At 44.5% G+C, this 57,671-nt stretch carries 50 protein-coding genes and 1 tRNA gene (2 of these 51 only partly in view); 28 read left to right on the top strand and 23 right to left on the bottom strand.

The window, feature by feature from the left end:
* Both G460_RS0109945 and G460_RS0109940 read left to right on the top strand, forming a co-directional pair.
* A protein-coding gene (locus G460_RS0109945) for a GDSL-type esterase/lipase family protein (protein WP_026955214.1) crosses the window boundary here: on the top strand, positions 1–78 show its 3' end. The gene continues 558 nt to the left of window position 1, outside the view; the window shows 78 of its 636 coding nt (coding positions 559–636); its start codon lies beyond the left edge, outside the window; the stop codon is at positions 76–78.
* A 236-nt stretch (positions 79–314) separates the two neighbouring features.
* On the top strand, positions 315–1,346 hold the full coding sequence (locus tag G460_RS0109940) for a DUF4062 domain-containing protein (protein ID WP_026955213.1): 1,032 nt from the start codon (positions 315–317) through the stop codon (positions 1,344–1,346).
* A gap of 611 nt (positions 1,347–1,957) precedes the next feature.
* On the opposite strand, the gene G460_RS0109935 is transcribed toward G460_RS0109940, so the two are convergent.
* Positions 1,958–2,437 (bottom strand): hypothetical protein, encoded by a 480-nt coding sequence (locus tag G460_RS0109935; RefSeq protein WP_026955212.1) that lies wholly within the window; start codon positions 2,435–2,437, stop codon positions 1,958–1,960.
* Between the two features lie 399 nt (positions 2,438–2,836).
* On the opposite strand from G460_RS0109935, the gene G460_RS0109925 reads away from it, so the two are divergent.
* Together G460_RS0109925 and G460_RS0109920 are read left to right on the top strand one after the other, a co-directional pair.
* Positions 2,837–3,532, top strand: coding sequence for an SDR family NAD(P)-dependent oxidoreductase (locus G460_RS0109925; protein ID WP_026955210.1), 696 nt, complete (start codon positions 2,837–2,839; stop codon positions 3,530–3,532).
* 7 nt (positions 3,533–3,539) lie between these two features.
* Entirely contained in the window at positions 3,540–3,719 is a 180-nt protein-coding gene (locus tag G460_RS0109920; protein WP_026955209.1) for a Lacal_2735 family protein, read from the top strand.
* 131 nt (positions 3,720–3,850) lie between these two features.
* Here G460_RS0109920 and G460_RS0109915 read toward each other — a convergent pair whose 3' ends face one another.
* From G460_RS0109915 to G460_RS0109890, 6 genes are all read right to left on the bottom strand, one after another.
* On the bottom strand, positions 3,851–5,773 hold the full coding sequence (locus G460_RS0109915; protein ID WP_026955208.1) for a c-type cytochrome: 1,923 nt from the start codon (positions 5,771–5,773) through the stop codon (positions 3,851–3,853).
* A gap of 21 nt (positions 5,774–5,794) precedes the next feature.
* Entirely contained in the window at positions 5,795–7,567 is a 1,773-nt protein-coding gene (locus tag G460_RS21730) for a 3-keto-disaccharide hydrolase (protein ID WP_084421241.1), read from the bottom strand.
* A 213-nt stretch (positions 7,568–7,780) separates the two neighbouring features.
* The gene (locus G460_RS0109905; RefSeq protein WP_026955207.1) at positions 7,781–9,367 is read right to left on the bottom strand and encodes a RagB/SusD family nutrient uptake outer membrane protein; all 1,587 of its coding nucleotides are present in this window, start codon (positions 9,365–9,367) and stop codon (positions 7,781–7,783) included.
* A gap of 18 nt (positions 9,368–9,385) precedes the next feature.
* Positions 9,386–12,757: a SusC/RagA family TonB-linked outer membrane protein gene (locus G460_RS0109900; protein WP_245578721.1), complete on the bottom strand. Its 3,372-nt coding sequence runs from the start codon at positions 12,755–12,757 to the stop codon at positions 9,386–9,388.
* Positions 12,758–12,889: 132 nt separating this feature from the next.
* Positions 12,890–13,996 carry a FecR family protein gene (locus tag G460_RS22655; protein ID WP_169817509.1) on the bottom strand — a complete coding sequence of 369 codons (1,107 nt, stop codon included), beginning with the start codon at positions 13,994–13,996 and terminating at the stop codon, positions 12,890–12,892.
* Between the two features lie 90 nt (positions 13,997–14,086).
* Positions 14,087–14,689 (bottom strand): RNA polymerase sigma factor, encoded by a 603-nt coding sequence (locus tag G460_RS0109890; RefSeq protein ID WP_026955205.1) that lies wholly within the window; start codon positions 14,687–14,689, stop codon positions 14,087–14,089.
* Positions 14,690–14,957: 268 nt separating this feature from the next.
* On the opposite strand from G460_RS0109890, the gene G460_RS0109885 reads away from it, so the two are divergent.
* Entirely contained in the window at positions 14,958–15,179 is a 222-nt protein-coding gene (locus G460_RS0109885; protein WP_026955204.1) for a DUF3820 family protein, read from the top strand.
* A gap of 3 nt (positions 15,180–15,182) precedes the next feature.
* Here G460_RS0109885 and G460_RS0109880 read toward each other — a convergent pair whose 3' ends face one another.
* Complete coding sequence (locus G460_RS0109880) at positions 15,183–16,313, bottom strand: serine hydrolase domain-containing protein (RefSeq protein ID WP_026955203.1); 1,131 nt, start codon at positions 16,311–16,313, stop codon at positions 15,183–15,185.
* 138 nt (positions 16,314–16,451) lie between these two features.
* On the opposite strand from G460_RS0109880, the gene G460_RS0109875 reads away from it, so the two are divergent.
* The 11 genes from G460_RS0109875 (at position 16,452) to G460_RS0109820 (ending at position 30,484) form a co-directional block, all read left to right on the top strand.
* The gene (locus G460_RS0109875; protein WP_026955202.1) at positions 16,452–17,774 is read left to right on the top strand and encodes a rhamnogalacturonidase; all 1,323 of its coding nucleotides are present in this window, start codon (positions 16,452–16,454) and stop codon (positions 17,772–17,774) included.
* Between the two features lie 229 nt (positions 17,775–18,003).
* Entirely contained in the window at positions 18,004–18,336 is a 333-nt protein-coding gene (locus G460_RS0109870; protein ID WP_026955201.1) for an arsenosugar biosynthesis-associated peroxidase-like protein, read from the top strand.
* 1 nt (position 18,337) lies between these two features.
* Positions 18,338–19,369: an arsenosugar biosynthesis radical SAM (seleno)protein ArsS gene (arsS, locus tag G460_RS0109865; protein WP_026955200.1), complete on the top strand. Its 1,032-nt coding sequence runs from the start codon at positions 18,338–18,340 to the stop codon at positions 19,367–19,369.
* Positions 19,370–19,477: 108 nt separating this feature from the next.
* Entirely contained in the window at positions 19,478–20,056 is a 579-nt protein-coding gene (locus tag G460_RS0109860) for a TetR/AcrR family transcriptional regulator (protein WP_026955199.1), read from the top strand.
* Positions 20,057–20,170: 114 nt separating this feature from the next.
* Positions 20,171–21,496 carry a TolC family protein gene (locus tag G460_RS0109855; protein WP_026955198.1) on the top strand — a complete coding sequence of 442 codons (1,326 nt, stop codon included), beginning with the start codon at positions 20,171–20,173 and terminating at the stop codon, positions 21,494–21,496.
* A 22-nt stretch (positions 21,497–21,518) separates the two neighbouring features.
* A complete protein-coding gene (locus tag G460_RS0109850; protein ID WP_026955197.1) occupies positions 21,519–22,628 on the top strand; it encodes an efflux RND transporter periplasmic adaptor subunit in 1,110 nt (369 codons plus the stop codon).
* Positions 22,629–22,660: 32 nt separating this feature from the next.
* Entirely contained in the window at positions 22,661–25,837 is a 3,177-nt protein-coding gene (locus G460_RS0109845; protein WP_026955196.1) for an efflux RND transporter permease subunit, read from the top strand.
* Between the two features lie 291 nt (positions 25,838–26,128).
* Positions 26,129–27,790 carry an alpha/beta fold hydrolase gene (locus G460_RS22650; RefSeq protein ID WP_051315997.1) on the top strand — a complete coding sequence of 554 codons (1,662 nt, stop codon included), beginning with the start codon at positions 26,129–26,131 and terminating at the stop codon, positions 27,788–27,790.
* A 113-nt stretch (positions 27,791–27,903) separates the two neighbouring features.
* A complete protein-coding gene (locus tag G460_RS0109835) occupies positions 27,904–28,239 on the top strand; it encodes a hypothetical protein (protein WP_157366907.1) in 336 nt (111 codons plus the stop codon).
* A 243-nt stretch (positions 28,240–28,482) separates the two neighbouring features.
* Complete coding sequence (locus tag G460_RS0109830) at positions 28,483–29,547, top strand: beta/gamma crystallin-related protein (protein ID WP_026955194.1); 1,065 nt, start codon at positions 28,483–28,485, stop codon at positions 29,545–29,547.
* Between the two features lie 157 nt (positions 29,548–29,704).
* Complete coding sequence (locus G460_RS0109820) at positions 29,705–30,484, top strand: glycerophosphodiester phosphodiesterase (RefSeq protein ID WP_026955193.1); 780 nt, start codon at positions 29,705–29,707, stop codon at positions 30,482–30,484.
* A gap of 166 nt (positions 30,485–30,650) precedes the next feature.
* On the opposite strand, the gene G460_RS0109815 is transcribed toward G460_RS0109820, so the two are convergent.
* A tRNA-Met gene (locus G460_RS0109815) sits at positions 30,651–30,723 on the bottom strand.
* Positions 30,724–31,018: 295 nt separating this feature from the next.
* On the opposite strand from G460_RS0109815, the gene era reads away from it, so the two are divergent.
* From era to G460_RS0109795, 4 genes are all read left to right on the top strand, one after another.
* Entirely contained in the window at positions 31,019–31,912 is an 894-nt protein-coding gene (era, locus tag G460_RS0109810; RefSeq protein ID WP_026955192.1) for a GTPase Era, read from the top strand.
* A gap of 1 nt (position 31,913) precedes the next feature.
* A complete protein-coding gene (der, locus tag G460_RS0109805; RefSeq protein WP_026955191.1) occupies positions 31,914–33,227 on the top strand; it encodes a ribosome biogenesis GTPase Der in 1,314 nt (437 codons plus the stop codon).
* A 77-nt stretch (positions 33,228–33,304) separates the two neighbouring features.
* Positions 33,305–33,514: a hypothetical protein gene (locus tag G460_RS0109800; protein ID WP_026955190.1), complete on the top strand. Its 210-nt coding sequence runs from the start codon at positions 33,305–33,307 to the stop codon at positions 33,512–33,514.
* Positions 33,515–33,579: 65 nt separating this feature from the next.
* On the top strand, positions 33,580–34,203 hold the full coding sequence (locus tag G460_RS0109795; protein WP_026955189.1) for a SprT-like domain-containing protein: 624 nt from the start codon (positions 33,580–33,582) through the stop codon (positions 34,201–34,203).
* 244 nt (positions 34,204–34,447) lie between these two features.
* Here G460_RS0109795 and scpB read toward each other — a convergent pair whose 3' ends face one another.
* Positions 34,448–35,008 carry an SMC-Scp complex subunit ScpB gene (gene scpB, locus G460_RS0109790; protein ID WP_026955188.1) on the bottom strand — a complete coding sequence of 187 codons (561 nt, stop codon included), beginning with the start codon at positions 35,006–35,008 and terminating at the stop codon, positions 34,448–34,450.
* A 3-nt stretch (positions 35,009–35,011) separates the two neighbouring features.
* Complete coding sequence (locus tag G460_RS0109785) at positions 35,012–35,395, bottom strand: TraR/DksA family transcriptional regulator (protein WP_026955187.1); 384 nt, start codon at positions 35,393–35,395, stop codon at positions 35,012–35,014.
* Between the two features lie 182 nt (positions 35,396–35,577).
* On the opposite strand from G460_RS0109785, the gene G460_RS21715 reads away from it, so the two are divergent.
* Complete coding sequence (locus tag G460_RS21715) at positions 35,578–36,645, top strand: isoaspartyl peptidase/L-asparaginase family protein (protein WP_035464286.1); 1,068 nt, start codon at positions 35,578–35,580, stop codon at positions 36,643–36,645.
* A 24-nt stretch (positions 36,646–36,669) separates the two neighbouring features.
* On the opposite strand, the gene G460_RS23180 is transcribed toward G460_RS21715, so the two are convergent.
* Together G460_RS23180 and G460_RS0109770 are read right to left on the bottom strand one after the other, a co-directional pair.
* Complete coding sequence (locus tag G460_RS23180) at positions 36,670–36,840, bottom strand: Clr5 domain-containing protein (protein WP_157366906.1); 171 nt, start codon at positions 36,838–36,840, stop codon at positions 36,670–36,672.
* 71 nt (positions 36,841–36,911) lie between these two features.
* A complete protein-coding gene (locus tag G460_RS0109770; RefSeq protein ID WP_026955186.1) occupies positions 36,912–39,410 on the bottom strand; it encodes a lamin tail domain-containing protein in 2,499 nt (832 codons plus the stop codon).
* 162 nt (positions 39,411–39,572) lie between these two features.
* Between G460_RS0109770 and G460_RS0109760 the strand changes: the two genes are divergently transcribed.
* Together G460_RS0109760 and G460_RS0109755 are read left to right on the top strand one after the other, a co-directional pair.
* Positions 39,573–40,562: an aspartate-semialdehyde dehydrogenase gene (locus G460_RS0109760; protein ID WP_026955185.1), complete on the top strand. Its 990-nt coding sequence runs from the start codon at positions 39,573–39,575 to the stop codon at positions 40,560–40,562.
* Positions 40,562–41,782 (top strand): class I SAM-dependent methyltransferase, encoded by a 1,221-nt coding sequence (locus G460_RS0109755; RefSeq protein ID WP_026955184.1) that lies wholly within the window; start codon positions 40,562–40,564, stop codon positions 41,780–41,782. The genes G460_RS0109760 and G460_RS0109755 overlap by 1 nt, the downstream gene beginning before the upstream one ends.
* A gap of 13 nt (positions 41,783–41,795) precedes the next feature.
* On the opposite strand, the gene G460_RS0109750 is transcribed toward G460_RS0109755, so the two are convergent.
* Both G460_RS0109750 and carB read right to left on the bottom strand, forming a co-directional pair.
* The gene (locus G460_RS0109750) at positions 41,796–42,053 is read right to left on the bottom strand and encodes a DUF4834 family protein (protein WP_026955183.1); all 258 of its coding nucleotides are present in this window, start codon (positions 42,051–42,053) and stop codon (positions 41,796–41,798) included.
* Between the two features lie 87 nt (positions 42,054–42,140).
* Positions 42,141–44,960 carry a carbamoyl-phosphate synthase large subunit gene (gene carB / locus G460_RS0109745; RefSeq protein WP_026955182.1) on the bottom strand — a complete coding sequence of 940 codons (2,820 nt, stop codon included), beginning with the start codon at positions 44,958–44,960 and terminating at the stop codon, positions 42,141–42,143.
* 488 nt (positions 44,961–45,448) lie between these two features.
* On the opposite strand from carB, the gene G460_RS0109735 reads away from it, so the two are divergent.
* From G460_RS0109735 to G460_RS0109720, 4 genes are read left to right on the top strand one after another with little or no spacing between them, the layout of a single operon-like run.
* Entirely contained in the window at positions 45,449–46,846 is a 1,398-nt protein-coding gene (locus G460_RS0109735; protein ID WP_026955180.1) for a sodium:solute symporter family protein, read from the top strand.
* Positions 46,847–46,850: 4 nt separating this feature from the next.
* Positions 46,851–48,230 (top strand): glycoside hydrolase family 88 protein, encoded by a 1,380-nt coding sequence (locus G460_RS0109730; RefSeq protein WP_026955179.1) that lies wholly within the window; start codon positions 46,851–46,853, stop codon positions 48,228–48,230.
* Positions 48,227–49,669: an oxidoreductase gene (locus G460_RS0109725; protein WP_026955178.1), complete on the top strand. Its 1,443-nt coding sequence runs from the start codon at positions 48,227–48,229 to the stop codon at positions 49,667–49,669. The genes G460_RS0109730 and G460_RS0109725 overlap by 4 nt, the downstream gene beginning before the upstream one ends.
* The gene (locus G460_RS0109720; protein WP_026955177.1) at positions 49,666–50,436 is read left to right on the top strand and encodes a 3-ketoacyl-ACP reductase; all 771 of its coding nucleotides are present in this window, start codon (positions 49,666–49,668) and stop codon (positions 50,434–50,436) included. Before G460_RS0109725 ends, G460_RS0109720 begins: the two co-directional genes overlap by 4 nt.
* Here G460_RS0109720 and G460_RS0109715 read toward each other — a convergent pair.
* The 5 genes from G460_RS0109715 to G460_RS0109695 form a co-directional block, all read right to left on the bottom strand.
* Positions 50,433–52,085 (bottom strand): M1 family metallopeptidase, encoded by a 1,653-nt coding sequence (locus G460_RS0109715; protein WP_245578720.1) that lies wholly within the window; start codon positions 52,083–52,085, stop codon positions 50,433–50,435. The two genes, G460_RS0109720 and G460_RS0109715, sit on opposite strands and share 4 nt — an antisense overlap.
* On the bottom strand, positions 52,039–52,536 hold the full coding sequence (locus tag G460_RS0109710; RefSeq protein ID WP_026955175.1) for a GNAT family N-acetyltransferase: 498 nt from the start codon (positions 52,534–52,536) through the stop codon (positions 52,039–52,041). Before G460_RS0109710 ends, G460_RS0109715 begins: the two co-directional genes overlap by 47 nt.
* A gap of 81 nt (positions 52,537–52,617) precedes the next feature.
* Entirely contained in the window at positions 52,618–53,052 is a 435-nt protein-coding gene (locus tag G460_RS0109705) for a UPF0158 family protein (protein WP_026955174.1), read from the bottom strand.
* An 86-nt stretch (positions 53,053–53,138) separates the two neighbouring features.
* Positions 53,139–53,792 (bottom strand): alpha/beta hydrolase, encoded by a 654-nt coding sequence (locus tag G460_RS0109700; RefSeq protein ID WP_026955173.1) that lies wholly within the window; start codon positions 53,790–53,792, stop codon positions 53,139–53,141.
* Between the two features lie 2 nt (positions 53,793–53,794).
* The gene (locus G460_RS0109695) at positions 53,795–54,274 is read right to left on the bottom strand and encodes a cytidine deaminase (RefSeq protein ID WP_035464283.1); all 480 of its coding nucleotides are present in this window, start codon (positions 54,272–54,274) and stop codon (positions 53,795–53,797) included.
* 116 nt (positions 54,275–54,390) lie between these two features.
* Between G460_RS0109695 and G460_RS0109690 the strand changes: the two genes are divergently transcribed.
* The gene (locus G460_RS0109690) at positions 54,391–55,740 is read left to right on the top strand and encodes a saccharopine dehydrogenase C-terminal domain-containing protein (protein WP_026955171.1); all 1,350 of its coding nucleotides are present in this window, start codon (positions 54,391–54,393) and stop codon (positions 55,738–55,740) included.
* Here G460_RS0109690 and G460_RS0109685 read toward each other — a convergent pair.
* From G460_RS0109685 to G460_RS0109675, 3 genes are all read right to left on the bottom strand, one after another.
* Complete coding sequence (locus tag G460_RS0109685; RefSeq protein WP_026955170.1) at positions 55,715–56,788, bottom strand: DUF4249 domain-containing protein; 1,074 nt, start codon at positions 56,786–56,788, stop codon at positions 55,715–55,717. The genes G460_RS0109690 and G460_RS0109685 overlap by 26 nt on opposite strands.
* Positions 56,789–56,941: 153 nt before the next feature.
* A complete protein-coding gene (locus G460_RS0109680) occupies positions 56,942–57,649 on the bottom strand; it encodes a tRNA1(Val) (adenine(37)-N6)-methyltransferase (protein ID WP_026955169.1) in 708 nt (235 codons plus the stop codon).
* Positions 57,649–57,671, bottom strand: partial view of a DUF2179 domain-containing protein gene (locus G460_RS0109675; protein ID WP_026955168.1) — the end only. It continues 580 nt past the right edge of the window; only the last 23 of its 603 coding nucleotides appear in the window; its start codon lies off the right edge, out of view; its stop codon occupies positions 57,649–57,651. Before G460_RS0109675 ends, G460_RS0109680 begins: the two co-directional genes overlap by 1 nt.

Below are 57,671 nucleotides of genomic sequence, written 5' to 3'. Positions count from 1 at the left end.
CTTCCTGATGGCGTCCATCCCAATACCGAAGGGCTGGGCATTATGGCTAGTACACTGGCGAGAGCGATTCGGCTGTGAGGGGTTGAAAGTGGGAAAGTTCAAAAGTGGGAAAGTTGCCTATCGCACCGCCCAAGCTCCTGTCTTCAGGAGCTTTGTTTTAGCTAAATCAAAAGGTTTTCTTGCTTCTCTAGAAGCAGGAATAAAAAATACAAAAGGTGTACTTATACAGCTGATTTGGGTGGATAGACACATAAAAGGTGTATAAATAAATAAGTTACCTGTAATGCTAAAAACGACCTAGAGAAAGTGATTTTATGAATAAAAAATTTCAAGTTTTTGTAAGTTCAACCTACAGAGATTTAACAGAAGAGAGACAAGAAGTAATGCAGGCACTTTTGGAACTTGACTGCATTCCTGTTGGAATGGAATTATTTCCAGCAGCAGATGACGACCAATGGACGCTTATAAAACGGTTAATTGATGATTGTGATTATTACATACTAATAATTGGCGGCAGATATGGTTCGGTAAATGAAAACGGCATAAGCTATACACAAATGGAATATGAATATGCTTTATCACAGGATATTCCAATAATATCATTTCTTCATAAAAAACCATCAGACATTTCTGTTTCAAAAAGTGAAGAAAAGCCAGAACTTAAGGAAAAATTGGAAGAGTTTAGAACGCTTTCAGAAAAAAAGCTTTGTAAATATTGGGAAAGTCCAATGGAACTTGGTTCTCAGGTAAGTAGAAGTCTAGTAAAACTAATTAAAGATAAACCAAGACCAGGTTGGGTAAAAGCTGATTTATTACCAAGTGAAGAATTAACAAGAGAGCTTTTAGATTTAAAAAATGAGAATGAATCTTTAAAGGCACAATTAATTTCTGCACAAACCTTAGCCCCAACAGGAACAGAAGAATTTAGTTCGGGTGATGATGTATATAATTTTAAATTCAATATTGTTGGACGTGGGGAATCATGGGAAGTGGATAGTATGAATTATGTAGGAACTGTAGAATTAACTTGGGACAAAATATTTTCAGAAATCAGCCCCCTTCTTATTGACGAAACAACTGAAGACAATTTAAGGATGAAAATAAACTCTTTAATAAAATCGCTTAAATATGAATCAGTAGCAAAACAACTGAAAAAAGATAAAAGATACCCGGATTCATTTTCAATAAATGACAGCGATTTCCAAACAATAAAAATTCAATTTAGAGCTCTTAACTACATGACAGAGAGTTTAAAAAAGAGAAGCATACACGACAAGAAAAAATATTGGACACTCACACCATATGGCGATAATATTATGACAAGATTGAGAGCAATAAAAAAATAAGCACTACAGGTAACAAAACCTATACGCAATGCGGGCTGAAGATATAGACGAAAAGTCGGTGTCTCAATTCCGCAAAAGCTCTGCTTTGACGTTTTTGTTTAATAAATTTAAAAACACAAAACACAGCTTTGGCTACCGTTTGTGCAAGGTTGAAAGTTTCGGCTTTTTAATCCCGCACTGCGCATAGCCGGACCGTTGAGAATTTACAATTCTGATTGAAAAATCCACTATCCTATTGATTCCCTGCCAACAGACTCGGGAATGTGTCTAACAGGTAAATTATAGTCCTGAAGACTCGGCAGAAGGACTCCAACACTCTCCATAAAGTCTTCAAGACCTTATTTTTACTGTTCTGGACTCTCGGGAATCTGTCAAAGACTCAAATGAAAGTGATGAAGACTCTCCGGAAGGAGGTGGAATCTTTATTTATAGGGATAGACACTTTTCGGAAGGTCTTGAAGATATTCGGGAAGGTGTTCAACACATTCCGGAAAGCCTCAGAGACATTAATTAATGTGTTGAACACATTAATTAATGTCCTGAACACATTCCTGAGCAGCCGGGACAGCAAAAAAAAACCGGGACTTTCGCCCCGGTTGATCACTCAAAAACTAGGCAGCTGCGGGATCACCTCCCCGCCTTTTGCTCCGCTTCTCATAGCGTACCTTTAGATCATCATAGACCGGTTTGGAGTGGGGCATATTGACCCTGACAGCCTGCTGCACGGAGCCATAATAGAGATTTGCCTGCTCCAGCACCTCGGCTCCTGCTTCCATGAGCGTATCGTCCATATTGGTCACGATCTGATTGAGCGTATTATACAAGGGCCCCAACTGGCCAATCAGCGTCCAATCCTCGAGCAGTTCATCCACCTTGTTGAAGGGAGAAATAAACTCCGGGTTGGTCTGCACATAATCCGTCACTTTTCCTACAAAAGGTCTGGATGCCTCTCCCATTTTGTTGAGCTCTTTGCGCTCTTCTACTGTGAGGGAAATCAATTTAGAATCTAGCGTCGATTCTAAAACGGCGATCGCATCTTGGATCGCCTGAAGTTCAGCTGGTGTGAACACGATGGATACTTTATTGTCCATGGCTTGATTGTTTAAAAATGTGTAACAAAGAATTAAATAATACAGGATCAATTTACTGGATAAAATTGACATTTTATAGCAAGAAACAATAGCAAAGAGCCTGATTACCCGCAGTTTAACCAGCAACACACTTTCCTTTGCGATGCAAGAATACCGATGGTTGCTCGGACTGGAACTTCAAAGCTTATTCCCCCAGCTCCTTTTCTTTATTTTCTCCTGCTTCTGGAATCCGCCTCAGCTTTGGAGGCCTGCCACCTGACAGACCTCCCACCGCTCCACTTCCTCTATTCAGCGGAGGATTTCCTGCCTCTCCCTAAACAAATCCTGCCTTTTCAAGGTTGATCCTGCACGAAAGCCCAAGACTTTGTGGCGATTGACTTTCCTAAAAATTCAACTCCTTTGAAAAACATATTGCTCATCGGTGCCTCCTCCGGAATCGGAAAATCCCTCGCTTCCAATCTCTCGAAAAATGGAAATCAGGTGTTCGGAACCTATCATCAAACTCCGGTAGACCCTGCGGAAAACCAACATATGATCCAGTATGATGCGCGGGATTCTAGCCTGGATGCTAGTTTTCTACCGGACACACTGGACGGCCTGGTTTATTGTCCGGGAAGTATCCATCTGAAACCCTTTGCCAGAATCAAAGCAGAAGAGTTTCTAAGCGACTATTCCCTACAAGTCGTAGGAGCTATCAAGGTGATTCAGCAAGTTCTTCCCAAATTGAAAGCTTCAGGCACTGCCTCTATCGTGCTTTTCTCGACCATTGCCGTGCAAAAAGGATTTAATTTCCATTCTCAAGTGGCAGCATCCAAAGGCGCAATAGAGGGCCTGACCAGATCCCTTGCGGCGGAATTTGCCCCTTCGATCCGGGTCAATGCAATCGCTCCCTCGATCACAGATACGCCATTGGCAGCAAAGCTTTTGGCATCGGAGGAGAAAAAAGAAGCGAATGCACTCAGACATCCACTCAAAAGAATCGGCTCGCCTGAAGATATAGCCGCGATGGCATCCTTTCTCCTTTCAGATCACGCATCCTGGATGACTGGCCAAATACTCCATGTAGATGGCGGGATGTCCAGCATTAATTCATAACAGACCTATGTTCGGATTATTCAAAAAGAAATCAAAACTGGAGCTACTTCAGGAGCAATACAAAAAACTCCAGAAAGAAGCGTATCAACTCTCAACTGTCAACAGAACTGCGAGTGATCAAAAACAGGCCGAGGCCGAAGCAGTCCTCAACCAGATAAAGCAACTAGAACTACAGGAGGGTAAATGAACCGGCTCCCAGTAGGAGCTTTTTGATTGATCCTTGCCCTAGGTTCATTTAGGGACGAATCCAAAAAAACCCTGAAAAATAAAAAACCGTCAGTCGGATGACTGACGGTTTCGATTCGATAGCGGATGGGATTACTTCAAGGAGTTGATCCAGTTCGCGATTTTCAATGCTTGATCCTTTGGCACTTGAGGCATAGGAGCCATCGGTGTCGCATAATCCGGCCAGTTTTCCGGCTGAGGATTGTAGATCAGTTCGACGATCTTCTCAGCAGTATAGCCTCTCTTTGCAATATCCTTAAAGGCAGGTCCTACGACTTTCTTATCTGTCGCATGACAAGCAGTACAGGTATTTTTAGCCAAAAGCGTTTTGATTTCAGCCTCTGAAGGGATCGCTGTCGCAGCAGGAGCAGCCGGTTTTACAGCTGGCTTCGCCGCTACCTTTGGTTTTTCTTCTACGGGCTTCTCTACGACTTTTGGCTTTATCGTCATCTTCGCTCCGGAAGGAATCTCATTCAGCGTGTAGTACGCATCTGTGTGCACCAATTCATGGGAATTGCTCGCAGATCTCACGCCCGGAAGGCTGATGCGATGCACATGGAACTGCTGCGGTTCTGCGATGGCGATTCTCACTTTTCTTCCATCTTCAGATACTTCCACGCCCAGGATTTCATGTTCCTTGTTTTCTACTGGAGGACTTCCGTAGACTGGGAAGTACTTGTAGGTATAGCTGGAAATCATGTAGGAAGTCAGATCCTCCGCAGATTTCTTGTCCACCGGCTTGGTGAATTCGATTTCAAATCCATCAGGCTTAGCCTTGACGGTTCTCATCTCAAAAGGAATCGCACGGTTCCACACCAATCGCTGCAAGCCTTCATTGGCATCCCCAGCAGAACCCCAACCTCTGTTGGTTTCCCCTACGAAAAGGGACTGATCGTCTGCAAATACCATTCGGAGTACCCCAGACTGGAATCCAGCTCTGAAGTCAATGGAAGCACCTTGATAGACTCCATTCACTTTCTCCAGCATGATACGCATGATTTTACTTTGACCTTGGTCTCCGACCAAAATCTGTCCACCAAACGGTCCCCAATAATCCTGAGGAATCACGATCGGCTCAGAGTTGGAGATCCCATGTACACCATGAGGCAACCATACGGCTGGCAACTTGATTTCAGGAAGTTTTTCCTTGGCCTGTGCCAAAGTAATGTATTCTGAATCCACCACATTTTCTGGCTTCGCAAAACCTCCACGGCCATTGTCGATTTTCATCGGATCTACGACTGCGTCAAACTCCTCGGAGTTCATCTTGATCGGAATCTCCGGCAAATGAGACCATCTCAAAGAAGCCGGGTGACCGGAGAAGTCTCCTTTTTCCAAATGCCAAAGGCCACCGGAAGCCATGTAGTCACCTTGGTTTTCGGTATAGAATACTTCACCATTCAAGATGCCCGGTCCAGCTGGAGATCTCATTCCTGCCGCATAAGGCTCGATGGTGCCATCCGGATGGATTTTCAAGGTCATCCCTCTGTAAGGCACTTTGGCCTCGCCTCTCCACCATTCTTGGTTGCCAAAGGCCACATTGGTCGTCACGATAAAGTCTCCTTCTGCAGTCACTTTGGGACCAAAGCTGTACTCGTGGTAGTGGGCAGATAGCGGCCAGCTGGCGACGGTCTCGTACTGATCAGCTTTGCCATCAGAGTTGAGGTCGGTCAGCTTGGTCAATTCACCTCGCTGCACCATGTATAGAGATCCCTCATGATAGGCCAAGCCCAAAATCTCATGAAGTCCGTAAGCATATTTGGTCCAATATGGATTGTTGGAAGTAGGGTTTTCTACGATAAAGACATCCCCTCTACGGGTGGCAACGCCCAGTTTACCATTGGGCATCATAGTCAACCCACCGACTTCAAGCAGGGCTCCTTCCGGAGCTGGGACTTTTTGGATTTTGAAAAAATCCTCTTCCATCGGTGACTCCTGAGCAATGGCTGCAGCCCCAATAGTCAAGGCACAGATTCCCAAAGTCCAGGTTTTCAATTTAGTTAGTGTATTGTACATAGCAATTCTCTGGGGTCTAGATTAAAACAGGAGGCGATATTGGAAACTCGCCTTGGCTGGAATGTAAATTGATCCATTTTGAACTTCTGGTTGGATCTTTTCACTAATAGAAAGGAACAATCCACTGTCCTCAATCCAATACAATCCACGATCGATGGTTACCAAGACCTGTCCAGGAGCTACTTTGATCCATGTATCAGCAGGAAAATCTGAATAGGTGATCGTTCGTACGATTCCTTTTCCTCCCTCCAAGACCTGCACTTTATCTTTGAACTCATTTCCGGATTCGGAAACAGCCGTAAACTCTACTGACCCAGGACCCAAAATCTGATATCCTTTAGATTTCAACTCATCCGCTATCGGAGCAAAAGAAGAAGTATAGAACAGTTCGTCGCCTTGATTCAGCTCAGCCACAGCCCCCATAGGTCTGGAAACGCCATTACCACGGCTATTCCACATCGGTGTGGCATCCAAGAAGCCACCTCTCCATACTCGGATGATCTGATTGGAATTCAAATCATAGGAGAAATGTGTCCCAGATGGAGATGACACAGAAATCCCATGAGAAATGGTCGGTGCATCCGGCACCTGAATGAATGAACGCAATACAGGCACATCCTCGGCGTCCACCAAGATAGGATCAGTCGCCCATCCTTGTCTGCTTCCCGCTGACATGCTATAGGTCGTCTCCCACATCGTATCTGCGAAAGCGGTCAATTCAAATCCTTCAGTCGTCCAATCCTGCGGCTTGGAAGCCCAGATGGTCACGGCATGCTCGCCGGCTGTCAGGTTCTTCTCCACGCGGATAGTTCCGCCTTTCAATTCGGCCTGACCTCCATCGATCTGCAATGACCCCATGCCATTAGGCACAGTCATCGTGAAGGTGTAGTTTCCTGCTTCCTTCACAGATAGCTTGGTTTCCATTTTGGTCAGGGAAGCCTCTGTCAAGCCCGTAGAAAACTCATCAAAAGAAGAGATAGAACCTGTGTTGGCAGCCTTCAATTCAGCTGGTGCAGGCATCTCTCTGAAAGATCCCGGATAGACTTCGTAAGAAATTGCAGAGAAGCTAGGAGCTGGCGTGTCCATTGGCTTTACAGTCAAGGACTGAATCGCCACAGGGCCATGATCTCCCTGGATGCGGATAGGTCCTTCGGCTACTTCGCCTCCAGCCAATGCTCCACGGGTAGGTCCGAAAAGCTCGACATCCCGATGGATTTCGACTCCATTGAGCACGATAGATTCTATTCTTGCATTGGCAGTCTTCTGTCCAGCAGCATCAAAACGAGGAGCTTTGAAGCGTACTTTCAGCTCTTGCCATACGCCAGGAGCTTTGGAAGCATTTTGACGGGGAGCATATCCCTGATAGCCTTTCTGTCCATCGGGTTTGCTTTCGTCCCAGCGCTCGTAGATTCCGCCATTGTCACCTGCCTTAGGCTCCACTACTGCCCAGCTGTCTCGAAGCTGGATTTCGTATTGTCCTTGGAGATAGAGTCCAGAATTGGATCCGGGAGCCATCATGTACACGAGGGTGATTTCGGCATCGCCAAACTTTTCATTAGAGACGATATCGACTCCTTCTTTCTTTTTACTGGGCTGATTGACCAAGATGGCACCGCTTCCGGAGCTTAGGAGTTCATTTTCCCCCAGAGGATTGGCCCATACTTTGGCGACTTCAGACCAAGAGCCTTTGTTGTTGGAGAAATCAGCTAAATGCAGCTGAGTTTGGGCTGTAGCCGAGCAAATGGGTACCCCCATGGCCAGGCAGGCCCAAAGTAATTTAGTTTTGGAAAACATATAGGTTTATTTGATTTACTAGAGATTGCGGGGCATATCCCGACTAAGAGGGCGCTAAATAATCCAAAAGTCGAGAGAATACCAATACTTACCTGTGCAGAATGGCTCAATTTGGGAATCTAAATCTCCGGGAAGGCCTCCTAAAATCGAAAATAGGGCCAGAAAAGCTGAAAGCTCTCCTGACCCTGTCCACTCTGATGGATTTAGGAATGCTTAATTCGCATATCCAGGATTCTGAGTCAAAGATGGATTTCTTTGAAGCTCTTGCTCTGGAAGTGGGAATAGCATGGTAGATTCTTTGACAGTAGCTCCGAAGAAATTCACAGCTCCTACCGCGTCGACAAATTCGATCTCACCGGATCCGCCTTCAGCAGCCTGAGGGAACTTGCGCGTACGCATCACGTCAAACCAAATCGGGAATTCGTAGACCAATTCTCTTACTCTTTCTTTCCAAACTTCCTCTACAAACTCCTCTACGGAAAGTGAAGAAAGCTGGCTTCTGATTGCCTGAGGATCTTCTTTCCAGTAAGCTCTCTCTCTGATCTGTGCCAAGTAATCGACAGCCTCTTGGGTTACCCCTTCGGACTGAGCGATAGCTTCAGCAGCGATCAACAATACATCGGCGTAGGTGGACACCGGGATGTCACGGCTAGACTGAGCAGATCCGAAAATCGCCGTCTCATCCATCCACATGTAGGGAGAAGTATTGAACTCAACAGTCTCTCCGTCGATCACGATGGAAGAGTGGAAATACTGCTTCTCCTGCACTCTGAGATCATTTTCGGCATCATACGAATTCAAAAGATCTGGAGTAGGTCCATAGGCATTGTTGGTGATCGCATAAGATACCAACGGCGCCATGCTCACAGGGAAACTCAATGCTGGATAGCCATTGTTTGCAATCGTCGCGTCAAACTCATAGAAATAGATGTATTCGCTAGGAATCTGCTCGCTGTCCTTGATCTTGTTGTAGGCAGATCCATTAGCTAGCAACTCTCCATCTCCGGCACGGCTATGCTGCACCAAAGAATATACACCTGAATTGATCACTTCTCTGGCAGCTTGTGCAGCCTGAGTATATCGGTCGGCATTCACGGCAGCACCGCTCATGGTCAAATTGACCTCAGCCAAAAGTGTCTGAGCCACTCCTTTGGTGATCCGTCCGGCATTGCCTACCATCGTCGCTTGTGGCAAACCACCTGAGTTAATCGCAAACTCCAAATCCTCTAGGATCAGGTCATAGATTTGAGCTACAGGAGTGCGCTCTAGGAAAAGGTTTTCCAAGCTTTCGTAAGGCTCTGTCACCATCGGCACATCCCCAAACATTCGAGCTAGGAAGTAGTAATTGTACGCACGGAAATATCTCGCCTCTGCCAAATACTGATTGGCATCTGCTTCAGTAAGCCCTGGAGTTTCCGGGATATACTTGATCGCATTGTTGGCTCTGGAGATCCCTACGTAGATATCAGACCACATGGAATTGAAGTAGTCAGACAGGTTCAAGCCATCAAACACGATGTTTTGTCCACGCTGCACATGAAACTCCTGTCCTTTGTAATCATTGTCCACAAAGCCGGACACATAGGCTCCAAACATAATTCTGGAACCAGAGTAAACGCCCGTCTCATACATCTGCATCGCACCACGTCTGTAGAGCGCATTTACCGCATCTCTGGCATGCTCCGGTCTCTGAAAATATTGGTTAGAGGCTACCTCATCTACTGGCTTTTCTTCCAAAAAGCTATCGCAGGAGGCAGTCATTAGGCTCAGTCCTAGAAATAGAGTTGTTATCTTTTTCATCTGTTCGTTCTTTTTGGGTTAGAATTGAAGGCTTAGTCCAAGCGTGTACGTTCTTGGTCTTGGATACTGGAAGAAGAAAATATTCTGTCCCCACTGATTGCCTTCCCATGAGGAAGCTTCCGGATCGTAACCTTTGAAATCCTTGGAGTGGATCAAGAAGGCATTTTGTACGTTGGCATAAACTCTCAGATTTCTAAAACCTTTGTTTTTGGCCATCACTTCATTGAAGGTATAACCCAAAGAAATCAAGTTGCCACGGATATAGGATCCGTCAGTCACCCAATGGCTATCCACTTCACTGTTTTGTCCTGAATAGACGCCATTTCTGATCTGCTGCACCATGGTATTCTGATTGTCTTCCGTCCATGCATCATAGAGGGTAGACGCCAATCCACTGGCCAGACCAGTACGGTCTTCGGTAGAGTGGAAAAACTGCTGAAGAATATCCACATCTGCTACAAACTGGATATCCAACGTGAAGTCAAAGTTTTTGTAATAGACATTGTTGATGAAGCTTCCTGTCCATTTTGGAAGTCCATTTCCGATGATCCTTCTCTCTGCACTTCGCTTGGCCTCACCTGGAATAGCTCCGACCTCAGCGGCTGCTGCGGCCTCATCTGTACCCCAAGTACCCAATCTTTCAAATCCCCAGAAAGAGCTCAAAGACTCGCCTACTCTCAAGATAGTCTGGCTACCAGACACCCAGTTTGGACCAGGGAAAATATCCTCGTCGTTTTCACCGAGCTTTTCGATCTCATTGATATTGTAGGAGAAATTCAAGTTGGTATCCCAAGTCAGATTGCTTGTACTCACTGGGAAAGCTTTCACCAATACTTCCACACCACGGTTGGAAACCGACCCGATATTGTCTCTTACAGCTGAGAAACCAGAAGAAGAAGGCACCGGACGATCCAGCAATAGATCTGTGGTCAACTTGTGATAGTAATCAAAGCTCAAAGTCAATGCTCTGTCCATCAATGCCAAGTCAAACCCGATATCAAACTGACGGGTTTTCTCCCATTCCAAATCTGGGTTTGGAAGTCTATTGACATAGCTGATAGGAGCACGGGTGCCATTGATCAGAGTAGTCGCGGTAGAGATCGTACCCAAAGACTGATACGTTGGGATCTCGGTGTTACCGGTGATACCCCAGCTGGAGCGAAGCTTCAACTCACTGATGCTGGACATTCCTTGCATGAATGGCTCATTGGAAAGTACATACCCCACACCTACGGATGGGAAGACACCGTATTTGTTGTTGTCACCAAATCTCGAAGAACCATCTACACGACCTGTGAAGGTCACGAGATATTTACTTTTGTAATTGTAGTTACCTCTTAAGAAGTAGGAGTTCATGCTCCACTCATCGTATCCAGAGTTAGGAGTTCCTGGCTGAGAAGCTGCCTGTATTCTGTTGAAAGTAAAGGTATCGTCCGAGAAACCGGTGGCACTCACATTGAAGAACTCATCGGTTCTTTTCTGCCAGCTCAAACCGGCCATGGCATTGATGGAGTGATCTCCAAATTCCTTGGTATAGGTCAGGTAGTTTTCCTGCTGCCAGTAGAGCGAGCGGGAGTTGCCTAGGTAGGCATATCCATTCGGAGAACTGATATTGATCAGGTCCGTCGGGCTATAAGTCTGCTCGTTGTAGTCGTTTTTGTCAAAACCAAACTGAGTTCTCAAATCCAATCCAGGAAGGATGTGGAATGTGGTATAGATATTACCAAACAATTTGGTTCTTTTTCTCAATCTATCCTGCGTCTCCAAGACGTGGACTGGGTTAGGAATCGCCTCGAATCCATAAGGATCTGTCACCATGGAAGAGTTGCTCCAGGTACCGTCAGGGAATTTCACAGGGAAAATAGCAGGCATCTCGATCATGGATCTTCTAGGCATCTGGTGCCCTCCACTCTCTTCAAAGACATTTTCCTTGGTGCTATTTGCCAATAGGTTCAAGCCAATGGAAAGCCATTTCTTAGGAGTGGCATCATAGGCAAATTTACCGTTGACACGCTCCAGGTAGTTATTGAGCATGATCCCCTCCAAGTTGGAGTAGTTCAAAAACGCTCCAAAGGAAGAGTTTTCAGACTTGGACTGGAAGGAAAGTTGATGGTTGTTAGAAATGGCGGTTCTAGTCGCCTCTTCCTGCCAATCTGTATCGTAGAGAGGATTTCCATTGGCATCAAACAAGTTGGGATCATTTCTGGTAAAGGCAGGAATCGCAGAATCACTGTATTTGCTGTGATTGGCAAAACCTTGCTCCAATACCTGCATAAATTCCTCAGCATTGAGTACATCCATCTTTTTTGGAAGAACACCGATGCTCACATAGCCATCATAAGAGACGATTTCACCGGTTGTTTTAGCTCCTCTTTTGGTAGAAACCATCACGACACCATTGGCACCACGAGCACCATAGATCGCTGTAGAGGAAGCATCTTTCAGCACTTCCATGCTTTCGATATCATTTGGATTGAGAAACTCAATGTTTTCCATCACCACTCCATCTACCACATACAATGGCTGTGAGGAGGAATTGATCGTACCTAGACCACGAATCAATACTCTCGGGCTAGATGAAGGCGAACCGGAGTTGAGGAATACATTGACACCTGCTACTTTCCCCTTCAAACCCTGAAGGGCGTTGGCTACAGGAGCTTTGAGAAGCTCTTCAGCACCTACCACACCCACAGAACCTGTCAGGTCAGATTTTTTCACAGTACCATATCCTACTACGACTACTTCGTCCAGCGCTTGGGTATCTTCCAGCATGGTGATATCGAAGGTACGGCGGGCTCCCACCGGCATCTCGATCGTTTGCATCCCGATAAAACTAAATACCAACACAGATTCCGAAGACTCCACAGTCAAGGTGAACTTCCCGTCCAAATCTGTCACAGTACCATTGGAAGTGCCTTTTTCGATCACAGACACGCCTGGCAATGGGAAATTGGTCTCATCTACAATTGTCCCAGTAACAGTCTCCTGAGGGACAAGCTCGATGCTGACTTGCTCATCTTGATTGGGGTTCTCATCTACTCGGACATGGATGTTTTTGTTGACCTGCTTGAAGTTGAGTCCGGTCTGCTGAGACAAATCTACCAGCAGGTCGTAGAGACTTCCTGTGTTGGAAATCGTGACTGCCGGAATATTTTTCAGCTCTCTAGAGGTATAGACAAAGTTATACCCGGTAGCTTTTTCGATTCTCGAAAAAGCATCTTGAACAGTGGATCCTTGAAGCTCCAGTCTGACCGGAACCTCGTCTATGGCTTTGATTTGAGCATTGCCAGAATTGGCCAACAATAAGCTCATCGAAAAGCACTGAATTATAAAACTGTATAGGATTGTTTTGGACATAGCCAATAAGCGTAACAGTATGCTTTTTTTCATAACTTTACTTCATGTTTTAACTATTAGTGAATGGTTGAAATAGAGGTTTTGACGATCCGCCAAGACTGATCAAAACCGCTACTGGCCGGGGAGTGTTAGCACCTCCGGCCTTTTACTTTGCTGGCTTTTTTGTCATAGGATATCGGGTTTTTGTTTAAAATGAATACGTACTTTTTTTCCTTGGATCTGATAGTCAAATCGTGAACTATAGCTCAATCCTGTCAGGATATTTTCAAGACTTTCGTCGACAAACTTTCCAGAAACCATCAAGTCTCCAGGAATTGTATTTTCAAAAATGACTTCGACACCAAACCAATTTTCCAATCGCTCACTGGCCTTGGCAAAAGGTTCCTTATTAAAAATCAAGGTCTTATCCATCCAGGAAAGCACCATCTCAGAATCGAATTTATTTTTGCTCCAAGTCAATGCATCCTTTGAAGCCTGAATTCCCTCACCGGGATGGAGCTCTTCCTTTTCTTCTGAATCATCCTTTTCTACCAGCACCACGCCTGTCACCAGTGAGATCGCAATGTCCTCTCCCGGAAAGGAGGAAATATTAAAAGATGTCCCTAAGGCAGTCGTCGACAAAGCTCCTGTCTGCACAATAAATGGCCGGTTCTCATCATGGGCTACTTCGAAAAATGCCTCACCCTCCAATGTCAATAGCCGCAAGCTATCTGTAAAGCCTTTTTGATAGGTGACCTTGCTCCCAGAGTTCAAAAAGACCTTGGACCCATCCTCCAGTGTAATGGTCGATTTGACTCCTGCTGGAGCTTGTAGCACTTCCATTTCAGCCAATTTCGGAGGAGGGGGCGGTACTTTTTCCGGAAATGACCGAGTCAAAAAATAACCGACACAGCCTACCAGCAGCAGGACCGCTATGGCCTTCCTTTTCCACGCCACTCTTGATTTCTTTTGCTGCTCCGCTTGAAACTGCTTGATGGCAGACCACGAATCCATCGGAATGACTTTGGTTTCACTCGGCTCATCATGTTGCCTGTCTATTTCAGAAGAGATATTCTCCCACAGCTGCCTTTTCTCAAGCTTGGAGATTTGGGCCTTCTCCTGAGATAAATGAACCAAAAGCGTCCTTGCTTGCTCGATATCCTTGATTTTCTCAGGATGCTTGCGCATGTACGACTCCCAATAGAGCTTTGCATCTGCCTTGTTGGCAAAAATCCACTCCCTGAAAAGAGAGTCCAAAACAAAGTCTTCTACAGTATAATCTGATTTGCTCATGGGGTCGGTCTTCATAGCTATAAGACCGAGTAGACCCAGAGTTATCCTCTCAAATGGGATTTTTTTTAATAAAAATTAAGAATCAATAGATTAACCAAGAAAAGCCAATAAAAACAAAATATTCATCGCCTTGAACAGGTGTTTTTTAAGACTGGCTATCGCTTTCCATGCCAATGTGTAGGTAGATCGCAGATTGATATTCATGATCTGGGAAGTCTCCTCGTAGCTGAACTCCTCAAAAAACAGGCAGTTGATGACAGCTCTTTGTCTCTCCGGAAGTTTGGCAATCGCCTGAGACAGGCTTTCTCGCAGGTGATCCTCCACCTGAAATTGAATCAATTTAGACTCGGAGCTTTCTACTACTGCCTCACGCTCACCGGTATATTCCCAATTCATCTGCTGTGTCTTTTGATCTTTGCGGTGCAGCCTGAAAATCTTATGAGCCAAACACTTGTAAAGGTAGGAGCGCACTTGTACAGAGTCACTTAGTCGACCTCTATATTTCCAAAGATCCAAGAAAACCTCCTGAATAGCATCTTTAACCTGATCCTCTGAGCGGACTATTCCCATCCCAAAGGAGAAAAGGTCGTCGACATATTTTTGATAGAAAAATTCAAGCCCAGCCTGACTGCCCTCTTGCAAAAGTGTCCAATAGGTCGACTCCTCCCTGGAGGTTTGAGGGGCTAGGTTCATTGGGGAAATTGGGTTAGTTAATTGAAAGCTAAAATTTGAAAAAAAAGACAAAGTATAAAAAAGACGAGTATACTTTTTTTTAAACCATGAAGTGAAAAAATAGTGTAAAAACAAGAATAACACCTACTTATATCCTGATTCAGGCATCTGAAAGAACATTTAAACCACTCAAACAAAATCTGACTATTTGAATCACAACAGTCTAAGTTCAGCTTGAAAACAATAGATTTAGAATTTAGTCAATGGAAAATCCCATTACTTTTACCCCATGGACCAACAAATACTGATCGATCTGGTGACCAAACGAATGCCGTTTGGAAAGTACAAAGGACGGCTTCTTTGCGATATCCCTGAGCACTATTTGGTCTGGATGCATGGGAGGGGATTTCCGGAAGGCAAACTCGGCATGTGGCTCCATACACTCTATGAAATCCGACTCAACGGGCTAGAGGCCATATTGACCGAGCTCAAAAATAGGTACAAAGCCTGAGCCTTATTTTTCACTGATCCATTCCTCGTAGAGAATATTCACCGTCTGTCTGATCACGGCATTGTAGCCCTCTTCATAGGATGGGTCACAGCCATTGCTGATCACCACGATTCCATATTTTTCTTTAGGATCAAAAAACATCGCACTGTATAGTCCATATGCTGATCCAGTATGTCCAGTCAGCATTTCCCCCTCAATCAACTTGTCCGTTTTCCAGAGTGCAAGTCCATAATTCTCATCTGGTGAAAGCGGTGTTTGCATGATTTTCGAACTCTTTTTACTGATGATTTTGGCTTGCTCACCTTTGCCATGATTCATATGCATGATCATATATCTGGCAAGGTCAAGAGCTGAAATTTTCATCCCTCCAGTAGGAGAAAAAATAGGCGTGCTGTAGTTCTCAACATAATTCGCAATCTCTTCTTTCCGTGGTGCATAGGCTGCTGGAGACAGCTTGAATTCTTCAGTTTTGGTATCAAACGAATAAATATTGGCAAATTTCGTAGCATCCAATTCATTGACATTGAAGCCTCCATAAAGCCCCAAGGGCTCTAAAATGTGACTTTTGACATAGCGATCAAAGCGCTCTCCTGAATACTTCTCAATGATAGTTCCTGTCATATTGTAAGCCAGATTGCAATATTGATAGCCTTCCCCTGGAGCATAGGCATTGTATGCTTTTTCCCAATTTGGATTTTTGGCCGGATTGATCGCATCCAATGTGAAATAGCCCTCAGAATCATTGATACTGGATGTATGTGAAAGCAGCATTTTCAAGGTGATCACCCGATCTGGGTAGTTCGGATTTCTTACCTTGAAGCCCATCAAGTCGCTCACATCATCATCCAAACGTAACTTCTTCTGCTCCACCAGCTGCATGATAGAGGTAGCAGAAAAGGATTTGGAAATCGAGGCGATCCGGAAAATATCCGAACTAGACAGCTTGACTTTTCCATCCTCCTTCCAGCCGAAAGCTTCTTGATAAACCAAGTCTCCATCTTTGACCACAGCTACAGAGAGTCCCATGACTGGTCTATCCTCCATCAACTGACGTATCCTCAAAGTAACATCCTGAGCAGTAGCTACTGCAACATAACAAAACAAACACAGGGTAAGGACAGCTAGTTTTTTCATGCTTTCAAAGTACCCTGAATGCACAGCGAAAGGAAGAGAAACTTGTTGAAAGGCAGATTCTTTCCTCCTTGGACCAGAAAGTACCCGATGGGTCCGTCGAGATTTGGCTATATATTGTCAAATCCTTATCATTCCCTTATGAAAAATCTCTTTTCCATTTTTTTTGCCTTTTTGATCTTCAGCACTGCCTATTCCCAAGATCAAGATCTCTGGCCAGATGGCAGCCCTATTTCGGACTGGTTTCACGACGACTCCAAAATCTCACAAGCCTCGCTCGGCCAATCCTATATCATCACTGATCACGGGGTAAAAAATGATCCAGACCTGGTCCAAACGACTCAAATCCAAGAAGTCATCGACCTGGCTTCTCAAAATGGAGGCGGCGTAATCGTTATCCCAGAGGGCACTTTTCAAAGTGGAGCGCTTTTTTTCAAGCCGAATACTCACCTTCATGTCATGGAAGGTGCGGTGCTCAAAGGCTCCAATGACATCAATGAGTACCCAAAAATCCCCTCCCGAATGGAGGGACAAAACCTAGACTATTTCGCCGCTTTGGTCAATGCCTATGAGGTGGATGGATTTACGATTTCTGGCAAAGGAACCATCGATGGCAACGGTCTCAAATTCTGGGAAGCATTCTGGCAGAGACGAAAAGAAGATCCTAATTGTACCAATCTGGAAGTATCCAGGCCTCGGCTGGTTTTCATCTGGAAAAGCAACAACATCCAACTCCAAGATGTCAGTCTGATCAATGCTGGCTTTTGGAGTAGTCACTATTACCAGTGTGAAAATGTAAAAATCCTAGACCTCACGATCACCTCTCCCAGCTCTCCAGTCAAGGCTCCTAGTACGGATGCGATAGACCTAGATGTGGTGAAAAATGTCCTGATCAAAGGATGCTATCTCTCTGTCAATGACGATGCTATTGCACTGAAGGGAGGAAAAGGGCCCTGGGCCGATGAAGACCCAAACAATGGCGAAAACACACATGTGCTCATCGAAGACAGTGAATTTGGATTTTGCCACTCCGCACTGACATGTGGTAGCGAATCCATCCACAACAAAAACATCTTGATGCGAAACATCAAAATTCAAGATGCACATCGGCTTCTTTGGCTCAAAATGAGACCTGATACGCCTCAGCACTACGAATACATCACGGTAGAAAACATCGAGGGACAAGCTCACAGTTTCATCTATGTGAAGCCGTGGACCCAATTTTTTGATCTCAAAGGAAGACCGGATGTTCCACTTTCCTATTCGGATCACATCACGATGAAAGACATCAAACTGGAATGCGACATTTTCTTCGATGTAGCAATCACAGAGCATGATCGACTGTCGGACTTTCACTTCGAAAACATTGAGGTGCAAACCGAAAAAGCCAACTTCAAACCAGAACTTGTCTCGGGTTTTGAAATCAAAAATGTGAAGGTAAATGGAGCTACTTTGAATAAGTAGATAATCGCTACTCCATATCTAATTAGCACAAATAAGCCTTTCATTCATCAACCTATGAAATAAAGGGCTTTTGATCTTACAGAATAAAAGCATCCTCTTCAAAATCTAAAAATCTTTCATGCATCCATAGAACCCTCCTCCTAATTTCTCTGTTGAACAGAAGCAATAGGATCCGTCATTCGTGCTGAATCCGTATCTTTTCACCCTATCACTTTAGCTCAACAAAACTATGGACACATATTACAAACCGGAAGACTTAAAGAAATTTGGAAACATTGGCGAATTTCAGCAGGAGTTGGCTGACAAATTTTTTGATTATTATGGAGAAGTCTTCAAAGAAGGTGCATTGACAGCCCGCGAAAAATCACTAATTGCATTGGCGGTAGCTCATGCCATCCAGTGTCCCTACTGCATCGACGCATACACTTCTGATACTCTGGAAAAGGGCTGCAACGAAGAGCAACTCATGGAAGCTGTCCATGTAGCCGGAGCCATTCGAGGAGGAGCTTCTCTCGTGCACGGTGTGCAAATGATGAATCAGGCCAAAAAGAAAATGATGTGATATGAAATCACTGCAAAGACAAGGACATGTATTTGCAAAAGGAGAAGCCCAATTGGACGTACTCAATCGAGACGGTTTTGAGCCTTTTGTAGAAAAGCTTCAGACGATTGGACTTTCTCCACTCACACCTACAGGAGTGGACATCTTTCAGATGAATCTGGGTAAAATGTGCAATCAAACCTGTAAACACTGCCATGTAGATGCCGGACCGGATCGCAAGGAAATCATGACCAAGGAAACCATGCAGCAATGTCTGGACATCCTTGGAGCATATGACATCCCCTCTCTCGACCTTACTGGAGGAGCTCCCGAGATGAATCCACATTTCAGATGGCTGGTCGAGCAGGCTTCAGGTATGGGGAAGCATGTCATGGATCGCTGCAATCTGACCATCATCAATGCCAATAAAAAATACCACGATCTCCCAGAGTTTTTTGCAGAGCATCAGGTAGAGGTCATTTCTTCCCTACCCCATTACACTTCTTTGAGGACAGATCGCCAGCGAGGAGATGGCGTATTTGACCGATCCATCGATGCCATGCGCAGGCTCAATGAGGTCGGTTATGGAATAGAAGGAAGTGGGTTGCAGTTCAATCTGGTCTATAATCCCACCGGAGCAATTCTGCCCGGTCCGCAGGAATCATTGGAAGCAGACTTCAAACGTGAACTAAAGCGGAAATTCGGAGTGGAATTCAACCAACTCTTTGTGATCACCAATATGCCTATTAGTCGCTTTTTGGATTACCTGATCTCAAGTGGCAATTATGAGGAATACATGCAGACACTGATAGAGGCTTTCAATCCTTCTGCTGCGTCTGGAGTGATGTGCCGAAACACCCTTTCTATCGGCTGGGATGGCTACCTCTACGATTGTGATTTCAATCAGATGCTGGATTTAAAAGTTGCTGGCAAATCACAACACATCAGCGATTTTGATATGAAAGCCTTGCAGTCTCGCGCTATTGTTCTCAATCAACACTGCTATGGCTGCACCGCTGGCCTTGGCTCCAGTTGCGGGGGACAGACGACCTGAAACCAATTGATTTAAAGCACTTTATAAAGCATTCAAATAAAATTTAAGTTTTTTTGATTCAGAGGGGAACTATTCAATCTTGATTATGATTGAACGTTCATTCACTCTATGGAAAATCAACAAGACAAAAAAAGTCAGATCATCCGCAGCGGACTGGAACTGATCAACGAGCACGGATTTCACGGCTGTCCGATCAGTCAGGTAGCCAAAAAAGCCGGGGTCGCAGCGGGAACTATTTACACCTACTTCGAAAGCAAAGAAGAGATGATTCAGGGGATTTTTCAGGATGTCATCCAGAAACAACATCGGGAAGTCACCTCCAAGGACGATCCGAATCTTCCTTTTAAAGAAAGGTTCTTTAGCTTTTGGGACAATTTGCTGGAATTCTACTCCGAAAACCCTGACATTCAAGGGTTTTTGGAACAGTTCTTAAAATCCCCCTACAATTCGGAGGAGCTGCAAGCCAAGCATCCAGAGTGGTTTCAATGGACCCAAAATTTTTACTTAGATGGTATCAAAGAAGGAGCCATCAAGGATCTCAACCCAATTATCCTAAAAATACTGGTCAACGAATCAGCCCAGTCTCTGGCCAAGGTCAAAAAGAATTTTGCTCAAAAACTTGAGCGGAATCAGGTGGATCTATCCTCCTATCCTTATCTGATCTGGGACGCGATCAAGGCCAACTGATAGGTACTGATTCACTTCCGGCGCTGGCTGCTGGTTTTTTTGAAACCGCTCAGCTACAAAGCCAGTCCCGGTAGTCCAAAATATATATTCTTAAACCAACTAATTAATTTTCAAATGACCTATTCGAAGCAGTCCCTGCTCCTCAGCCTAGGACTCTTTTTATCCACAATCCGGGTGATGGCGCAGGAGGAAATCCCCAAACTCGAAGGCCAAGTAGGCCTTCAGGAAGTGCTGGATTATGCCATGATCCAAAGCCCTACTATTCGACAAGCCCAGCTAGACGAGCAGATCGGAGATCGAGAGATCAAAGCCAACATCGCAGGCTGGTATCCTCAGATCACCGCCAGTGCGGCAGGGGCCTACAATATTAAGTTGCAGACCAATGCGATTGGAGACCAGCTGATCACTTTTGGTCAGCCATACAACTCCAACGTCCTGCTGCAAGTAGATCAAAACCTCTTCACGCGCGATCAGCTTTTCGCTTCCAAAACATCCAAGTACTATCGAAGCCAGCTGGAGGATGTCATCGAAAATGCCAAAATCAATACTGTAGTGGATGTGACGAGGGCATTTTATAGCATCCTGCTTTCAGAAGAAGAACTAAAAATCGTAGAAGAAAATCTGGAAAGGCTGGAGAAGCAGTACAAAGATGCCAAAGTGCGCTATGAGACAGGCTTGGTGGACAAGACGGACTATCAGCGTGCCTTTATCACCTTGACCAATGCCAAGAGCAATCAAAATCGGGTGATGAATTCTTTCGAAGCAAAATACAGCTATTTAAAGCAACTCATCGGGCATCCTGACAATGCAGAATTTACCATTGCTTACGACGTCAAAGGCGCCATCGATGAGATCGCTCAGGACAGTACCGATCCGCTGATTTTGGAAAATAGAGTCGAATACAGACTCATGCAGACTCAGCAGTCTCTCAATGAAATCCAGACAGCCTATGAAAAGTGGAACTACTTGCCTCAGCTTTCAGCCTACTACCGCTACAACTGGATGTATTTCAACGAAAACTTCTCCGATCTCTACCAGCAATCCTACCCCACTTCTGCAGTAGGGCTGAATCTTTCCATCCCGATTTTTCAGGGTGGCAAAAGAGTGCATCGGGTGAAAGCTGCACAGCTTCAAGTGGAGCGTGGCCAAGTGGAATTGCAAGATCTCTCCAATCAGATCAACACAGAGTATGAGACCGCTCTGGCAGCCTATAATTCCAGCCTTTACGAGTGGGAAATCATCCGTGAAAACATGGAGATGGCTGAGAATGTCTATGACATCATCAAAATGCAATACGACGAGGGTGTCAAAGCCTATGTGGATCTGGTCGTAGCAGAGACCGACCTTCAGACCGCCCAAATCAATCATATCAATGCTTTCTATCAAGTGCTGCTTTCCAAATTAGACTTGGATCAAGCCTTGGGATCTATCAACTATTAACCGGCTAAAAATTTTCTATACCATGAGATCATATCTTACCCTATTTTCTTTTGCTGTGTTGCTTTTGGCAGCCAGCTCCTGTGGGCAAAATGCACAGACAGCCCAACAGGCACCTCCTCCTACGCTGGTGACCACCGTGCAGGTACACAAGCAAGCAGTCACCGGAACAGATGTTTATCCAGCGACTTTGGTACCGCTCAATGAGGTCGAAATCCGTCCCCAGATCAGTGGCTACATCACCAACATCTATGTGAAAGACGGCGAACAAGTCAAAAAAGGACAGAAACTTTATGAAATCGACCGAAGCAAATATGCTGCATCTCTGGAGCAAACCAGAGCTTTGGTACAAAGTGCAGAAGCTAATCTGGCTCGACTCAAAAAAGACTACGAAAGATATCAGCGTCTAGACCAGGAAGATGCGATTGCAAAGCAGACATTGGATCATGCACATACGGAAGTTTTGAACGCTGAAGCGCAATTGTCCTCAGCCAAAGCCCAAATGGAATCTGCGACCACTGACTACCAATATTCTGTATTGACAGCTCCTTTTGATGGGACTGTAGGAATCTCTCAGGTGCGCTTGGGTTCGCAAGTCTCACCAGGACAACCACTGCTCAATACGCTTTCTTCCAATGATCCTATGTCTCTCAACTTTGTGATCAATGAAAGAGAAATCCCTCGCTTCAACAGACTGCTAAGAGCTGAAGACAACCCTGACTCCTTGTTTAGAATCAGGTTTAGCGATGGGTCTATCTACACTCAAAGTGGAGAATTCACGACGATCGATAGAGCCGTAGGCAGACAGTCCGGCACGATCAATCTTCGCGTCAATTTCCCAAATCCTGATGCAGAATTGATTCCCGGTATGACCGTGAACCTACTCGTGATGAACGAGGATATCGGTGAGCAAATCCTGATTCCCTACAAGGCTGTGACCGAGCAAATGGGCGAATACTTCGTGTATGTCGTCCAAGCCGACAACACTGTGAAGCAGCAAAATGTCACTTTGGGAACTCAAATCGGTGAGGGAATCGTCGTTCGTAATGGGCTCTCTGATGGAGACAAAATCGTCATCACCGGAATCCAAAAGTTGCGAGAAGGAGCTCCTATCAGAGAGCAGGCTGCTCAATAAATCATTTTTCATTCAGATTTGATCCATTACACATGATATCAGACGTATTTATAAAACGGCCCGTGACGGCAATGGTGATCTCGATCGTCATCTTGCTTGTCGGCACACTGGCCATCCTCAATCTCCCCGTGACTCAATATCCGGATATCACCCCGCCGGTGGTTTCTGTCTCTGCCAATTACACCGGGGCCGATGCGAAAACGGTAGAGCAGACAGTAGCCACTCCGATTGAGACCCAAGTCAATGGGACTCCGGGAATGGCCTACATTTCCTCCAACAATACCTCCACCGGTCAGATGCAGATGAATGTCACCTTCGAAGTAGGAACTGACATTGACATCGCGACACTGGATGTGCAAAACCGTGTTTCCATCGCTGAGCCTTCCTTGCCTGAAGCGGTAAGAAGACTCGGAGTCACCGTGAGAAAGAGAAATCCATCCATCATGATGGTGCTCAGCATCACCTCTCCCAACGGGACTCACGACTCCAAATTCCTCTCCAACTATGCCAATATTTTCATCAAAGACGCCTTGCTTCGGGTAAATGGTGTTGGTGATATTACTGCCATCGGTCAGGATTTCAGTATGAGAGTGTGGCTCAAACCAGACAAACTCGCTCAATATGGCATCTCTGCCAGAGAAGTGACTGCAGCGATCCAGGAGCAAAACCTTCAAGTAGCTGCGGGAACCGTAGGCAGCATGCCGCAATTTGACACCCAAGCTTTCGAATATCCGATCACAGTCAATGGTCGATTGGAGCGTGCCGAGGAGTTTGAGGACATCGTATTACGCACCAACCCACAAGATGGATCATTGGTGTATCTGAGAGATGTGGCCCGTATCGAGCTGGGACAGTTTGACTATGGTCGCTACTCGACATTGGACGGAGAGGAAGCTGCTATTTTGCTAGTCTACCAGGCTCCGGGAAGTAATGCGCTAGAAACTGCAGAAGGAGTCTATGCGGCTTTGGAAGAACTCAAAGCAAGCTTCCCTTCAGACATGGACTTTACCGTTCCATTTGAGTCTGTCTCAGTGGTAGAAGTTTCTATCAATGAAGTAATGCACACATTTGTCGAGGCATTGATCTTGGTGATTGTGGTGGTATTTCTCTTTTTGCAAAGCTGGAGAGCTACCTTGGTTCCTGTACTGGCGATTCCGGTTTCTATCATCGGTACCTTTATTTTCTTCCCATTGCTTGGTTTCACGATCAATACGCTGACACTCTTTGGATTTGTATTGGCGATCGGAATCGTGGTGGATGATGCGATCGTGGTAGTAGAGGCGGTTCAGCACTACATCGACACTCGAAAAATCTCTGCGAAAGAGGCTACCCGATTGGCAATGAAAGACATTACCGCACCGGTGATTGCCATTGCTTTGATTTTGGCAGCGGTATTTATTCCGGTAGGTTTTATCCCAGGCATTGTGGGGAGAATGTACCAGCAGTTTGCGATTACAATTGCGATTTCTGTTTTGATTTCTGCATTTGTCGCATTGAGTTTGACGCCAGCCTTGTGTACGCTTTTGCTCAAGCCATCTGAAGTCAATGAGCATGGCAAAGGACTCAACAAGTTTTTCTACAAGTTCAATTTATGGTTTGAAAGAACTACCAGTTCTTATACTTCTGGTGTGAGAAATACGATCAAAAAAGCTCCTTTGATGTTGATTTTGCTGATCTGTATTTTCGCAGGTACTTATGGACTCTTCCAAGCCAAGCCTACTGGTTTCCTTCCTACTGAAGATGAAGGAAGGCTTTTCGTGACTCTACAGCTTCCTGAAGGCGCGGCAAGTAATCGAACTCAGGCTGTCATGCAGCAGATGAACCAAATCCTAGAAGAAACTGATGGAATCAACCACGTGACCGGGATTGGTGGACTGAACGTGATCAACTTCTCTTTCAAACCTAATGCTGCTACCTTCTTTGTGCAGATGGATCCTTGGGATGAGCGAAAAGAACCTTCTTTGCAGCTAGGCGGTTTGCTGGGCACTTTGAACCAGAAATTTGCAGCCATCACAGAAGGAAACATTGTGGTAGTTCCGCCACCTGCGATTCCGGGCTTGGGTAGCACGGGCGGTTTCAGCTTTATGCTGGAGCAGCGATCCGCTCTCGGAGATATCAAAGAATTTGAGCAAACCATGGGACAATTTCTGGCGGCTGCCAACCAGCGTCCAGAGATCGCCATGGCCTATAGTTTCTTTACGGCAAAAACACCAGGCTATCATGTGACGGTAGATCGTGAAAAAGCCAAAAAACTGGGCGTGCCGCTTTCTGAGATTTTCACCACGATGTCCAACTACATGGGGAGCTCCTATGTCAATGACTTCACGAGATACGGGAGAAACTTCCGAGTGGTAGCGCAAGCTGACACTACCTACCGCGCCGGGATCAACAATCTGGAACAATACTATGTGCAGAGTAGCAGCGGTGAGTCAGTTCCCTTGAGTGCGCTGATCAGCTATGAAGTGGTGGAAAATGCTCCAGTGATTTCCCACTACAACCTATTCCGCTCCGCTGAAATCAACGGAAACGCCGCTCCGGGTTATTCTTCCGGTCAAGCCTTGGCGGCCTTGGAAGAAGTGGCCGCTGAGGTGTTGCCAGCGGGTTATGGATACGATTTCTCTGGCTTGAGTAGAGAAGAGCTTTCATCCGGCAATTCTACCATTTTGATTTTCACTTTGGCAATTGTCTTGGTTTCCTTGCTTTTGGCAGCCTTGTATGAAAGCTGGTCTGTGCCATTCTCAGTACTTTTGGCGCTGCCACTAGGAGCTTTCGGAGCGATCATCGCATTGCATTTCCTTCCAAAACTAGACAACAACGTCTATGCCCAGATTGGTTTGATTACCCTGATCGGTTTGGCTGCGAAAAACGCCATTTTGATCGTGGAGTTTGCCAAAGAGCGGGTGGACAGAGGCATGCCTTTGCTTCAGGCTACTTTGGAAGCTGTAAGATTGAGGCTGAGACCGATTATCATGACCTCATTAGCATTTATTCTTGGAGTAGTGCCTTTGGCGATTTCCAATGGAGCTGGTGCGGTAGCGAGACAGACCATCGGATGGACTGTGATCGGAGGAATGCTAGCTGCAACCTTCTTGGCTATTTTCTTTGTGCCAGTGCTCTATGTAGTGATCACAAAGATCGCTTATGGCAAAAAAGAACTGGCAAGACTAGAATCCACCTATGTCCCTGAAGAAGGGGACGGAGGACATTAATAACAGAAATAAATCTCATAAGAAAATGCCGGCTAGAAAGTCGGCATTTTCTGTTTTTAGCTGTTTTGACCATTTAGTTTTTACCAGAAAAAAGAAGCACACAAACAGCCAATTATTGTTTACTGGCTCAGTTCTAAAATTTTATTTAACACGTAATTGATTGATTTCCAATATTAACCGATCAGATTTCTATAAAACAAAATCACAAGAAGCTCTTACAAATACAATTAGTTTTGAGTAACTTACACGTCTACCCTTTCATACTTTTTATAATCTTTTTAATAGTGCATCATGAAACCAGCGACACGCTATACCAAAAGCGGAAGTATCAACATTGCTTATCAAGTTTTCGGCTCTGGGTCGATCGACTTAGTGTACATACCCGGCTGGGTATCCAATATCGACCTGATGTGGACTTGTCCTTCCTTGGCTGATTTCCTTCAGGGATTGGGGCAAATCTGTCGGGTTATTCTTTTTGACAAAAGAGGAACCGGACTATCTGATCGGATCAGCGAGCTCTCAACTTTAGAAGATCGAATGGACGACATCCGAGCAGTGATGGATGCTGTACATTCCCCGAAAGCCGTCCTTTTTGGCCATTCGGAAGGCGGCTCTGTCTCGGCTCTTTTTGCTGCCACCTATCCACATCGAACGATCTCCCTGATTTGTTTTGGGATCTTTGCAAAGAGAAAATATTCACCAGACTATCCTTGGGCACCGACTGATCAGGAGCGGCAAAAGGTCTATGACATGATCGAAAACAGCTGGGGAAGCGGTGAAATGGAACTGGAAACCTTAGCCCCATCCCGCGCCGATGATCCGGAATTTATGGATTGGCTGGCTCAGTACTTCAGGTCAGGAGCCAGTCCAAGTGCAGCGATGGTATTGACCAAAATGAATACGCTAGTGGATATCGTCAATATTCTGAATACGATCCGGGTGCCGACATTGATGATGCAGCGGGTGCATGACATCGATGTCAAAATCGAAGAGGGACGCTTCATTTCACAGCGGATTCCGGGTGCCACTTTTGTAGAGTTAGAAGGAAGTGATCATTTGTTTTGGGCAGAGAACAGTTCTGAAATTCTGGAGCTCATGAAGACTTTTATCCTCAATACTCAAGCCTCTCTTCCCATTGAGCAAAAACTAACCTGCATCCTCACGGCCAATATCCAACCTAATTCAAATAATGCTGAACTCGAGTGGCACTCAGTTCGGCAGTTGATTGCCAAATTCAAAGGAAAAACGGTTCATCAGGGTTCTGATTCTTTGGCACTCTCCTTTGATGGACCTAGCAAAGCGGTTTACTGTGGCAAAGGCTTGATAGAGCTATTCAAACAACAGGGAAGAAAGTCTGCGATTGCAATCCATATGATGGAGGTCTCGCTTCAGACTTCACTTTGGCACAATGAAAAGACAAAAATCTGGTTAGATGAAATGCTAACGAAGGCAATTCCCAACCAAATCCTGATCACTGAAACAGTAAAAAACCTGCTTTCCGGTACGGGGCTTACCATTCAAAAAAGCCTCCATTTTTTAAAGCCTTCCAAGTCAAAACCCCAAGATCTCTACAAAGTCAGCGACACTATTCCGAGCAACACACATCTGACCAGCAACCTGCCGCAATCTTGGAGCGAGTCATTTTTGGAGGATGTCATCCGATGTATCGATGAAAACCTGAATAATGAACAATTCAGCTTGGAAATCCTATCCAAGGAAATGGCTGTCAGTGAAAGGCAACTGCAACGAAAACTCAAAGCCATCAGCAACAAATCACCGAATCAACTCATCTCTTCCGTCAGACTTCATCGCGCCAAAGAGCTACTAAACACACGCAAATTTGGAGTATCTGAGATCGCCTTTCAGACAGGCTTCTCCAATCCCTCCTATTTTTCCAAATGCTTTAAAAGGGAATTTGGCATCAGCCCATCTTCCTTGATATCAGAATTTTAAAGAAAACTGCTTTTTATTGAGTCTTGTCGGTTTTGTAGGGATATCTGGCGGAAATTGACACGTCCATGTCACTTTGCAGAGCTAATTTGAATTCTCAACTTCATCAAGAAACCATGGAATCAAATCAGCAATCCAACATCGAGATCCCCAAAGAACTCATCAACTGGAGCAAATGGATGATCGGAATCAATTTTTCGGCCGGCACCGGATGCGTAGTTGTCCTTCGGGATATCAAAGCCACAGCAGCCCCTATCATGGTATTTTGGCTCCAAACCGCCATCACTTCCTTTGCGTTCACGATTCTTTCCGCCGTAGTATTCAACCTGATTCTATCTCTCGAGGTAAGAAGTGATTTCACACTCAAACGGAAACACTGGATATTGGGAGGCACACAGTTGCTTTTCTTTACCTGCGCTTTTTTTGCACTAATCGCCTGGATCCGAGGCTAAATAGATTCGTCCTTCCTCTCTTTTTGTTGTCGGATTTGTTACAGACTTTGTCGCAAAAGTATTAAAAGCAAGGCACTTACATCATTTACCTTTGTAAAGTAGCGATAGTAAGACTCCAAATCCCCGGGGCTTTGACTTGGATTTTTATTGGGCTTTTTACTCTTCAGTGTAGCGGGATGTAACCTGCTACCGCAGAGAGCATTTTCTAAATAATTTCATTTTCAATCTCAAAATTCAATTATCATGGCAGTTACAATTTTTCAACACGCACATTTCAAGGGAACTAGAGCCACTTACGGATTAGGCCAATATGTGACCATTCCGATCGGCAATGACCAAATCAGTTCCATCAAAATAGAACCTGGCTTTTTCGCCTATTTCTATTTGCACACTGGCTTCCGTGGGCAAAGATTAGTTTTGTTTCCTGGCGAATACCCCTTTGTAGAAGCTTGGAATGACCATATCAGCTCGATGGAAATATTTGAACATGATGAAAAACTCTATCCTTTGGTGAGCTTTTTCCAGCATATCAATTTCGGTGGGTTCAAGCAAAACCTGGCGGGTCTGGGAGAAGTCGCCAGTTACAACTCTCCTTTTATGAGAAATGATAGCATTACCTCTATGAAAGTTCCAGATGGCGTGAAGGTGATCCTTTTTGAACATGTGAATCTGGGAGGAAAAAGCAGGGAATTTGGTCCGGGAGACTATCCTAACTTGGCTCATTTCGGATTTCATGACAATGCCTCGAGTGTACAGATCCTGCGTCCAGATTTGGAGTTGGTCAATATCGAGTATGTAAACGAGGTTGTTCTTCCTGATGGGCAGCCGATAGGCCTCTCCGACTCTACGCTCAATGATTCGAATCTGGAAACAGTAAGCACACTCACCTTGGAAAGCGAGATCTCCAAATCTACCTCCAGAAGCTTCAGCCAATCTACCTTGGTGGGGATCACAGTCACTACCAGTACAAGCGTCGGAGTGGAAAGAGGTCCATTATCTGCTGAGGTGGCAAACAGCGTGAGCACAACTTTCGAAAACAGCTTTACAATCGGTGAGGAAGAGACCACCAGCATCACCAGTAAATTCACCAAATCGGTGACGATCAAAATTCCGCCGATGACTATCGGTGAGGTCACACAACTCCTGACCCCCAAAAGAGTCCGATTGGATGCGATTTACACATTTAGACTGAAGGGGACAGAAAACACCTTCAAACAAGATGTGTCCATTCTATTCGAGGAATTCCAAGAAGGGGAAGCTATTGTTACCGAAACTCCTATTGAGATTTTTGAAGGAGCCGACGTATAAACTTTTGAATCTTCATTTGTCAAAATGGCCAGGAAGTTATTCTTGGCCATTTTTTTTGAAAAGAATCCAATATGAAGATTTGATGAATTATGATGGAAGTTCCGGTGTATTTGACAGGCATTCTTATTTTTACCGACAAGACGACAATTGAACCCCAATGAACAAGCTACTTCTTTTCGCATTTCTTTTCTGTCTCATTTCTTTTGGAGCCAAAAGCCAAGACAATTTTTCAAAAAACAAAGTCATTGCCCATCGGGGAGCTTGGAAGGCTCAAGGTATTCCTCAAAACTCCCTTGCCTCCCTCGAGCAAGCTGTGGCATTGCAATGTGAAGGTTCGGAGTTTGACGTTTGGATGACAGCGGATGGGAAATTGGTGGTCAATCATGATGCAGATCACGAAGGCTTGGATATTGAAACAACTACCTTTAAAGAACTCCGCAAACACAAACTTCCTAACGGGGAGAAAATCCCAACGGTGGAAGAGTATCTTAAAAAAGGGATCAAACAAAACGGAACAAAGCTGATTTTTGAAATCAAACCCTCCAAAATCAGCACTGCTAGAAGTGAGGAATTGGCCACAAAAAGTGTCGCTGCAGTCCAAAAACTAAAAGCAGAGAAATGGGTGGATTACATCACCTTCAGCTATGAGGCAGGACTCAAAGTCATAGAACTGGACCCCGCTGCCAACGTAGCATATCTGATGGGAAACAAAAGTCCTAAAGAACTGAAAGAAGCCGGTTTTTTTGGCTTTGACTATAACATCAAGCTCCTTCGCGAAAAACCAGAATGGATCAAAGAGGCTAAAGACCTGGGTTTGACTGTGAATTCCTGGACTGTAAACAATCCAGAAGACATGAAGTGGCTACTGGACCAAGGCGCTGATTTTATCACCACCGACGAACCAGAATTACTATTTGAGATATTGGGGAAGAGGTAAAGCCATCCCGAAAAATCAAAGCTTTTTTCTAGAATCCACTTTCTTTTTGATTGAAGGCCCAAATTAAATCTAGAAAGAGAGCAAAATCATCGAAAACAATAGGGTGAACACAAGATGAAAACAAGTTGAAAACAAAAAAGCCGATCATTTCTGATCGGCTTTGTAGTAGCGGGAACAGGACTCGAACCTGTGACCTTCGGGTTATGAGCCCGACGAGCTACCAACTGCTCCATCCCGCGATATATTTTTAAGTCTTGACGACTCTTTTTCTTATTTAAATCCGCCCTTGCGGCGAATGGTGATACAAAAGTAGTGGATAATATTTCAAAAGCAAAATCACCAGCGAAAAAATATTTTTTACATAACACCCCTTCTCCCCCCTCCCTCCTCGCTCAAAACCTCTAATCCATTCTAAGTCAAACCCAAACACCAACTATAAAAACCACAATCAAAAAGCCAAATTTTATTTCGTGAAGCCTTCTCAAACTGTCGTTTTGTCTAAAAATCAAGTACCTTTGTCAAAAATTCAACCCAATGTCTCAAAAACCTCATCAGGCAGGATTCGTCAATATCATCGGTAAACCGAACGTAGGTAAATCTACCCTGATGAATATCTTGATCGGAGAGCGGCTTTCTATCATCTCTTCCAAGGCGCAGACTACGCGCCATCGGATCCTTGGCCTGATCAACGACGAAAATTTTCAGATTGTCTTTTCGGACACTCCTGGAATGCTAAAGCCCCAATACGAGCTTCACAAAAGCATGATGACTTTTGTCAATCTTTCCTTGGAGGATGCTGACATCATCTTATTCGTTACGGATCTATATGAAACTAGTGAGGATATTGAGACTATCATTGAGCGAATCAACAACTCGGGGATTCCTGTTATCCTGGTCATCAACAAAATCGATCTGGCAAAAGAAGGACAGCTGGAGGAGGTCACCCAATATTGGACAGAACAGCTAAAAGCCGAGACTGTAATTCCGATCTCGGCCCAAGAGAAATTCAATACCGAAAGAATACTGCAAGAAATTCTTGAAAGGCTACCGGATCATCCCGCTTTTTATGACAAAGAGGAACTAACCGACCGCCCAGAGCGGTTCTTTGCCTCTGAGATCATTCGTGAGAAAATCTTTAAGAATTACAAGAAAGAAATCCCCTACAGCACAGAAGTAGGAATAGAAGAGTTTCACGAAAATGAGCGCATCATACGTATGAGAGCTACAATTTTCGTAGAAAGAAACAGCCAAAAAGGAATTATCATTGGCGAAAAGGGCAAAATGCTCAAAAAAGTAGGAATCGAAGCGCGTCAAGAGCTGGAAGCCTTTTTTGGAAAACAGGTGCATTTAGAAACCTTCGTCAAAGTAGAATCCGATTGGAGAAAAAATAAACAGAAACTGAAAAAATTTGGGTACGACCCAACTTGATATGGCAAATATAGTAGCAATTGTAGGGAGACCTAACGTGGGTAAATCCACTCTTTTCAATCGACTCGTCGAGGAAAGAAAAGCCATCGAAGACAACATGAGCGGGGTCACCCGTGATCGCCATTACGGACATGCCCAGTGGTCAGGCAAGTTTTTTTCTGTCATAGATACCGGTGGATATGTCACTGGGTCAGACGATATCTACGAAGCCGAAATCCGCAAGCAGGTCAAGCTGGCTGTGGATGAAGCAGACGTGATTCTATTCGTAGTGGACTGCAACGACGGCCTCACCGATCTAGACTCTGAGTTTGCCAACGAACTGAGAAGTACTGAAAAGCCCATCTACATCGTAGCAAACAAGGCTGACAACCTGGAAAAATCCCTCATGGCCAATGAGTTTTATGCACTTGGTCTGAGCGACTTCGAAATCTTCCCAATCGCAGCAGTCAGTGGCAGCGGTACCGGAGAGCTTTTGGACCAAATGGTCACTCACTTCGAAGATCAAGGAGACGAAGACCCGGATGCAGGAATACCAAAAATATCTATTCTGGGAAGACCGAATGTCGGCAAATCCTCCTTTCTCAATTCACTTTTGGGAAAAGAGCGCTCCATCGTGACGAATGAAGCAGGCACCACCCGCGACGCCATTCATACCAGATACAAATTATTCGGTCAGGATTTTATCATCACCGATACCGCAGGGATCAGAAAAAAGGCCAAAGTCAAAGAGGACATTGAGTTTTACTCAGTCATGCGTTCTTTGAGAACCTTGGAGGAGTCAGATGTCATCATCGTCATGGTCGATGCTTCTCGAGGACTGGAAGCCCAAGACATCAATTTGATCGCCTTGGCTATCAAAAACAATAAAGGTGTCATGATCATGGTCAACAAGTGGGATTTGATCGAAAAAGACCACAAAACCATGAACAAGGTCAAGGATGATATGATGGAAAGACTGGGAGAACACAAGTGGATCCCGATTATTTTCACCTCTGTGACAGAAAAGCAGCGGATCTTTCAGGCAATTGAACTAGCTGTGAAAGTTTACGAGAATAAAACCCGTAGAATTCCGACATCCAAACTGAACGATGTCATGCTACCGGAAATCGAAAGATATCCTCCTCCGGCTTGGAAAGGCAAGTACATCAAGATCAAATACGCGACCCAATTACCGACCAAAAATCCGGTTTTTGCCTTCTTCTGCAACCTTCCTCAATACATCAAAAGCCCCTACACTCGGTATCTGGAAAACCGACTCCGTGAAAGCTTTGATTTCGAGGGAGTTCCCGTAAAAATTATTTATAAAAACAAATAAAAAAATATTTGAATCGCCTATTGCAGAATTGAAGAATTTGGCGATACCTTTGCATCGAATTAAGAAAACCACAAAAAATGAAAAAGGTATTTGCAATTTTCGCAATCGCTGGCTTGGCATTCACTGCATCTTGCGGCAACAAAGAAGTGAAAGAAGAAACTACAGACGTAGTAGAGACAGTTGAAGAGACTGCTACTGAGACTGTAGAAGCTACTGAAGAAATCATCGAAGAAACTACTGACTCTGTAGAGGTAGTAGTTGAAGAGGTGGTGGAAGAAGTAAAATAAGCACAATCTGATCTGAAAAATTTGAGAGTCCCGAAATTCGGGACTCTTTTTTTGTACTTTTCGTCATGGATCACTCGGATAAACTCCGCATACTTTTAACTCCTCAAGTCCCCGAACACAGCCTGGATTACTGCATTGAGTTATGGAGCAATTCCCCTTTTCACTTTAAAATCTCAAAAAGTAGAAAAACCAAACTAGGCGACTTTAGATATCGCAGGGATCAATCCATTCAAACCATTACCATCAATAGCGATCTAAATAGGTTCCAATTTCTGATCACCTATATCCATGAAGTAGCTCATCTTCATACTTTTTTGAAATTCGGATACAGAGTCTCTCCGCATGGAGCAGAATGGAAAAGTACTTTTCAGCAATTAATGCAACCCATGTTGACTCCTTGGGTTTTCCCTCGTGACCTTTTGATCCCTCTACAGAGACATATGAAAGCCCCCAAAGCAAGCTCTGCCAGGGATCTATTTTTGATGAAAGAACTAAGCAAATATGATCCTCTGGATCAAATGGAAACCACTTGCTTTTTGTCTGATTTGAAACCGGGGCTCCAATTCGAGCTCTCGGGAAGAGTGTTCAAAAAAGGCGAAACAAAAAGGACTCGAGTGCTTTGTGAAGAAATACAAACTGGTAAAAAATACCTCATCGCCCAACTGGCCAAAGTAAAGGCAATAGATTAAGCTAGGATGATTATCCGCGATTACACTATCATGAACCCTTTTCCGTTTTATTGTTGCGAATAATCGCCCACGGACAACAGCCAACAGTCCACTGCTGGAGAAGTAAACTTTTCACAGTACCAGTTGTATGAAAGCGGATATTCAATAAGCTACTTCCATTATTCGGTAGGTTAATCTATGACTTTTTCAGACTTCTGAATTTAGCTTTCAAATTTCACCTCTGCATACGGCTACTGATCACTGATCACTCACGTTCCTCTCCGATCTGATTATCTGGCTGCGAAAAATCTTTGGGTTGAGGCAAGTCCTGGATCGAATTGATTCCAAAATATTCCATAAACTTCCCAGATGTACCGTAGAGCATCGGCCGACCGATAGAATCCGACTTTCCTTTGATTTCGATCAGCTCTTTCTCCAGAAGCTTCTGAACAGAATAATCGCAGTTGACACCACGGATCTGCTCCAATTCACCTTTGGTGACTGGCTGCTTGTAAGCGATAATAGACAAAGTCTCCATTTGTGCTGTTGAGAGGCGCTTCTGGCTTTGCTGCTTGAGCAATATGGCGATACTGGCTTGATAAGCTGGCTTGGTCAAAAATTGATACCCCCCTCCCAGATGTTCCAGCGCAAATGAATATTCCTCCTGCTGGTATTTCTGCTCGAGCTGAAGCAATGCTTCGTCGATATGCTCCATCGGCACATCTGCTTCAAACATTTCGACAAGACATTTTTGGATATCGCCTTTCTCCAGAGGAGAAGGGTTGCAAAATATCAGAGCCTCAATATGCCGATGAAGAAAATCCAAAATTTACTTTTTAGCCAACTTGGCTTCGATAGAATGCATCGTGTGAGGCACAGCCTTGAGTCTCTCTTTGGAGATCAATTTCCCCGTATCCACGCAGACACCGTATGTCCCGTTTTTGATGCGGATCAGAGCGTTTTCTAAATTGATGATGAACTTCTGCTGTCTGGCAGCCAACTGACTTTGACTTTCTCTTTCGAGCGTATCAGCTCCATCTTCCAATAGTTTGGAGGTCGATGCAGTATTGTCAGTACCACTGTCATTCTTTTTGCTGAGAGTTTCTTTCAATGAGCTCAGCTCTTCCTTAGCTACAGCTAGCTTTTGCAAGATAATCTCTTCAAATTCCTTCAATTCCTCTTGGGAATAGGCTGTTTTTTCTTCCTGGCTCATATTCTTTAGCGGTCTATGGTAATAGTACTGGGACGATATTTTGTATTAAAAGTTCCCTAAAATACTCCTACAGCTCGGAATTACAAAGATTGAAATGAACCGATCATCAAAAAAGCAAAAATCAATTTTCCAAGTCTCCTGAAAATTGAAGTATTTAGCTTTTGTAACCGGAATCTAACCTTATGAATTACAAAAGATTAATCCCAACCGTCCTATCTATCCTGCTATTTTCTTGTTCCCAGCAGCAAGAAACCAAAATTTCGGATCAGCCCGAATCAGCCCAAACCGAATTTGCTTTGGCCATCCATGGAGGAGCCGGCACCATCAAACGTGAAAATATGAGCCCAGAACGTGAAGCTGAATATCGGGCTAAATTGGAGGAAGCGCTCAATGCAGGCTATGTGGTTTTAGAAGATGGAGGTTCCTCACTGGACGCTGTCATTGCAGCCGTCAATGTAATGGAGGACTCCCCTCTATTCAATGCAGGCAAAGGAGCCGTATTTACCAATGAAGGCAAAAACGAAATGGATGCAGCGATCATGTACGGAGCTGATCGGAATGCCGGAGCTGTGGCTAGCCTTACTACTGTCAAAAATCCTATCAATGCAGCTCGTGCTGTCATGGAAAACTCTCCTCACGTATTCTTGACTGGCAGAGGCGCTGAACTTTTCGCAGCAGAACAAGGCTTGGAAATCGTAGATCCCACCTATTTCTATACCGAAAACCGCTACAACCAACTTCAAAAAATCATAGAAACTGAAAAAACTCAACTGGATCATAGCGCCCTGTTGGAGCTAGAATTGCAAGATCCATTTTTTAAAGACCGGAAATTTGGAACCGTTGGAGCTGTGGCCCTTGATAAAGATGGGAATATCGCAGCAGCCACCTCTACTGGAGGCATGACCAATAAACGCTACGGAAGAGTCGGTGATGTGCCCATTATCGGCGCTGGCACCTATGCCGACAATGAAACCTGCGCTGTCTCCGCCACTGGTCATGGCGAGTTTTTTATCCGCACAGTCGTAGGCCACGAAATCGCCTCTCTGATGCGCTATGGGCAAAAGACACTGGCAGAAGCTGCTGATGAAGTAGTCATGGACCAGTTGGTGAAAATCGAGGGCTCAGGAGGTGTGATCTCCATAGACAAATATGGAAACATCGCAATGCCGTTTAATTCCGAGGGCATGTATCGAGGCTACCGCAAAGCAGGAGAAAAAGCCGAGGTAATGATTTACAAAGACGAAAAATAAATCCGCTAAAAATAGAAAAAGCCGTTATGCAACGGCTTTTTCATTATCTACTATTTTCTCCAGTCTCCTCCGAAGCACCGATTCATCAGCATCGATTTGATACTTCAATTTGAGGTACTGGATCACTTCTTTCAGATCTTTCCCCTGGGAAAGACAGAATTTTTTGATGGCTTGGTTTATGATTCCTGGTTCCATGGGATGAAGGAGGTTAACTGTACTAATTTACAGAAATTGCTAGCCATATTCAGAAGATCTCAAAAATAATTTTAAAGCTGACCAGCAACCACCAATGTTCGTTTGACCGCCATCTTCCTCCCATCAAGATCAAAGAGCTCTACAAGCAGGACATAATAGCCCATTTTCACGCGCTTCCCCTCTTGATCTGTACCTGACCAGGTGTAAACTCCTTTGGCTCCCAAGAGCTCATTCATAGCCAAAGAAGCCACCATTCGACCCGCAAGATCATAGATAGCAAATGAGCCAACCCAGCCAGGCTGATCCAGCTCATAGCTGATAGTAGTGAAGGTATTCCCATTTATACCTTCCGGATCAAAAACCTCTGGACTCACTTGGATAAATTCACCCGCTCCACTTTCTTCAAAATTCTGTGAGTTTTGCCTGCCTGGAGTTGCGAACCCCTCCTGCTCAGATGCCGACTGCCAATTTTGGGGCAAACTTGCAGAGGACTGGACAGACATTCGTTCTAAGGAAACTCCCTTTGGATCCCTCAAAAGTGGATGATGAAGGTCTTCCGAATAGGCAAAAGACTCTACTACTTCCTGATTTGCATCTACTAATAAAACTACTCCTCCGCCAATCGGATAACTTGGCAATGAGCTGATCTGATGCATCGCTTCCCCTAATGATCTTGGATAGTCCAATTGAAGCCTGCTGGTATCTGTAGTAATTGCCAAAAATGAATTCGGAGGCATAACCAAGCTCGACTCTGAAAGTTGTCTAGTGGTGCCTATTTCTCCAAAATCATCCACGTTGGCCAAATGCCAAGTTCCTAATTCCAGATGTTTGGTAGTGGCATTGAATAGCTCTACAAATTTTGGAGAACCAGTTTTAGGATTGAATAACAGTTCGTTGATAAAAATCTCCCCAGCTACTGCTAGAGAGGGCTTGATGATTTCCAAGGACATCGATCCTAACTCATTTCCAGAGCAGTCAATCCAAGCATTCAAAGTTAAAATGACCAAAAAATTCTCTGGAAATGGTTCAGAAAATTGAATTCGTAACAAACTCTGCTCTATCCGAAAAGTATCCAAACCCACATCTTCTGAAAATGTGATCTCGCCAGACCCAGCTTGTAAAGGCTCGGAAAACTCCAACACCAATTCTTGCTCACTTTCAAACCAAAAACGACTAAATGTGGGCGCAATGAGATCAGGACTAACATCCCAAACTGAATTTCTCATCCCAGGCGTCCCTCTTCGAGGATCTTGGGACACCTGGAGAAAGGAACTCTGTTCACACTTCAGAAGCGGATTCACCACCTCAAGACTATATCCTCCTCCGCTCCATTCTGCTCCTCCCCACGTCGCAGTCGAATAACTAACCCGATCAATCAATTGCCCTGAATCATCAAAGACCGTCACTCGATCACCGGCATTCAGCAAGGCAGGCCATCCATCTACCGGAAGTACGATGCCGTAGTCCTCAAAAGCCGTCAATGCAGATGACGAAACCAATAAAACATGCGCATCAGGCTCCAGCCATAGATTGTTAAGAGGTGTGGCTGTTCTAGAATTGGCCAACTGCACCCCTTCCAGTCGTATCGGATAGACTCCTACATGCAGCAATTCAATGTACTCGGCATTAGGCAAATCCAAATCTGCCTTTGGTGCTGGCATCAGTTCATTGATCACCAAAGTTTTTGACGGAATCACAGTAGGATCATAAAACACAAAACTTAGACTACTTTCTTTCAAAAAGTTGCCTTCCCTATCCGGAATTTGCTGAATCTTTAAATCCATCTCTTTCCCCATTTCAAGGTGCCTCGGAAAAGTCAAATACACCAAGCTATCGTTCTTTAAAACCGCTTCCAAAGGTTCCACTCCATCCAGTGAGTAATTAAGCGCCAAAGAGGAAAAAACAGGATCAACAGCTTCGGAAAATTGGACCTCTATCTGATCAGCATCATAGCCTCTGACCCGAAGCAACTCCGGAGGACTTGTATCCTCTTCCCAATCGCCAAACTGAAATCCATCAATCATAAATCGCGCACAGGAACCTGCTCCTGCACCATATCTAACCTCTAGCTTCAAAAAGACCGCTTCTAAAGACGAAATATTATCCGGTACTGGAATCTCCACTTTTCGAAAATCTTGATCTTCATTGGCAAAAGATCCTAGCGAAAGGAGAGATTCTGATTCTGCCCCCAGTTGACTTGACCAAGAATAAAACAACTCAGCGGCCCTAGTTCCGGAACCATTTTTCATGGACTTCGCCCAAAAGACCAACCTAGGCTTCTCAAATTGCTTTGGAAAAAGCTGCACCCAAATTTCACCATCAAAACTGGAGATCGGCTGAACTGTAAGACAGGCACTTCCATCAAGTCCAGAAGAATTTGCTTTGAATACTCTTGAGCTGGTAGACCTCAGCTCATTAGCATACCAAAAAGGTAAAAACTCATCAGGAAAGCTCTGAATTGCAAAAGGCCCTTCAAAATCTTCGCGATAAAATGACTGGCCCGATTGGAAGCAATATCCAGTGTAGCCGGAAATCATAAAAACCAAGAGAAAAGTAGATTTCAACCTCATAACCAACGCATTAAAAAGTAATACTGAAAATATAACAGTTTTCTCAATCAAAAAAAATAGATGAAAAAGCGACTTCAATTCCAGATTTTTTCGTGGAATTGCCTGAAAATGAATAACTGTACCTTACTTTTGCACTCCAATACATATAACCTATAAACCAAGATGAAATTAGCAGTGGTTGGAGCCACTGGTTTGGTGGGCTCCGAAATTCTCGAGGTGCTAGATGAGCACAACTTTCAGTATGATGAACTTCTATTGGTCGCTTCCGAGCGCTCTGTAGGAAAACAGATCGAGTATAAGGGTAAAAAACATACCGTTATTGGCTTGGCTGATGCGGTGGCTGCTAAACCGGAAATCGCCATCTTCTCTGCTGGTGGAAGTACATCTTTGGAATGGGCTCCAAAATTTGCTGAGGCTGGAACTACCGTCGTGGACAATTCCTCAGCATGGAGAATGGATCCAAGCAAGAAATTGGTCGTACCTGAAATCAATGCGAAGGAACTGACCAAAGACGATAAAATCATCGCAAACCCTAACTGTTCCACCATTCAAATGGTATTGGCACTAGAGCCATTGAGAAATAAGTATGGGATCAAGCGAGTGGTGGTGTCTACCTATCAGTCCGTAACAGGAACTGGCAAAGCTGCTGTCGATCAAATGATGGCTGAGCGTGCCGGAGAAACTCCTGAGATGGTTTATCCTCACAAAATCGACATGAACGTCCTTCCTCACATCGATGTGTTCCAGCCAAATGGATACACTAAAGAGGAGATGAAAATGATCAACGAAACCAAGAAAATCTTCTCTGACGATACCATCAAAGTAACTGCAACTACCGTGAGAATCCCGACTATGGGAGGTCACTCTGAGGCTGTAAACGTGGAGTTCAAACAAGACTTTGATTTGGATACGGTGAAAAAATTGCTTTCCGAGACTCCAGGAGTAGTTGTACAGGATGATCCTGCAAACTTTGTTTACCCGATGCCAATCAACGCTCATAAAAAAGACGAAGTTTTTGTGGGTAGATTGAGAAGAGATGAATCTCAAGAAAACACCTTGAACATGTGGATCGTAGCTGATAACCTGAGAAAAGGAGCAGCAACCAACGCTGTTCAAATAGCAACATATCTAGTAGCCAACGAGTTGGTTTAATGGACTTCAGCGAGTTTCATAGCGCTGAATTCAGACAATTTGTGCAGGATCATCTTAGTGAAGATCCTGCACTTTTGCTTTTAAAATTTGGAGGAAAAGTTTCATTCGATTTAAAGGAGGCTGTGCAGCAGATTTCTGCCAGACAAAAAGCTTACAAAAAACTACCCGAATGGACTTCAAACCCCGAAATACATTTCCCAGCAAGCATTTCTTTGGAGCAAAGCTCTTCTGAAGAAACCGCCAGATTTAAAGCCAAAGACGTCTCTGGCAAACAGATGATCGATCTGACAGGTGGATTGGGAGTAGATTCTTATTACCTAAGCCAAGCCTTTGATAAGGCTATTTATTGCGAGCAACAGATTGAGCTTTTCCAGATCTCAAAGTATAACCTCGAGCTGTTAGAACCCTCCAAGGGTTCTAAATCCTTGGAGGGCTTGAGAAGTAAATTCGAGTTTTTCAATGGAGATGGACTGGAATATTTGAAGGACACAGATCTCCATTTTGACCTAATCTATGCAGATCCTGCACGCCGTGGAAAAGGCAATCAAAAGCTTTATATGATTCAGGATTGCGAACCAGACTTGGTTTCATCTTGGGAATTGTTGAAATCAAAAGCCGATCAAATCCTTCTGAAATATTCCCCCATGTTGGATATTTCACAGGCCTGGGAAGAACTTCCTGACATTCAGAAAATCACTGTTTTATCTGTAAAAAATGAAGTGAAGGAACTTTTACTTCATTGGAAGAAAGATTCTGAGGGGAATTCCAAGCAAATCCAGGTTCAGGATTTAGGAAATGACTTACCTCAATTTTCTTTTGAACTAGAAGAGGAATCAAATGCTATCTCTCATTTTAGCGAAGCTGAAAAATACTTGATAGAGCCTATCAGCGGAATTCTCAAAGCTGGAGCATTTAAACTTTTTGGAGAGCGATTTGGCCTGAAAAAGCTGGAAACTCACAGTCATTTATATACCACTTCCACTTTGCCAAATTCTATTCCGGGAAGAATTTTTGAGATTATTGAGGAAGTTCCTTTGAAAAAAGCGGAAATCAAGTCGAGATTTCCCAAAGGAAAGATGAATGTCTTGACTCGAAATTTTATCCTAAAACCAGAAGAAATCAAGAAGAAATTCGGTTTGAAGGATGGAGGAGAGGATTATTTGATAGGAACCAAAACTCCCAAAGGCCATCAATTATTTTGGTGCAAACGACTGAAATAAGAAAAGTGAAGGATTACTCCTTCACTTCTTCATATTCGACGTAATCTCCGCCTTGGATATCTTTCTTTCTTTTCTCCTGATGCTGCTTCGGGATATAATCCACCACCACATCATCTTTTGGCCTGCCTGCATGGGCTTGAGCTCTTTGCTGCTCTTTGGCAGCCTCATTTACCTGCTGGGCAAATTTGGCCAATTTGGATCTAAGAAAGTATCGGATCAGCTGGCCCAAAAGCCAGCCGACTCCTAATAATATGACAAGAAATTTTACCAAAACTTTTTGATTCGTTTATTTTCTGAATTGAATTCTTGCTGAAGCTTCTTCTGCAATTTTAACCTTTTTGAATTCAGACTTCAGCTTTTATCTACTCAAATACAAGTTACGCTCAGAGTAGATTTTCAAGAAATAATCATCCATCAAGTCATCGATAAAGTAAATCGCTTCCCCAGTGGATTTCATTTCTGGCCCGAGTTCTTTATTCACATTCGGGAATTTGTGGAAGGAGAACACCGGCTCTTTGATTGCATAACCCTTTTTCACAGGATTGAATTCAAAGTCGGTCACTTTTTTCTCTCCAAGCATTACCTTGGTCGCATAGTTGACATACGGCTCTTGGTAGGCTTTGCAGATAAATGGAACGGTTCTCGACGCTCTTGGGTTGGCTTCGATCACGTAAACTTTATCATTTTTGATCGCAAACTGAATATTGATCAAACCAACAGTTTTCAATGCCAAGGCAATTTTCTCCGTGTAAGTCTCGATCTGACGGATCACCAAATCTCCCAAGTTGTATGGAGGAAGTACCGCATACGAGTCTCCAGAGTGAATACCTGCTGGCTCGATATGCTGCATGATACCGATGATATAGACGTTTTCACCGTCACAGATCGCATCAGCTTCCGCTTCAATCGCGCCTTCCAAGAAGTGATCTAGAAGAATCTCATTGTTTGGAATGTCATGAAGTACATTCACCACATGCTCTTCCAGCTCTTTCTCATTGATCACAATCTTCATCCCCTGACCACCCAAAACGTAACTAGGACGAACTAGAAGAGGGAATCCGATAGTTTTGCAAAGCTCAAGCGCCTCGTCAGTATTGTGAATGGTTCCAAACTCTGGGTAAGGCACATTGTTTTCTTTCAAAAGCGTAGAGAACAGTCCTCTATCTTCGGCCAAGTCCAAAGCTTCGAAGCTAGTACCGATGATTTTGATTCCGTATTTCTCTAGCTTTTCAGCCAATTTCAAGGCAGTCTGACCACCCAACTGAACGATTACGCCTTCCGGCTTCTCATGAAGGATGATTTCGTAGATATGCTCCCAGAAAACTGGCTCGAAGTACAATTTATCCGCCACGTCAAAGTCAGTAGAAACTGTCTCTGGGTTACAGTTGATCATGATAGTTTCGTAGCCACATTCTTTGGCTGCCAAGACACCGTGAACGCAAGAGTAGTCAAATTCAATCCCTTGACCGACACGGTTAGGACCTGAACCTAGCACTACGATTTTCTTCTTGTCAGTTTTGACTGATTCGTTTTCCTCCCCGAAAGAAGAGTAGTAATATGGAGTCTGAGCTTCAAATTCCGCCGCACAAGTATCTACTAACTTGTACACACGCTTGATACCCATCTCATCGTATCTTTTGTTGAAGACTTCGCTCTCAAGACATCCTAGCAAATGCGCGATTTGTCTATCAGCATAACCTTTTTTCTTGGCTGTATCCATCACATCAAATGGAATGGTATCGATGGTATATTTATCGATTTCAGCTTCGAAATGGATCAAGTCTTCGATCTGCTTCAAGAACCACTTGTCGATTTTGGTCAGATCGTGGATAGTTCTGAATGAAACACCCAATTTGAAGGCGTCATAAACGTGGAACAATCTGTTCCAGCTTGGATTGGCCAAAGAGTAAAGAATCTGAGCTTGATCTCTCAATTCTTTCCCATCAGCACCCAAACCATTTCTCTTGATTTCAAGAGACTGACAGGCTTTTTGAAGGGCTTCTTGGAAGTTTCTTCCGATACCCATCACTTCTCCTACAGCTTTCATAGATAGTCCCAATCTTCTGTCAGAACCTTTGAATTTATCAAAGTTCCAACGAGGGATTTTCACGATCACATAGTCGATAGAAGGCTCAAAGTACGCAGAAGTGGTCCCTGTAATGGAGTTGGACAACTCGTCCAAGTTATATCCGATTGCCAATTTAGCGGCAACTTTTGCGATTGGATAACCTGTAGCTTTGGAAGCCAAGGCTGAAGATCTGGAAACTCGTGGGTTGATCTCGATACCGATGATTTCCTGATTGTCAGGGCTCACCGCAAACTGCACGTTACATCCACCTGCGAAATTACCGATGCTGTTCATCATCGTAATCGCATAGTTTCTCATTCTTTGATACACTGTATCAGGAAGAGTCATCGCTGGAGCTACCGTGATGGAGTCACCTGTGTGAACGCCCATTGGGTCGAAGTTCTCGATAGAACAGATCACGATCATGTTCCCGATGTTGTCGCGCATGACCTCAAGCTCATATTCTTTCCAGCCAAGAATACTTTGCTCGATCAAAACTTCGTGAACTGGAGAGGCTTGCAAACCAGCACTTAGATATTTTTCGAAGTCTTCCGGTTTTTCCACAAAAGCACCACCAGCACCACCTAGAGTATAGGAAGCTCTGATGATCAGCGGGAACCCGATTTCCTGAGCGATTTCTTTTCCTTGAAGGAAAGAAGTAGCTGTGGCTCCTTTACAGACACCAACACCGATCTTTTCCATCAGAACCTTGAATTTTTCACGGTCTTCGGCAGTGTCGATCGCGTCGATATCTACACCGATCATTTTCACGTCGAAGTGCTTCCAAATACCGGCTTTTTCACAATCGATCGCCAAGTTCAAGGCGGTCTGGCCTCCCATAGTCGGAAGTACCGCATCGATGTCCGGATGCTCTGTTAGAATTTTCTTGATGGATTTCTTTTCCAGTGGGAGCAAATACACATTATCTGCAGTCACTGGATCGGTCATGATCGTTGCGGGGTTGGAATTGATCAGGGTTACGGTGATACCTTCTTCGCGAAGTGACCTGGAAGCCTGAGATCCTGAATAGTCAAACTCACAAGCTTGACCGATTACGATGGGACCTGAACCAATGATTAGTACGTGCTTGATGCTACTGTCTTTAGGCATTAGAGAGGGAGATTGTAGAGATAATTTTACTTAAGTCCAAATTGGGCCAAAATTAGAAAATTATTCGGAAGGGACATGGGAAAATTCGATTTAAATCGCCTTTCCCCATCAAAAAGCCCTTAAAAACCAAAGCTCATTTGCTGAAATGGATTCCGTAAACTTGCCTTCCTTCTGTCAAGTTAAGGATGGTTTCAAGAAGGAAAATTGCTATTTTTTGCTTTCTGTAGAATTTAATATAAAATCTACGACAATCTATCAGTCAATCCTACTTTAAAACACATGAAACCCAAAACCTGGAATCTTTTATGGATCAGTGTCCTTATTCTCACCATCTGTTCCTTTCTTTTTGTTTTCAAAGAAAACCAACTCGAACCTCAACTAGCCGGAATCTCCTTTGTCTTTTGGAGTGGTTTTTTGATCACCGTCCTTATAGTGATCGCTACTTTGCTGGCTTCTAAGATTTTTCCATATCATGAATCTAAAAAATCATGACGGGCTGGCTCATAGTATTCTTCGGATTATTTCTGATCTCTCTGGCCTACGCATCATACAAATCATTTCAAAAAAACCGCACCTCAGATGACTTCATGCTGGCTGGTTCCAACATCGGGTCTATTTTAGGGTTTCTGACATTTTCTGCAGCGCTCTTCAGCGCATTTACATTCATGGGAATGCCAGACTTCTTCAGAACACACGGTGTAGGCGCCTGGATTTTCTTGGGCCTCTCCGATGCATTGATGGTTTTCTTTATTGTGTGGTTTGGATACAAATTGAGAAGCAGAGCTCATGTAGTCGGCTATCAAGGTGTTGCGGGCTTTGTGCAGAAATGCTACCAAAACAAGTATGCCGGAATCCTGCTATTCATCAGCAGCTTTCTATTTCTGATCCCCTACGTAGCTATTCAAATACGCGGAATCTCCATCTTTCTGGAAGCAGCATTTCCCGGAATTCTCCCTTTTTGGGCGTGGGCATCTTTACTGGTCGGCATCATGTTGATCTATTCCGAAATCGGTGGACTGAAAGCCATCATGTACAGTGACGCCATCCAGGGAGTGATTTTACTGGTAGTCATATGGATCATCGGAGCGACTTGCCTGAGCCTCGCAGGCGGATTTGAATCTGCCACTCAGCGAGTCATGGAAATGAATCCAGATTTGACGACGCTTCCCGGCCCCAAAGGACTATTCACCACTCCGTTTCTAATAGCATCTTCGATTGCTATCGTGATGATTCCCGTGACTCAGCCGCAATTCACCACACGCTTAGTGGTGATGAAAAGCCTGAAATCGGTCCACCGTATGGCTTATGCCGTTGGAATCTTCGCCATTTTAGTGATTCTTCCGACCGCATTTATCGGCCTTTATGGGGCGATTAAGTATCCCGACTCCTCCACATCTGACTTTCTAGCAGGTGCCTTGATGTATGATCAGGCAGTCCCAGTGGCGGCATTGGCCGTAGTAGGATTGTTTGCCGCCTGCCTCTCCACCACCAATGCGCAGATTTTTGCTTTGGGCACCGAACTGAGATCCCTTCTCAAAGGAGGAGACAAGCGCAACATGCGCATCACCAAACTCTCAATTTTCGTGTTTTCGGTCATCGTATTGGTTTTTTCCACTTACATGAGTGATCAATTGGTCTTGCTGGCAAGGGTGAGTTTTGCTGGTACTTCCATGGTAGCTCCGGTCGTTTTGGGGGCTGTGATTTTCAAGAAACCACCCAAATCTGTCCTGATCCTATCCACATTTGCCCTAGCTTACTTTATTCTATCTTTATTGAGCTGGGTTCCCAATCACGTCGGAGGATTTCCGCTGGATTTCATCCTTTACGGCATCATGATCATCACGACCTCCGCTATTTTCATCACGCACTCCAAGAAAACACATTAAACCTATGATACTTCAAAACGCGATTTCACCATCAGATCTCTCTGCTTCATTGGAGGAATTCTGGAAGCTTTCCGGTGAAAAAATAGTTGCCATTGAAAAGCATTTTGACCCAAAAAACGGCGCACCGGTATTTACCGAAAAAGGAAAATATGTCACTCGTGGCTGGACTGAATGGACCCAAGGCTTTCAATACGGATCAGCCATTTTGCAATTTGATGCCACAGGAAATGAACAGTTTCTAGACATCGGCCGAAAAAACACGGTGGAAAAAATGGCACCGCATCTGACTCATACGGGAGTTCATGACCATGGATTCAACAATGTGAGCACCTATGGAAATCTACTTCGCTTGATTCGTGAAAAGAAAATCTCAGCTTCGCAGTGGGAGCAGGATTTTTACAAATTAGCCCTGAAAATCAGTGGCGCTGTACAAGCTACTCGATGGTCCAAAACCCAGGATGGCGGATATATTTATTCATTCAACGGACCACATTCGCTATTCGTAGATACGATTCGATCTTGTAGAGCACTGGTTGTATCCCATGGCTTGGGACATGTGCTTCAAGGAGAAAATGACAAGAAAATCTCCTTGATCCAGCGCGCAGTCCAGCACATCCGGAGCACCATGCGCTATTCAATTTATATGGGAAATGGACGAGACAGCTATGACATCTCGGGGCGAACTGCTCATGAAATCATTTTCAACACAAATGATGGCAACTATCGCTGTCCCAATTCTCAGCAAGGTTATACCGGATTCAGCACCTGGACTAGAGGTTTGGCCTGGGCGATTTGCGGACTGGGAGAAACTTTGGAAATCTTGGACGAATTGGAAGAAAAGGATTACGAGGAGATTATCTCCAAAGAAGATTTCATCCTTGAAATGAAACAAGCAGCTATCGCAACAGCCAATTTCTATCTGGAAAACACACCGACAGACGGAATTCCTTATTGGGACACCGGCGCTCCAAATCTTTACAAAATGGGAGACTACCTGAATAGACCAGCCGAACCCTACAATTCCTATGAGCCGGTGGATTCCTCAGCAGCCTGCATCGCAGCACAGGGTTTGATTCGAATCGGCAATTGGCTTAAGCTCAATGGAGAGGCAGAGTGGGAGACATACGTCCAAGCTGGACTCCAGGTAGCGAGAGCTCTTTTCCAAAAACCCTATCTCTCCCATGACCCAGAGCATCAGGGGCTAATCCTACATTCGATTTACCATCAGCCAAATGGATGGGATTATAAGCCTAACCCAAACCAGGCCGCACATGGAGAGTCGAGTATGTGGGGAGACTACCATGCTAGAGAACTAGCATTGCTTATCCAAAGAATGGCCAAGGGAGAAAACTATTACAGCTTCTATAACTGCGTCCGGCCATGAGTGGAAAATACAGACCCGAATACCCGAGAGTTGCGCAGCTGAAAACAGCTGAGCTTTTCGAAGCCCATTTGGAAAAAGAAGGAATTCAATTGCCATTTGCAGCAGCCCTGAAATCAGATACAGATTCCCCCTATTCCACCAGTCACCAATTAAGATCCGGCAACAGCATCGGCAATGCTTTTTGTATCCTGCCGATGGAAGGATGGGATGGAACTACTGATGGAAGACCGACTGATTTCACCAAAAGAAGGTGGAAAAACTTTGCGATCAGCGGAGCCAAATTACTTTGGGGCTGTGAAGCGGTGGCTGTTTGCCCGGATGGACGAGCCAACCCGAATCAGTTGATGATCAATGAAGCTACTTTTCCAGACTTCGAAGACCTTTTTCACATGATTCAACAAGAACACGCTGTTTCATTTGGATCAACTGAAGGACTCCTCACAGGCCTCCAACTCACCCATTCGGGGAGGTTTTGCAAGCCTTTTGACAAGAAGAAAATGGAGCCCAAAATCTTGTATCCGCACCCGGTACTAAATGAAAAATTTGGCTTGGGTCAGGATTATCCTCTATTGACAGATGATGAAATCGAGGATATCATCCAGAAATATATTGCGGCAGCAGTTTTGGCACAAAAAGCCGGATTCCAATTCGTGGATATCAAACATTGTCACGGCTATTTGGGACATGAATTTCTAAGTGCCTATGACCGAGACGGGAAATACGGGGGAAGTTTTGAAAACAGAAGTCGATTTTTGAAAGAGATAGTTTCCGGAATCAGAAAGGCTGCTCCTGGATTGGAAATAGGGGTTCGCCTAAGCACATTTGACTGGGTTCCTTTTAAACCAGGAGAGGACTTAAAAGGTATTCCGGCCAGCTCCTCTCAATATAAATATTCCTTTGGAGGAGATGAATCGGGCACCAAAGAAAACCTATCGGAGACTTTTCAGTTTTTGGAGCTCCTCAGAGAGTTAGGGATCGAGCTCTTGTGCACCACAGCAGGAAGTCCATATTACAATCCTCACATCCAAAGACCTGCACTTTTCCCTCCTTCTGATGGATATTTACCCCCGGAAGATCCTTTGCAAGGTGTAGCCCGCCAAATCCAAATTGCAGGGGAAATGAAAAAAGCATTTCCTGAGTTTTATATCGTAGGCTCCGCTTATTCCTACTTGCAAGAGTGGCTTCCTCATGTTGGACAAGCTGTTTTGGAGCAAGGATTAGCCGATTCTATCGGCTTGGGAAGGATGGTTCTCAGCTATCCTGAATTGCCGGCAGATATCTTGACCGGAGAAGTGATGAAAAGAGCAAAGATTTGCCGCACTTTTTCGGATTGTACCACAGCACCGAGAAACGGGATGATTTCAGGTTGTTTCCCATTAGATCCCTTTTATAAAAAAATGCCAATTCACGAAGAACTGAAAAAAGTCAAAGAATCATGAGCAAAGTAGCATTCATCACTGGAGGCACTCGAGGGATCGGTTTGGGAATAGCCAAGTCTTTGGCCGAAAAAGGCTTTGATTTGGCTTTGAATGGGATGAGGGATAAAGATTCTGTCTTACCTGTCTTGGAGGAATTAGAAAAATCAGGAATCCAGGCGGATTACTTTCAAGGCAATATTGGGAGTGCAGAAGATAGATCTCGGATCCTAATGGAGATTCGTCAGAAGTTTGGCAAAATCAACGTTCTGGTCAACAATGCCGGAGTGGCTCCCAGAGTCCGAGCGGATATTTTGGAGGTGACAGAGGAAGACTTTGACTATGTGGTGGATACCAATATGAAGGGGACATTTTTTCTCAGTCAGGCAGTAGCTAAATCTATGATTGATTCGAAAAATGAAAACCCTGACGATTTCTTTTCCATCATCACGATCACCTCTGTTTCGGCAGTTTTAGCCTCCACCAATCGGGTGGCCTATTGCATGTCCAAGACCGGACTCTCGATGATGAATCAGACATTTGCTGTGAGACTGGCTGAATTTAACATCCCTGTTTTCGAAGTAAGACCCGGAATCATCGAAACAGACATGACTGCCGGAGTCAAGGGAAAATACGAAAGCCAAATCGGCAAAGGATTGACTTTGGAGCCCCGAATGGGAAAACCGGAAGACATCGGCAAAATGGTCGCCGCTTTGGCAGATGAAACTTTGACTTATGGAACAGGCCAAATCATCACTCTGGACGGAGGAATGACAATAGGGAGGCTTTAATCCTCCCTTTCCAGCATCAGCCAATAGTTGGGATCGACAATCGGATCGGTAGCACTTTGGACCAGAACCGCTTTTTTACCCAAAACCACCTTTTGAATTCCGTTTGAAGTCTGAACTTCTACCGGAAGTTCAAAGTTGATCCCAGTCAACTCTACTTGCCAGCCTTTCTTCCCTTTCTTTTTAACCTCCACTTTTGGCAAGTCTGTCGTCCTCAGATAGAGTTCAAAAAAGCCATTTAAGTCTTTGCCAGAGTAGTTTTGCACAAAATCCGTAAAATCTTTGGTAGTCACCTGATTCTGGTAGGTAAATCGCTCATCCGTCGCAAATGCCTTGAGCATTGGGAAGAAAATCTCATCTCCCAATACACCTCTAAGAGAATGGATAATGAAAGAGCCTTTGCTATAAATTTCACCATGATAGGCTTCTTCCTCGGTACTATTTGGGGGACTTTGAACAGGTTTTTCGTGCGGGATTCCACGCAACACCGACTTGGCTTTTTTCAGATATTCCTCTTCTCCGCCATGCTCTAGGAAAAATAAAATATCTCCATACGCCGTCAAGCCCTCGTGAATCCACATATCTGCCCAGTCTCCGACAGAAACCTTATTTCCAAACCATTCATGTCCTAGCTCATGATGAAGCAACCAGTCGTATTGGGTTACACCCAGAGGAATATATTGGAAATTATTCCCATAGGCATTGATTGTCTGATGTTCCATACCCAAATAAGGTGTTTCTACCACAGCAACCTTGTCATCAGGCCAAGGATAAGGACCAAAGTATTTTTCATGTGTCTGTGCACTTTCCTCCAACACCGCCAAAAGAGAAGCAGCTTTGGCTTTGTTTTCTTCCAAAACATAGACCGTCATAGGGACCTGATTACCTGAGGAAGAAGTGAAGATTTTGCTCTCTTCATGAAATACTCCCAAGGTAAAATTGACATTGTAATTATTGATCGGGTAACTGGTAGCCCAATGATAAGTCACTTTCTCACCTTCCTCTTTTGTCTCCAGCAATCGGCCATTGGCGGCTACGAAGTAAGGCTTCTGAACAGTGAAAAATAGATCGACTCCTTCAGAAGGCTCGCTGCTTGGATGATCCAATGCAGGCATAAAAATCTTAGCTCCTTCCCCTTGAGAAGAGAGTCCCATCCAATCATTGTCAAGCTCATCTTTGATCCAGGTAAATCCTCCTGTCCAAGGTGGGTTTTGTGCAATGGGAGTTTTTCCTGCATACTCCACCTTCACCGAATTACAGGTACAGTCGATAGGAATGATATCCAAAAGGTCATCATGATGCGAAAAATCCACAGGCTCTCCATTCATCGTGACATTCGACACCTCATATGTATCAATCAATTGAAGACGGATAGTATCGAGTTTCTCTTTCGCTTCGAGTGTCACGGTATTCGACCCAGCTATAGATTTTGTTTCAGGCAAAAGTTCAAGCTCCAGCTTATAATGAAGGACTTTAAATTTTTTCTGAAGTGGATCGATAGGCCCTCCCCAATCCCAATTCTGGGAAAAGGAGACATGAGAGAGCAAGAAAAGCAGGGTGAATAGAAATGAATAGCGCTTCATCACGGCAAGATACGGAATTCCCTCAGGATGGGTAAAGCCGGTAGAGCATCTCCAGCAAGGGAACTCCAAAGTTTCTGGATTTCACCTGAGAGATCTTTTTGAATCCAAATCGCTCGTAAAGCCTGACAGCTGGATCCAAACCAGAAGTCGTATATAAATAAGCGCCTCTGTAGCCTTTTTCCTGATAGAACCCCATCCATTCTTCCATCAGTCTTTTTCCGAGCCCCATGCCCCGATAGGCTTTTTCGAGAATAAAATACCGAAGCTGAGCCTGCTCGTCTTGCCTGTGCATCAACAGTAAAAACCCGATCATTTTGCCATGAGACTCCACCACCCAGACCCGGTCTTTGTTGGTATTGTATTGCCGGTAAAATTCCAGCAGACTCTCCATCACATAGGCCTCGAAGCCCATCCCAAAGCCATGTTCTTCGGCGTAGATTTTCCCATGAAGTGCCGCCACTTGACCAAGGTCTCCGGGGTTGAGATTGTAGCGGATTGATATGGATGGTTTCTCGGACATAAAAATTTCAAAAGTCCCTGAAACTACTTAAAATCAAGCAAAAAGAAAACCGCCCGAAAACATCCGGGCGGCAATAAAGTGTTATTCTGCGTAATTGAATCCGTCGACCTGCTCCCGTACCCAGTCTAGGTAGCGGGACTTGCGAAACTCGATCCATTCTGTCTTGTATTTCGATTCATCGATCAAAAATTTGAATGCCGTCAATGACTTCGGCTTTGTTAGTGCATTTACCAGGTCCTCTGCCAAGTTTTTCTCTTTCACTTTTCGGTCAATGAAATCTTGCATCATCTGATGTTCCTGAGGCACCTCCATTCGAGTAAATTCCGCATAATTATCCGGCTCTGCATCAATCTCATCCAGGATATCCTCCTCGTCGGGTGTGAGGTCATAGTTGAAATAATCCTCATCATCAGGCATGAAGTGGACTTTCTTTTTGTCGATCTGATAGAAGCAGACCATTCCTTTGATCAGTTGAGCAGCGATGAAGTCTACTTCTTTTTCTGTAAGCGAAAGCATTGGTGGTGTTAGAAAATTTTCAGAAAAATAGTGAATGTCGATTTGTGTAGCAATAGTTTCAATAAAGCATTTTGAACAGCCAAATCCTAGCAATGGTCGGAAGAATCCATCAGACTCTGGAGAGTTTCATGATCTAGCTCATGCCCACCTTCAAAATGGAGGTATTGCACCTCTTTTTCAAGACTTTGAATCAACTTCTGTTGCATTTCCAGACTTTTTTCAGTGATCAGTTGATCCTGATTTCCCAATACCAAAATGAGCTCTGTGTCCGAAAATTTTTCCCGGGCTAGATCCAGCTGCATATCATGCGCAAACCCTCCCGCCCATAGCACCAACTTGGAGACTGACTTCTCCCAGCAGCTCGCCCATCTGGTAGCAGTGGCGGCACCTTGCGAAAAGCCCAAGACGTTGATTTTGGGAGGTTGAGAATACTGCTGAAGCAAAGAATCCATTAACCCGTCCAAGTAGCGATGATTATTTGCAATAGCAGTCTCCCGCTCATGCTTGGTCATCCAATTGGCTCCCACTCTTCCTTGAAAGTCCTGGAGATATGCATAATTGGTTGCCTCTGGAGCGACAAAGAGCCTTTCTGAATTAAAAAACGGATTGAATTTCCGGATAAAAAACTCTGCTAATTGTCCATAGCCATGCAGCACCAACCAAATCTCAGACTCCTGAAAACTTGGCTCCTGAGACAGGGCATAATGAGCTTCATAGCTAAAATAAAAGCTTTTTTTCATGCTTAACTTTTCAGATCATCAAACTTCAATGGTAGCAAAGTCGAGATCCCATGTACCCGATAGACTTCTCCGCCAGGCTGCAAAAACAACATCGTGATCTCTTTGCCAAAACGATTTTCAGTTTCATTGATTGTCTGACGGCAATTGCCGCAGGGTGATACTCCAGCCCAACTCTCCTCTCCATCCCTCTGTGCGACCACGGCCATCATTTTGGGAGCTAGATCAGGAAAATTAGCTCCTGCATACCCCAACACCAATCGCTCTGCACATACGCCCGATGGAAAACTTACATTCTCCTGATTGCTGCTCTGCAGGATCTCGCCATTTTCCAAAAGCACAGCCGCCCCCACATGGAAATGAGAGTATGGTGAATAGGAGTTTTTCGAAATTTCCTGAGCTCTCTGCAGTAATTTCATTTCTTCCGGAGATAGCTCCTGCAGGGCCAAAACTTCTATTTTCTGATTGGAATCCAAATACTTCATAATCGATTGAACTAGGGAGAAATCGAACGAACAAAGTAATCATTTGTTCCACAAAAAATGGATTTCTGCCTTTTTCCTGCCAGATTTATAGACCTGATCACCAATTCACCACATCCATGAACCATATTTTGATTTTGGGAGGAGGGAAGTCCTCCACTTTTTTAATCGACTATTTAGCAGACACTTGCGAAAGCAAAAACCGCTTTTTGACCTTGGCGGATTTGGACGCAAAAGCTGCGGCAGCGAAGCTTCAAAATAGATCCAATACTGCGGCAGTTTCTCTAGATATCCAAGACGAACCCAGTCGAAAAAAGCTGATTTCAGAAGCAGACGTTGTGATTTCCATGCTCCCGGCATTCATGCATCCGATCGTAGCGAGGGACTGTCTCGAATTGGGCAAACATTTTTTCTCCGCATCCTACGAGTCCGATGAGATGAAATCAATGAAGGAGAACATCGAGCAAAAAGGACTTTTCTTTCTTAATGAATGTGGATTGGATCCCGGAATCGACCATATGTCTGCCATGAAAGTGATCCATGAAGCTCATGACAAAGGAGAAAAAATCACTTCTTTCAAGTCTTTCTGCGGAGGACTTTTGTCACCTCAGAGCGAAAGTAATCCTTGGAAATATAAGTTTACCTGGAACCCTCGGAATGTTGTTTTAGCCGGTCAGGGGACTTCCCGATATATCGAAAAAGGTGATTTGAAGTTCGTTCCCTATCATCAGCTTTTCAAAAGACTGGAAACCGTCAATTTTCCTGGCTTGGGAGATTTTGACGGCTATCCCAATAGGGATTCTCTGAGCTACAGAAAAGTCTATGGACTGCAAGAAATCCCCACCATGCTTCGTGGTACTCTGCGTAGAGCTGGTTATTGCAAAGCTTGGAATGTATTTATCCAATTGGGTATGACAGATGATAGTTTTGTGATGGAAATGCCGGAAAATAGTACACTCAGACAGTTGATGAATGCTTTCCTACCCTATCACAAAACATTATCCGTGGAAGAAAAACTGGCAGAACTGATCCCTGAGTTGGACTTTCCGACATTCGAGAAAATCCAGTGGTTGGGCTTTTTCAGTGACCGAAAGCTCCCCAAAACCAAAGGAAGCCCCGCACAAATCTTACAGGCGATCTTGGAAACAGATTGGGCTTTGGAGCCTGAAGACCGGGATATGATCGTGATGCAGCATCAGTTTGAGATCGAAGGAGTAAGCGGCAAAAAACAAATCCTTTCGAGTCTGGTATGCTTGGGAAAAGACGCCACACACACCGCAATGGCCCAGACAGTAGGCTTGCCTTTAGCCATTGCCGTTGATTTGTTTCTAGACGGGAAAATCAAACTCACCGGCCTGCATGTGCCTGTTGTCCGGGAAATTTACCTACCTATTCTCTCCCATCTGGAGACTTTGGGGATCAAATTTGTAGAAAAAGAAATCATCAATCCTGCTCGACCCAGTCAGTAGGCGGATCTATAGCTGCACCCGGCACCTCCCGACAATCATCTGGAATAATCGCTTCCGCTTGGGCATAGGTCAACTGGTCCTGATTGATATAAACTCTCCTCACAGTCTCTGCACCGGCAATAAAATAACCTAAAACCGTCTCCTCTGGATTGACCAGATTGATCATATTCCCTTTGATAGAGGCTGGTGGCGGATCAAATACCGATCCACTGACCTCTACTTGCTGTTTGACCAACCTTAAAAAACGATACGCATCTTGACTGATGCTGATTTGTCTCAAATCAATTCGATAGGTGGTGATAAATCTCAGCCCGTCATCTTCGATGAAAGCCACAGGAATCTGCGTGGTGAGGCCATTGAAATTGTCATCTTGAGCGATATACACCCCGGCACTTGCCAAGTATTCGGACTGATAGCAGGTGATACAGCAATCTTTGGGCTGAGGTTCTCTGCTGGGATTGGTATCGGATGGCCTCGGAGTGTAAAGATCCGGTCTAGTCTTAAGGACATAGACGGAGGGGCCGTTTTTCCAATAGTAAAAGTTATTCTGTTCGACTGGGTCGGAGATTTCTGCGACCAACTGGACTCCAGATCTGTCTGTGAGCTCTCCTTCTACTGGTATCCTCACAGTCCGCGGCACCAAACTGTTGATTTCAGGCACTGATTCCACTTTTTCGGGAAGTGAGGTATAGACTGTCCCATCAGAAGTCTGGATTTGCAGTGTGTAAGATTTGCCCACCTCAACTGAAAAGTCACCCTGAGTATAGTATGTTCCTTTTTCATCCTCCACCGTACTTTCTTCCAGAAAAGTGACTTTCCCCAGGTTATCCCGGATGATGACAGTAGCATTGCTTACAGGACGAATCAATCCTTCGAAAACTGAACCGTAAGTATCACTCCGTGTCAAGCGAATCATCTGTCTGCCTGGCAGGCTCGTCACCAAGCCTTCCACTGTCAGCAGTTGTTTTCCTTCATCCAAATCCACCTCGTATGGGTCCACACAGGCTGAAAAAACCAAAAGAAAAAGGAAGAGTAAATTTCTATTCATAGGCCAGGAATCATCGCGATAAGTCCCTAAAGATTAATACCCAACAATATAATCAGCGAGTTCATTTCTCACCATTTCCTCTGAGATAAATAAACTTGAAGATTAAAAAAAACTGGAGTTTCTAGTCAATTTCGAATCAAAAACACCCTCAATCTAATACCCCAACAAAAATCCAGACAAAAGCCCTTTGTAAAAGACCGAATACTGGCCATTGGGATCTTTCAGAGAAAATTCCATTTTTTCGGCATTTTTTGGAGTTCTACTAAAGCAGCTCACCTTTCTATGAATGGGTTTGGAAGGATTGTCCCGAACAGAAAACTCCTTTTGAAGAGAAAACCCAAACTTCAAAAACTCCTCTTCCAACTCCCCCATCTGTCTTGGCGGCAAGATGATCCAAGCCTGACCTTCAGCACTCAGAAGTTGGTCGATGGTCTTGGCCAGCTCTTCAAAAGAAAGCCTGTCCGTGTGCAGCGCCTGATTTCTTTTTGCATTGCTTGACTTGAGATGATCCGGAAAAAATGGAGGATTGGAGACAATCAGCTCAAAATTCTCCTCTGACTGAAAATCCTGTATTTGTCCTTGCCAAAGTTCAATTCTCGACTGGAATCTGCTGTTTTCAAAATTGCTCTTTGCTTCTGCTGCTGCCTCTTCATCCAACTCCACAGCCACCAATTCTGCATTCTCAAATCGTTGTGCAAGCATCAAGGCAATCACTCCAGTACCAGTTCCGATATCCAGAATTTTTCTTGCCTTTTCTCCTTCCGCCAAAGCTCCTAACAGAATCGCATCCGTGGAAATCTTCATGGCGGATTTCTCCTGCACCACTCGGAATTCCTGAAATTGAAACCAAGTATTCCCCATCAGGTTCGGGCCTTGCTGAAGA

The organism is Algoriphagus vanfongensis DSM 17529, from assembly GCF_000429465.1.
GTDB classification, from domain to species: Bacteria; Bacteroidota; Bacteroidia; order Cytophagales; family Cyclobacteriaceae; genus Algoriphagus; species Algoriphagus vanfongensis.
This window is presented reverse-complemented; position numbering and strand designations above follow the sequence as displayed.

Coding starts and splice junctions, on each gene's coding strand:
- G460_RS0109940 (WP_026955213.1), top strand. CDS start 315: ATGAATAAAAAATTTCAAGTTTTTGTAAGTTCAACCTACAGAGATTTA.
- G460_RS0109935 (WP_026955212.1), bottom strand. CDS start 2,437: ATGGACAATAAAGTATCCATCGTGTTCACACCAGCTGAACTTCAGGCG.
- G460_RS0109920 (WP_026955209.1), top strand. CDS start 3,540: ATGTTCGGATTATTCAAAAAGAAATCAAAACTGGAGCTACTTCAGGAG.
- G460_RS0109915 (WP_026955208.1), bottom strand. CDS start 5,773: ATGTACAATACACTAACTAAATTGAAAACCTGGACTTTGGGAATCTGT.
- G460_RS21730 (WP_084421241.1), bottom strand. CDS start 7,567: ATGTTTTCCAAAACTAAATTACTTTGGGCCTGCCTGGCCATGGGGGTA.
- G460_RS0109905 (WP_026955207.1), bottom strand. CDS start 9,367: ATGAAAAAGATAACAACTCTATTTCTAGGACTGAGCCTAATGACTGCC.
- G460_RS0109900 (WP_245578721.1), bottom strand. CDS start 12,757: ATGAAAAAAAGCATACTGTTACGCTTATTGGCTATGTCCAAAACAATC.
- G460_RS22655 (WP_169817509.1), bottom strand. CDS start 13,996: ATGAGCAAATCAGATTATACTGTAGAAGACTTTGTTTTGGACTCTCTT.
- G460_RS0109890 (WP_026955205.1), bottom strand. CDS start 14,689: ATGAACCTAGCCCCTCAAACCTCCAGGGAGGAGTCGACCTATTGGACA.
- G460_RS0109885 (WP_026955204.1), top strand. CDS start 14,958: ATGGACCAACAAATACTGATCGATCTGGTGACCAAACGAATGCCGTTT.
- G460_RS0109880 (WP_026955203.1), bottom strand. CDS start 16,313: ATGAAAAAACTAGCTGTCCTTACCCTGTGTTTGTTTTGTTATGTTGCA.
- G460_RS0109875 (WP_026955202.1), top strand. CDS start 16,452: ATGAAAAATCTCTTTTCCATTTTTTTTGCCTTTTTGATCTTCAGCACT.
- G460_RS0109870 (WP_026955201.1), top strand. CDS start 18,004: ATGGACACATATTACAAACCGGAAGACTTAAAGAAATTTGGAAACATT.
- arsS (WP_026955200.1), top strand. CDS start 18,338: ATGAAATCACTGCAAAGACAAGGACATGTATTTGCAAAAGGAGAAGCC.
- G460_RS0109860 (WP_026955199.1), top strand. CDS start 19,478: ATGGAAAATCAACAAGACAAAAAAAGTCAGATCATCCGCAGCGGACTG.
- G460_RS0109855 (WP_026955198.1), top strand. CDS start 20,171: ATGACCTATTCGAAGCAGTCCCTGCTCCTCAGCCTAGGACTCTTTTTA.
- G460_RS0109850 (WP_026955197.1), top strand. CDS start 21,519: ATGAGATCATATCTTACCCTATTTTCTTTTGCTGTGTTGCTTTTGGCA.
- G460_RS0109845 (WP_026955196.1), top strand. CDS start 22,661: ATGATATCAGACGTATTTATAAAACGGCCCGTGACGGCAATGGTGATC.
- G460_RS22650 (WP_051315997.1), top strand. CDS start 26,129: ATGAAACCAGCGACACGCTATACCAAAAGCGGAAGTATCAACATTGCT.
- G460_RS0109835 (WP_157366907.1), top strand. CDS start 27,904: ATGGAATCAAATCAGCAATCCAACATCGAGATCCCCAAAGAACTCATC.
- G460_RS0109830 (WP_026955194.1), top strand. CDS start 28,483: ATGGCAGTTACAATTTTTCAACACGCACATTTCAAGGGAACTAGAGCC.
- G460_RS0109820 (WP_026955193.1), top strand. CDS start 29,705: ATGAACAAGCTACTTCTTTTCGCATTTCTTTTCTGTCTCATTTCTTTT.
- era (WP_026955192.1), top strand. CDS start 31,019: ATGTCTCAAAAACCTCATCAGGCAGGATTCGTCAATATCATCGGTAAA.
- der (WP_026955191.1), top strand. CDS start 31,914: ATGGCAAATATAGTAGCAATTGTAGGGAGACCTAACGTGGGTAAATCC.
- G460_RS0109800 (WP_026955190.1), top strand. CDS start 33,305: ATGAAAAAGGTATTTGCAATTTTCGCAATCGCTGGCTTGGCATTCACT.
- G460_RS0109795 (WP_026955189.1), top strand. CDS start 33,580: ATGGATCACTCGGATAAACTCCGCATACTTTTAACTCCTCAAGTCCCC.
- G460_RS0109785 (WP_026955187.1), bottom strand. CDS start 35,395: ATGAGCCAGGAAGAAAAAACAGCCTATTCCCAAGAGGAATTGAAGGAA.
- G460_RS21715 (WP_035464286.1), top strand. CDS start 35,578: ATGAATTACAAAAGATTAATCCCAACCGTCCTATCTATCCTGCTATTT.
- G460_RS23180 (WP_157366906.1), bottom strand. CDS start 36,840: ATGGAACCAGGAATCATAAACCAAGCCATCAAAAAATTCTGTCTTTCC.
- G460_RS0109770 (WP_026955186.1), bottom strand. CDS start 39,410: ATGAGGTTGAAATCTACTTTTCTCTTGGTTTTTATGATTTCCGGCTAC.
- G460_RS0109760 (WP_026955185.1), top strand. CDS start 39,573: ATGAAATTAGCAGTGGTTGGAGCCACTGGTTTGGTGGGCTCCGAAATT.
- G460_RS0109755 (WP_026955184.1), top strand. CDS start 40,562: ATGGACTTCAGCGAGTTTCATAGCGCTGAATTCAGACAATTTGTGCAG.
- carB (WP_026955182.1), bottom strand. CDS start 44,960: ATGCCTAAAGACAGTAGCATCAAGCACGTACTAATCATTGGTTCAGGT.
- G460_RS0109735 (WP_026955180.1), top strand. CDS start 45,449: ATGACGGGCTGGCTCATAGTATTCTTCGGATTATTTCTGATCTCTCTG.
- G460_RS0109730 (WP_026955179.1), top strand. CDS start 46,851: ATGATACTTCAAAACGCGATTTCACCATCAGATCTCTCTGCTTCATTG.
- G460_RS0109725 (WP_026955178.1), top strand. CDS start 48,227: ATGAGTGGAAAATACAGACCCGAATACCCGAGAGTTGCGCAGCTGAAA.
- G460_RS0109720 (WP_026955177.1), top strand. CDS start 49,666: ATGAGCAAAGTAGCATTCATCACTGGAGGCACTCGAGGGATCGGTTTG.
- G460_RS0109710 (WP_026955175.1), bottom strand. CDS start 52,536: ATGTCCGAGAAACCATCCATATCAATCCGCTACAATCTCAACCCCGGA.
- G460_RS0109705 (WP_026955174.1), bottom strand. CDS start 53,052: ATGCTTTCGCTTACAGAAAAAGAAGTAGACTTCATCGCTGCTCAACTG.
- G460_RS0109700 (WP_026955173.1), bottom strand. CDS start 53,792: ATGAAAAAAAGCTTTTATTTTAGCTATGAAGCTCATTATGCCCTGTCT.
- G460_RS0109695 (WP_035464283.1), bottom strand. CDS start 54,274: ATGAAGTATTTGGATTCCAATCAGAAAATAGAAGTTTTGGCCCTGCAG.
- G460_RS0109690 (WP_026955171.1), top strand. CDS start 54,391: ATGAACCATATTTTGATTTTGGGAGGAGGGAAGTCCTCCACTTTTTTA.
- G460_RS0109685 (WP_026955170.1), bottom strand. CDS start 56,788: ATGAATAGAAATTTACTCTTCCTTTTTCTTTTGGTTTTTTCAGCCTGT.
- G460_RS0109680 (WP_026955169.1), bottom strand. CDS start 57,649: ATGGGGAATACTTGGTTTCAATTTCAGGAATTCCGAGTGGTGCAGGAG.